The 57671-nt window shown below is 28.5% G+C and carries 58 protein-coding genes, 1 tRNA gene and 2 riboswitches (2 of these 61 only partly in view); of the genes, 50 read left to right on the top strand and 9 right to left on the bottom strand.

The features are described 5' to 3' along the window. From LQE93_RS01210 to LQE93_RS01120, 19 genes are all read left to right on the top strand, one after another. On the top strand, positions 1–925 hold the 3' portion of the coding sequence (locus LQE93_RS01210; protein WP_055264889.1) for an ABC transporter substrate-binding protein. The gene continues 17 nt to the left of window position 1, outside the view; only the last 925 of its 942 coding nucleotides appear in the window; its start codon lies beyond the left edge, outside the window; the stop codon is at positions 923–925. Positions 926–946: 21 nt separating this feature from the next. Continuing rightward, positions 947–1987, top strand: coding sequence for a FecCD family ABC transporter permease (locus LQE93_RS01205; RefSeq protein ID WP_055264891.1), 1041 nt, complete (start codon positions 947–949; stop codon positions 1985–1987). Positions 1988–1993: 6 nt separating this feature from the next. Then, positions 1994–2761 carry an ABC transporter ATP-binding protein gene (locus tag LQE93_RS01200; RefSeq protein WP_055264893.1) on the top strand — a complete coding sequence of 256 codons (768 nt, stop codon included), beginning with the start codon at positions 1994–1996 and terminating at the stop codon, positions 2759–2761. Between the two features lie 126 nt (positions 2762–2887). Further along, entirely contained in the window at positions 2888–3715 is an 828-nt protein-coding gene (locus tag LQE93_RS01195; RefSeq protein WP_055264895.1) for a GHMP family kinase ATP-binding protein, read from the top strand. A 184-nt stretch (positions 3716–3899) separates the two neighbouring features. Continuing rightward, on the top strand, positions 3900–4841 hold the full coding sequence (locus LQE93_RS01190; protein WP_055264897.1) for a ribonuclease Z: 942 nt from the start codon (positions 3900–3902) through the stop codon (positions 4839–4841). A gap of 89 nt (positions 4842–4930) precedes the next feature. Continuing rightward, on the top strand, positions 4931–6202 hold the full coding sequence (locus LQE93_RS01185; protein ID WP_231071668.1) for a 4Fe-4S dicluster domain-containing protein: 1272 nt from the start codon (positions 4931–4933) through the stop codon (positions 6200–6202). 208 nt (positions 6203–6410) lie between these two features. Continuing rightward, complete coding sequence (locus tag LQE93_RS01180; RefSeq protein ID WP_055264901.1) at positions 6411–8087, top strand: GH3 auxin-responsive promoter family protein; 1677 nt, start codon at positions 6411–6413, stop codon at positions 8085–8087. 143 nt (positions 8088–8230) lie between these two features. After that, on the top strand, positions 8231–10300 hold the full coding sequence (locus tag LQE93_RS01175; RefSeq protein WP_055264991.1) for an SPFH domain-containing protein: 2070 nt from the start codon (positions 8231–8233) through the stop codon (positions 10298–10300). A gap of 239 nt (positions 10301–10539) precedes the next feature. After that, on the top strand, positions 10540–10695 hold the full coding sequence (locus tag LQE93_RS01170) for a zinc-ribbon domain-containing protein (RefSeq protein WP_055264903.1): 156 nt from the start codon (positions 10540–10542) through the stop codon (positions 10693–10695). A 145-nt stretch (positions 10696–10840) separates the two neighbouring features. After that, entirely contained in the window at positions 10841–11941 is a 1101-nt protein-coding gene (locus LQE93_RS01165; protein WP_231071666.1) for a hypothetical protein, read from the top strand. 137 nt (positions 11942–12078) lie between these two features. Further along, positions 12079–12275: riboswitch (Lysine riboswitch) on the top strand. 118 nt (positions 12276–12393) lie between these two features. After that, positions 12394–13695, top strand: coding sequence for a diaminopimelate decarboxylase (lysA, locus tag LQE93_RS01160; RefSeq protein ID WP_231071664.1), 1302 nt, complete (start codon positions 12394–12396; stop codon positions 13693–13695). Between the two features lie 79 nt (positions 13696–13774). After that, a complete protein-coding gene (locus tag LQE93_RS01155; protein ID WP_231071662.1) occupies positions 13775–14980 on the top strand; it encodes an aspartate kinase in 1206 nt (401 codons plus the stop codon). 63 nt (positions 14981–15043) lie between these two features. Further along, a complete protein-coding gene (dapF, locus tag LQE93_RS01150) occupies positions 15044–15877 on the top strand; it encodes a diaminopimelate epimerase (RefSeq protein ID WP_231071660.1) in 834 nt (277 codons plus the stop codon). Positions 15878–15903: 26 nt separating this feature from the next. Beyond that, positions 15904–17052, top strand: coding sequence for a M20 metallopeptidase family protein (locus tag LQE93_RS01145; protein ID WP_055264911.1), 1149 nt, complete (start codon positions 15904–15906; stop codon positions 17050–17052). 30 nt (positions 17053–17082) lie between these two features. Continuing rightward, positions 17083–18075 (top strand): aspartate-semialdehyde dehydrogenase, encoded by a 993-nt coding sequence (locus tag LQE93_RS01140; RefSeq protein WP_231071658.1) that lies wholly within the window; start codon positions 17083–17085, stop codon positions 18073–18075. Positions 18076–18096: 21 nt separating this feature from the next. After that, a complete protein-coding gene (dapA, locus tag LQE93_RS01135; protein WP_186839175.1) occupies positions 18097–18987 on the top strand; it encodes a 4-hydroxy-tetrahydrodipicolinate synthase in 891 nt (296 codons plus the stop codon). Between the two features lies 1 nt (position 18988). After that, positions 18989–19744: a 4-hydroxy-tetrahydrodipicolinate reductase gene (gene dapB / locus LQE93_RS01130; protein WP_186839174.1), complete on the top strand. Its 756-nt coding sequence runs from the start codon at positions 18989–18991 to the stop codon at positions 19742–19744. 26 nt (positions 19745–19770) lie between these two features. Beyond that, positions 19771–20481, top strand: coding sequence for a 2,3,4,5-tetrahydropyridine-2,6-dicarboxylate N-acetyltransferase (dapD, locus tag LQE93_RS01125; RefSeq protein WP_055264919.1), 711 nt, complete (start codon positions 19771–19773; stop codon positions 20479–20481). A 30-nt stretch (positions 20482–20511) separates the two neighbouring features. After that, the gene (locus tag LQE93_RS01120; RefSeq protein ID WP_055264921.1) at positions 20512–21696 is read left to right on the top strand and encodes an aspartate aminotransferase family protein; all 1185 of its coding nucleotides are present in this window, start codon (positions 20512–20514) and stop codon (positions 21694–21696) included. Positions 21697–21729: 33 nt separating this feature from the next. On the opposite strand, the gene LQE93_RS01115 is transcribed toward LQE93_RS01120, so the two are convergent. Continuing rightward, positions 21730–22455 (bottom strand): tRNA 2-thiocytidine biosynthesis TtcA family protein, encoded by a 726-nt coding sequence (locus tag LQE93_RS01115; protein WP_055264923.1) that lies wholly within the window; start codon positions 22453–22455, stop codon positions 21730–21732. A 373-nt stretch (positions 22456–22828) separates the two neighbouring features. Between LQE93_RS01115 and LQE93_RS01110 the strand changes: the two genes are divergently transcribed. Genes LQE93_RS01110 through LQE93_RS01090 form a run of 5 tightly spaced genes read left to right on the top strand, consistent with a single transcriptional unit; the run spans position 22829 to position 26359 of the window. After that, positions 22829–23386: a DUF5317 family protein gene (locus LQE93_RS01110; protein ID WP_055264925.1), complete on the top strand. Its 558-nt coding sequence runs from the start codon at positions 22829–22831 to the stop codon at positions 23384–23386. Further along, the gene (locus LQE93_RS01105; protein WP_055264927.1) at positions 23380–23847 is read left to right on the top strand and encodes a hypothetical protein; all 468 of its coding nucleotides are present in this window, start codon (positions 23380–23382) and stop codon (positions 23845–23847) included. The genes LQE93_RS01110 and LQE93_RS01105 overlap by 7 nt, the downstream gene beginning before the upstream one ends. Further along, complete coding sequence (locus LQE93_RS01100; RefSeq protein ID WP_055264929.1) at positions 23840–24502, top strand: accessory gene regulator ArgB-like protein; 663 nt, start codon at positions 23840–23842, stop codon at positions 24500–24502. Before LQE93_RS01105 ends, LQE93_RS01100 begins: the two co-directional genes overlap by 8 nt. After that, a complete protein-coding gene (locus LQE93_RS01095) occupies positions 24499–24624 on the top strand; it encodes a cyclic lactone autoinducer peptide (protein ID WP_231071656.1) in 126 nt (41 codons plus the stop codon). The genes LQE93_RS01100 and LQE93_RS01095 overlap by 4 nt, the downstream gene beginning before the upstream one ends. 58 nt (positions 24625–24682) lie before the next feature. Continuing rightward, positions 24683–26359 carry an HD-GYP domain-containing protein gene (locus LQE93_RS01090; protein WP_055264933.1) on the top strand — a complete coding sequence of 559 codons (1677 nt, stop codon included), beginning with the start codon at positions 24683–24685 and terminating at the stop codon, positions 26357–26359. Positions 26360–26436: 77 nt separating this feature from the next. Here the strand turns inward: LQE93_RS01090 and LQE93_RS01085 are convergent. Beyond that, positions 26437–26511 (bottom strand) — tRNA-Glu (locus tag LQE93_RS01085). A gap of 309 nt (positions 26512–26820) precedes the next feature. On the opposite strand from LQE93_RS01085, the gene LQE93_RS01080 reads away from it, so the two are divergent. Then, a complete protein-coding gene (locus tag LQE93_RS01080) occupies positions 26821–27339 on the top strand; it encodes a QueT transporter family protein (protein ID WP_055264935.1) in 519 nt (172 codons plus the stop codon). Between the two features lie 138 nt (positions 27340–27477). After that, positions 27478–27858: a hypothetical protein gene (locus tag LQE93_RS01075; RefSeq protein WP_055264937.1), complete on the top strand. Its 381-nt coding sequence runs from the start codon at positions 27478–27480 to the stop codon at positions 27856–27858. 117 nt (positions 27859–27975) lie between these two features. On the opposite strand, the gene LQE93_RS01070 is transcribed toward LQE93_RS01075, so the two are convergent. Next, positions 27976–28155, bottom strand: coding sequence for a hypothetical protein (locus LQE93_RS01070; protein ID WP_055264939.1), 180 nt, complete (start codon positions 28153–28155; stop codon positions 27976–27978). Positions 28156–28287: 132 nt separating this feature from the next. Between LQE93_RS01070 and LQE93_RS01065 the strand changes: the two genes are divergently transcribed. The 4 genes from LQE93_RS01065 (at position 28288) to LQE93_RS01050 (ending at position 30782) form a co-directional block, all read left to right on the top strand. Continuing rightward, complete coding sequence (locus LQE93_RS01065; protein WP_055264941.1) at positions 28288–29640, top strand: FAD-dependent oxidoreductase; 1353 nt, start codon at positions 28288–28290, stop codon at positions 29638–29640. Between the two features lie 12 nt (positions 29641–29652). Beyond that, positions 29653–29997: a hypothetical protein gene (locus LQE93_RS01060; protein ID WP_055264943.1), complete on the top strand. Its 345-nt coding sequence runs from the start codon at positions 29653–29655 to the stop codon at positions 29995–29997. A gap of 21 nt (positions 29998–30018) precedes the next feature. Next, the gene (locus LQE93_RS01055; protein ID WP_055264945.1) at positions 30019–30429 is read left to right on the top strand and encodes a hypothetical protein; all 411 of its coding nucleotides are present in this window, start codon (positions 30019–30021) and stop codon (positions 30427–30429) included. Between the two features lie 107 nt (positions 30430–30536). After that, positions 30537–30782 (top strand): hypothetical protein, encoded by a 246-nt coding sequence (locus LQE93_RS01050; protein ID WP_055264947.1) that lies wholly within the window; start codon positions 30537–30539, stop codon positions 30780–30782. 106 nt (positions 30783–30888) lie between these two features. Here the strand turns inward: LQE93_RS01050 and LQE93_RS01045 are convergent, their stop codons facing one another. Continuing rightward, a complete protein-coding gene (locus LQE93_RS01045; RefSeq protein WP_055264949.1) occupies positions 30889–31197 on the bottom strand; it encodes a rhodanese-like domain-containing protein in 309 nt (102 codons plus the stop codon). Between the two features lie 202 nt (positions 31198–31399). On the opposite strand from LQE93_RS01045, the gene LQE93_RS01040 reads away from it, so the two are divergent. From LQE93_RS01040 to mgtE, 3 genes are all read left to right on the top strand, one after another. Beyond that, a complete protein-coding gene (locus tag LQE93_RS01040; protein WP_055264951.1) occupies positions 31400–32236 on the top strand; it encodes a deoxyribonuclease IV in 837 nt (278 codons plus the stop codon). A 211-nt stretch (positions 32237–32447) separates the two neighbouring features. Next, positions 32448–32717, top strand: coding sequence for a hypothetical protein (locus LQE93_RS01035; protein WP_055264953.1), 270 nt, complete (start codon positions 32448–32450; stop codon positions 32715–32717). 102 nt (positions 32718–32819) lie between these two features. Continuing rightward, positions 32820–32981: riboswitch (M-box (ykoK) riboswitch) on the top strand. Between the two features lie 192 nt (positions 32982–33173). Beyond that, positions 33174–34517, top strand: a complete 1344-nt coding sequence (mgtE, locus tag LQE93_RS01030) for a magnesium transporter (protein WP_055264955.1) — start codon at positions 33174–33176, stop codon at positions 34515–34517. Between the two features lie 39 nt (positions 34518–34556). On the opposite strand, the gene LQE93_RS01025 is transcribed toward mgtE, so the two are convergent. Beyond that, positions 34557–35237, bottom strand: coding sequence for a cyclic nucleotide-binding domain-containing protein (locus LQE93_RS01025; RefSeq protein ID WP_055264957.1), 681 nt, complete (start codon positions 35235–35237; stop codon positions 34557–34559). 117 nt (positions 35238–35354) lie between these two features. Between LQE93_RS01025 and LQE93_RS01020 the strand changes: the two genes are divergently transcribed. The 5 genes from LQE93_RS01020 to LQE93_RS01000 all read left to right on the top strand — a co-directional run bounded on the left by LQE93_RS01020 (position 35355) and on the right by LQE93_RS01000 (position 39772). Beyond that, entirely contained in the window at positions 35355–35777 is a 423-nt protein-coding gene (locus LQE93_RS01020; protein ID WP_055264959.1) for a DMT family transporter, read from the top strand. Positions 35778–35790: 13 nt separating this feature from the next. After that, positions 35791–36228 (top strand): DMT family transporter, encoded by a 438-nt coding sequence (locus LQE93_RS01015; RefSeq protein WP_055264961.1) that lies wholly within the window; start codon positions 35791–35793, stop codon positions 36226–36228. Positions 36229–36488: 260 nt separating this feature from the next. Continuing rightward, a complete protein-coding gene (locus LQE93_RS01010) occupies positions 36489–37955 on the top strand; it encodes a leucyl aminopeptidase (protein WP_423230664.1) in 1467 nt (488 codons plus the stop codon). 122 nt (positions 37956–38077) lie between these two features. Next, positions 38078–38707 (top strand): isochorismatase family cysteine hydrolase, encoded by a 630-nt coding sequence (locus LQE93_RS01005; RefSeq protein WP_055264965.1) that lies wholly within the window; start codon positions 38078–38080, stop codon positions 38705–38707. A gap of 24 nt (positions 38708–38731) precedes the next feature. Continuing rightward, positions 38732–39772, top strand: coding sequence for a M42 family metallopeptidase (locus LQE93_RS01000; protein WP_055264967.1), 1041 nt, complete (start codon positions 38732–38734; stop codon positions 39770–39772). An 84-nt stretch (positions 39773–39856) separates the two neighbouring features. On the opposite strand, the gene LQE93_RS00995 is transcribed toward LQE93_RS01000, so the two are convergent. Further along, positions 39857–40588, bottom strand: a complete 732-nt coding sequence (locus LQE93_RS00995) for a phosphatase (RefSeq protein WP_055264969.1) — start codon at positions 40586–40588, stop codon at positions 39857–39859. A gap of 243 nt (positions 40589–40831) precedes the next feature. Between LQE93_RS00995 and yaaA the strand changes: the two genes are divergently transcribed. Together yaaA and LQE93_RS00985 are read left to right on the top strand one after the other, a co-directional pair. After that, positions 40832–41602: a peroxide stress protein YaaA gene (gene yaaA / locus LQE93_RS00990; RefSeq protein ID WP_055264971.1), complete on the top strand. Its 771-nt coding sequence runs from the start codon at positions 40832–40834 to the stop codon at positions 41600–41602. Positions 41603–41791: 189 nt separating this feature from the next. Beyond that, entirely contained in the window at positions 41792–43150 is a 1359-nt protein-coding gene (locus LQE93_RS00985) for an MATE family efflux transporter (RefSeq protein ID WP_231071654.1), read from the top strand. A gap of 20 nt (positions 43151–43170) precedes the next feature. On the opposite strand, the gene LQE93_RS00980 is transcribed toward LQE93_RS00985, so the two are convergent. Beyond that, positions 43171–44133 (bottom strand): hypothetical protein, encoded by a 963-nt coding sequence (locus LQE93_RS00980; protein WP_055264975.1) that lies wholly within the window; start codon positions 44131–44133, stop codon positions 43171–43173. A gap of 167 nt (positions 44134–44300) precedes the next feature. On the opposite strand from LQE93_RS00980, the gene LQE93_RS00975 reads away from it, so the two are divergent. Then, positions 44301–46490, top strand: coding sequence for a DNA topoisomerase III (locus LQE93_RS00975; protein ID WP_231071652.1), 2190 nt, complete (start codon positions 44301–44303; stop codon positions 46488–46490). A 39-nt stretch (positions 46491–46529) separates the two neighbouring features. On the opposite strand, the gene LQE93_RS00970 is transcribed toward LQE93_RS00975, so the two are convergent. Together LQE93_RS00970 and LQE93_RS00965 are read right to left on the bottom strand one after the other, a co-directional pair. Beyond that, positions 46530–47330, bottom strand: a complete 801-nt coding sequence (locus LQE93_RS00970; protein WP_055264979.1) for a Cof-type HAD-IIB family hydrolase — start codon at positions 47328–47330, stop codon at positions 46530–46532. Positions 47331–47420: 90 nt separating this feature from the next. Next, a complete protein-coding gene (locus LQE93_RS00965; protein WP_055264981.1) occupies positions 47421–48185 on the bottom strand; it encodes a DeoR/GlpR family DNA-binding transcription regulator in 765 nt (254 codons plus the stop codon). Positions 48186–48608: 423 nt separating this feature from the next. On the opposite strand from LQE93_RS00965, the gene secD reads away from it, so the two are divergent. The 9 genes from secD to hisS all read left to right on the top strand — a co-directional run. Further along, the gene (secD, locus tag LQE93_RS00960; RefSeq protein ID WP_055264983.1) at positions 48609–49862 is read left to right on the top strand and encodes a protein translocase subunit SecD; all 1254 of its coding nucleotides are present in this window, start codon (positions 48609–48611) and stop codon (positions 49860–49862) included. Between the two features lie 4 nt (positions 49863–49866). After that, positions 49867–50742 carry a protein translocase subunit SecF gene (gene secF, locus LQE93_RS00955; RefSeq protein WP_231071650.1) on the top strand — a complete coding sequence of 292 codons (876 nt, stop codon included), beginning with the start codon at positions 49867–49869 and terminating at the stop codon, positions 50740–50742. 162 nt (positions 50743–50904) lie between these two features. Then, a complete protein-coding gene (locus LQE93_RS00950) occupies positions 50905–51759 on the top strand; it encodes a DHH family phosphoesterase (protein WP_055268168.1) in 855 nt (284 codons plus the stop codon). A gap of 34 nt (positions 51760–51793) precedes the next feature. Further along, positions 51794–52312, top strand: coding sequence for an adenine phosphoribosyltransferase (locus LQE93_RS00945; protein WP_055268166.1), 519 nt, complete (start codon positions 51794–51796; stop codon positions 52310–52312). Between the two features lie 110 nt (positions 52313–52422). Further along, entirely contained in the window at positions 52423–54609 is a 2187-nt protein-coding gene (locus tag LQE93_RS00940; protein WP_055268164.1) for a RelA/SpoT family protein, read from the top strand. Positions 54610–54619: 10 nt separating this feature from the next. After that, complete coding sequence (gene dtd, locus LQE93_RS00935) at positions 54620–55069, top strand: D-aminoacyl-tRNA deacylase (protein ID WP_055268162.1); 450 nt, start codon at positions 54620–54622, stop codon at positions 55067–55069. A 22-nt stretch (positions 55070–55091) separates the two neighbouring features. Next, positions 55092–55691 (top strand): MBL fold metallo-hydrolase, encoded by a 600-nt coding sequence (locus LQE93_RS00930; RefSeq protein WP_055268160.1) that lies wholly within the window; start codon positions 55092–55094, stop codon positions 55689–55691. Positions 55692–55700: 9 nt separating this feature from the next. Next, complete coding sequence (locus LQE93_RS00925; protein WP_231071648.1) at positions 55701–57125, top strand: coproporphyrinogen III oxidase; 1425 nt, start codon at positions 55701–55703, stop codon at positions 57123–57125. Positions 57126–57138: 13 nt separating this feature from the next. After that, positions 57139–57671, top strand: partial view of a histidine--tRNA ligase gene (gene hisS, locus LQE93_RS00920; protein WP_055268156.1) — the 5' portion only. It continues 715 nt past the right edge of the window; only the first 533 of its 1248 coding nucleotides appear in the window; its start codon is at positions 57139–57141; its stop codon lies beyond the right edge, outside the window.

Here is a 57671-nt window from a genome sequence, read left to right as displayed (position 1 = left end):
AAGTATTATAATGATGTTAGCTATACTAATGCTAGCTTTAGGTTTGGTAAGCTGTGGAGAAAAGAATACTATAGAAGATAATACAAGTAATGCACAAGAATCAGTTACAACATACCCGTTAACTATAACTGATACAAATGGTAATGAAGTAATTATTGAAAAAGAACCAGAAACAGTTATATCTTTAGGACCAAACGTTACTGAAATGGTTTATTCTTTAGATAAAGGTGATAAATTAGTTGGAAGAACTAAGTATTGTGATTATCCAGAGCAAGCTTTAGAAGTGCAAGAAGTAGGGACACTAACTAAGCCAAATTTAGAACTTATAGCAGAAATAAAACCAGATTTAGTTGTGGCATCTACTCACTTTACAGATGAAGCTAAAGCTAAACTTGATGAATTAGGAATTCCAACAATAGTTTTATATTCAGAAGATAGCTTTGAAGGTGTTTATAATTCAATAGAAACATTAGGGAAGATATTAAATGCCTCTCCAAAAGCAGAGGAAGTTGTCGCTGGAATGAAAGAAAAGGTAGCAGAAGTTACTAAAAAGGTAGAAGGATTAGAAGCACCAAGCATGTATTATGTAGTTGGATTTGGAGAGAAAGATTCAACAGCAGGTGGTAATACTTTTATCGGTGAAATGATTAGAATGGCTAATGGCGAAAATATTGCTGATGATTCAGAAGGATGGGGATATAGTAAAGAAAAACTTGCTGAAAAAAATCCATCAATAATAGTTTTAGCTGGTGATAATGATACAAAAGCAACTTTTGAATCAACTGATTTTTATAAAGATTTAGAGGCTGTTAAAAATGGAAAGGTTTATGAAATAGATCAAAATCTTTTAAATAGACAAGGACCAAGACTTGCTGATGGTTTAGAAGCTTTAGCTAAGATTCTTCATCCTGAAGCATTTAATTAATAAATAAAGAGGAAAAGTTTTATGAAGGATATTATTAGAAAAAATAAAGGGAAATGTTTTGTGATATTAATTATAGCTTTTGTATTTTTAACAATGATAGCAGTATCTGTAGGTTCTGCATCAATAAGTGTTAAAGATGTATTTTCTACTATTTTTACAAGGATACCCTTCATAGGTAACAAATTAGAGGGTGGGTCATTTAATACCCACGCTCTAATTATATTTAAGTTAAGAATGCCTAGAATAGTTATGGCTACTATAGTTGGGATGGGATTAGCTGTAGTTGGAGGAAGTTATCAGGCGGTCTTTAAAAATCCAATGGCAGATCCATTTATTTTAGGAATATCATCAGGAGCAGCTCTTGGAGCTACTATTTCAATACTGTTCGATTTAAAAAGTAGTTTTTTTAGTTTTAGCTTAACTACTTTATTTGCATTTATAGGTGCTATGGTCACTACATTTTTAGTTTATACTTTAGGGAGAGTTGGGAGAAGAGTTTCAACTACTAACATACTGCTTTCAGGGGTAGCAATAAGTTTCCTTATGAATGCAATGCAATCTACACTTATGATTATGAATGAGGATAAACTAGAAAGTGTAGTCTTTTGGACTATGGGAGGATTAAGCACATCAAGTTGGAAAACAATATCTATTGTGGCTCCCTGCATTATATTAGGTGTAATATATCTTACAATGCACTCAAGAGATTTAGATATTATTCTAACTGGAGATGATACAGCTAAAAGTTTAGGTGTTGATACTAATAAGCTAGTTAGAAGAGTAATAATAGTATCATCATTTATTATTGCTGCAAGCACAGCATTTAATGGGATTATTGGATTTGTAGGATTAATTATTCCGCATATTATACGAATGATTATAGGACCGGAACACAAGTATTTTTTTCCTTTTGCAGCAGTAGGAGGAGCAATGTTTTTAGTTTTAGCTGACACAGTTGCTAGAACAGTAGCTTCACCAGCAGAATTACCAATAGGAGCAGTTACAGCTATGATTGGTGCACCATACTTTATATTCTTATTGAATAAACATAAGAAAGGATAGAATAGAATGAAATCGTTAGTACATATTGATAATATAAAATTTTCTTATGATGAAAAAGAAGTATTAAAAGGAATAACCTTAAAGTTTAATAAAGGTAAGTTCTATTCTATAATTGGTCCTAATGGATGTGGTAAGACTACATTAATTAAAAATATAAGTAGTTTGTTAGCTCCTAATAAAAGCACTATATTCATAGATAATAAAGATTTAATTTCTATGACTCCGAAGGAAATAGCGAAGATATTAGCATCAGTTCCTCAAAATATCCATATTAACTATGAATTTAAAGTATACGATGTAGTAATGATGGGAAGAGTGCCTCATAAAGGTAGATTTGAAGGATATAATAAAAAGGATAGAGAAATAGTAAAAAAGGCTATGGACAAAGCTGATATATGGAAATTCAAAGATAAATTAGTTACTGAGTTAAGTGGTGGAGAATTACAAAGAGTAGTTGCAGCAAGGGCTTTAGCACAAGATACAGATATTATTTTGTTAGATGAGCCTACATCTCATTTAGACTTACAGTATCAAATCGAGTTTTTAAAAATATTTAAAGATATATGCAATGATAAAGTTATTATCGCAGTACTTCATGACTTAAATTTAGTATCGTTGTTTAGTGATGAAATAATTATGCTAAAGGATGGAGAAGTCATTGATATTGGTGAAGCTGATAAGGTTATGACAAGAGAAAACATAAAAAAGGTATATAATATAGATGTAGAAATTTATAATGATAACAATAGGAGATATATACTTCCAATAATATAGTATTTCTGTTATTTAGATTATTATAATTTGAGATGACAAAAATATGGCTAAGGTTATATAATATGACTTTAGCTATATTTTTTATTAAAATATATGATTTACTTATAGAAGTTAAAGAGGGAAAGTATGAAGATAATTGAAAGATACCCTGGAAGTGTTGGGGAAGTAATTCAAGGGAAGTGTAATGAAATAGATATTTTGTTATCATGTCCTATAAATTTATATACGAAGATAGTATTATCAGATGAAGTTGAAAGAGAAAATGAAAGCTTTTATTTAAAGTCTTATAAATTTATAGATAATATTTTAGAAGAATGGGGATATAAAGGTAAGAAAGTAGGAGTAGCTATAAATTCAACAATTCCTAAAGGAAAAGGTTTTGCTAGTAGTACAGCAGATTTATGTGCAATTTATAATGGATTACTAAAGTTAACAGATAGAAGTTTTAATGAAGAAGAACTTATAAGACACTGTTTAAAAATAGAACCTACAGATAGCATTATATTTGATAAAGCTACAATTTTTGATTATAAAGAAGGTGCAGTTAAAGAAAAGGTTGGTAGCTATTTTAAATTTTATGTATTATGCTTTATTGGAAAAAATATTGTGGATACTGTAGAGTATAATGGTAAGAAATTAGAGCCATTAAAAGATATAAATGATTTACTTATTGACCTAAGAGAAGCATTTGAAAATAGAGATACTAAAAAATTAGCTAAGGTATCTACTGAAAGTATAATTAGAAACCAACATAGGTTAAAGTATGATATTTTAGAAGAGATACTAGAAATAAAGAAGTTAACTGGTGGACTAGGTATAATTGGAGCTCATAGTGGAGATATGTTAGGAATAATTTTTGATAGCATAGATGATGAAAAAATGAAAGAGATTGAAAAGAGTGAGATTATAGGGTATGAAAAAATCATTGTTGAAACATTAGATGCTATTAACTAAAATAGATAATGAATGATAAAATTAAATTATATGACTGTAATTTAAGAAAATAGGTATAATAATTTTACCTATATGAATAATATTAAATGTAATCATACTAGATAAACAGTTATCTAAATGTGATTATGAGGCGTTGCAAAAAGATGCAACGTCTTTTCTTATATAGGACTTAGGAGGAAATTTCATGGTAGATATTGCGATGTTAGGAACAGGTGGAGGAATGCCTATGGTTGAAAGGTATTTATCTGCAGCTCTTATAAACTTCAAGGGAAGAAAGATACTTATTGATTCAGGTGAGGGAACTCAAGTTTCTATGAGAATTCTTGGATGGGGATTTAAGAACATTGATGTAATATGTATAACTCATAGTCATGGCGATCATATTGTAGGATTACCAGGACTTTTAGCTACTATAGGAAACTCTGGAAGAGAGGAGCCAATCATAATTTTAGGGCCGAAAGGAATAAAGGATGTTATTCAAGGACTTAGAGTAATATGTCCATATTTACCATATGAACTTATAATAATTGAAAATCCATATAATATAAAATTATCAGTTAAAAAGGACAAAATTAGTTTTGAGGATAGATTTGAAGGAGATATTGTTATAAATAGTTTAGAACTAGAGCATTCATCACCATGCATTGGATATAATTTTTATATTAATAGAAAACCTAAATTTGATGTTGATAAAGCAGTGAGAAATAAAGTTCCTAAAAATCTGTGGAGTTTATTACAGAAGGAAGAGATAGCGAAAGAAAATAATATAGTATATACAAAAGATATGGTTTTAGGAGATATAAGAAAAGGAATTAAAATTAGTTATATTACAGATAGTAGACCAATAGAAAGTATAATAAGGTTTATTTCAGATAGTGATCTTTTTATATGCGAAGGAACATATGGAAGTGATGAAGATAGAGATAAAGCTATAAAAAATAAGCATATGACATTTGCTGAAGCAGCCACTTTAGCAAAAGAAGGAATGGTAAAGGAACTATTGTTAACTCATTTTAGTCCATCACTACTTCAACCATCAATGTATTTAAATAATGCTACTAATATATTTAACAATACTGTAATAGCTCATGATAGGATTATAAAAACAATAAAATTCTCTGAATGATTAGTAAGCTAGATAATATCGTAAATGTTTATATTTATGAAAATATGGCAAAATATTAATGTAATATGGTTATAAAAGGAGAAAAAAGCATGTCACATGTAGTAGGAAAATCAGCATACAAAAGTTTAGAGGAAAGACTAAATAGGTTTCCACAAGGAGCGCCAGCATCTGAAACGCTTTATAAAATACTTGAAATGCTTTTTGACAAAAGAGAAGCTGAACTTGTAGCACAACTCCCTATTAAAGCCTTTACTGCAGAAAAAGCAGCAAATATATGGGGGATGAAGGTAGTAGAAGCTACAAAAATATTAGATAAACTAGCGAGTAGAGCTATACTTTTAGATATAGAGCATGAGGGTAAAAGAACTTTTTTATTGCCACCTCCAATGGCTGGTTTTTTAGAGTTTAGTATGATGAGAACTAGAGGGGATATAGATCAAAAGCTTTTAGGAGAATTGTATTATCAATATATGAATGTTGAAGAGGACTTTATTAAAGAATTATTTTATAGTGCTGATACTAAACTTGGAAGAGTCTATGTTCAGGAAAGTGTTTTAAGCTCAGAAAATTCAGTAGAAGTTTTAGATTATGAAAGAGCATCACATATAATAAAAACAGCCACAGACATAGGAATAAGCACTTGTTATTGTAGGCATAAGATGCAACATGTTGGAAGGGCATGTGATGCACCAATGGATATATGTATGACATTTAATAATACTGCATCTTCATTAATTAAACATGAATTTGCAAGAAAAGTTGATGTATCAGAATGTTTAGAGCTTTTAGAAGTTGCATATGAAAATAACTTAGTTCAATGTGGTGAAAATGTTAGAAAAGGTGTAAACTTTATTTGCAATTGTTGTGGATGTTGTTGCGAAGCTATGGTAGCTGCAAAAAAGTTTGGAGTAATGCATCCAGTTGAAACGACCAATTATATTGCTAATATAGATAAAAATTCTTGTGTGAATTGTGGTAAATGTATTAAAGCATGTCCTGTAGGTGCAATAAAGAGGGTAACGATAAATGAAGGTACTCCTATGGAAAAAGTTGTAGCAAAAGTAGATGAAGATTTGTGCTTAGGATGTGGAGTATGTGTTAGAAATTGTTTTAAAAATAGTATATGTCTAAAATCAAGAGGAAAGAGAATAATAACTCCAGCAACTTCAGTTCATAGAGTTGTACTTATGGCAATTGAAAAAGGACAATTGGCAAATTTAATTTTTGATAATAGAGCTTTAGTAAGCCATAGGGCCATGGCGGCTATATTATCATCTATACTTAAGCTTTCACCTGTAAAAAAAGCAATGGCAAGCGAACAAATGAAATCAATATATTTAGATAAATTATTAAGTATTTAATATAGTAATTATATCAATGAGAGATGTTTTACGGTATTAGTTAGTAAAATTCTTGAAAGATAAAACAGTTAAAAAATTTATAAATTTTTATAAGAAGCCAGGGAAAAACCTGGCTTTATTTGTATATAGATTAATATAGCGAAGTAGCATATATTCGACAAAAAACATATATTATTTACGGAAATGTAATAATAGGAAGAATTTATCTATGAGTATACTAAGTAAATTATTGTATTGTAGTATAATTACTACAGGTGGAATTGTTGAGAATAAGTTTAATAGAGAAACAAAAAATGCTGAGAATGTAAACAAGGAAATATTATTAAAAATATTGAAGAGAAATGCTAAAAGTGAAATAGGTATAAAATATGATTTTCAAAATGTAAAATCAATAGAAGATTATATAAGACAAGTTCCTTTAAGTAATTATCTTGATTATGAAAACTATATAGATAGAATGGCAAATGGAGAGAAAAATATCTTGGTTTCTGAGGAGGTAGAGTATTTTGGACATACATCAGGAACTACAGGAAAACAAAAACTAATTCCAGTTACTAAAAGTGGAAGAATGGCAGCATCAAAATATATGGCGATTCTTTCACAAAGGTTTGTATATAATAACTTTAGGGAAAGCTTTAAATATGGGAAAGGGCTTATGTTTGCAGATACAGTTACTACAACATACACTAAGTCAGGAATACCAATATGCTCAGCAACTTCAGGTGGAATGAAGAAAATTAAGGGCTTAATACCATATATGTATACATCACCTTATGAAGTTATGGAGGTTAAAGATAAAGAGGCACAGATGTATTTACATTTGTTATTTGCATTAAAAGAAAGAAAGTTATCTTATATAACTAGCGTATTTATATCAAATGTTTTGGACTTATTAAGGTTTTTAGAAGAGAAAATAGATTTATTGGTTATGGATATTAGAAAAGGGAGAATAAATAAGAGCTTAAATATAGATGATATCACAAGAGAAAAACTAAAAAAATATATTAAACCAGATGCTGCCAGAGCTGATAAAATAGATATTGAAAGAAAAAGAGGTTTTAAAGGGATATGTAAAAGAATATGGCCTGAAATAACTTATATTGCTTGTGTAGCTGGAGCTAACTTTTCTATATATGATGAAAGAGTTAATTATTATACAGGTAATTTGCCAATATATTCTACAGCTTATGCAGCAACGGAAGCTACAATGGGAATTAATCCGTATATTGATAAGATAAGGTACGTAATTATTCCTGATACAGTATTTTATGAATTTATTTCTGTTAAAGATGAAAATAAAGAAATTGATAAGACGTATAGATTGAATGAGCTTAAATTAGGAGAAAAATATGAGATTGTTATAACTAATCAAGCAGGTTTGTATAGGTACAAGCTTGGAGATGTAATTAAGGTTGTTGGAAATTATAATAATTGTCCAGAGATAGAGTTTTTATATAGAAAAAATCAAGTTCTAAATATGGTTTCAGAGAAGACCACAGAAGAACATTTAACTATATCTATACAAAATACTGTAAAAAAGTTGAATTTATCTTTGGTAGATTATACTACGATTGAAGATACAACTATAAGTCCAGGTAGATATATATTTTATTTTGAGTTTAAAGATGATATATCAAGAAGAAATATGATAGAGTTTGAAAATGTTTTAGATAAAGAGTTACAAAGAGCTAACTTAGCTTATGGTAGATTTAGAAACAATAATAGATTAGCTAAAGTAAAAGTAAAGGTAGTAAATGGTGGAACATTTAATATAATTAAAGAATCTTTGATAAAGAAAGGTATATCAAAAAATCAAATTAAAATGCCACGAGTAATAAATGATAAGAAAGAAATATTGAAAATTTTGATGTCTAAAACTATTTAAAGGGTACGTAAGTGCCCTTTTTGTATAAAAATATTAATATTCTCCTATGAAATAGAATATATAAGGTAATTAACAATATATTTAATAATGAAATAAGTATAGTAATTTTAAAAAATAATTAGGAGGTAGATTTATTGGGGAATATTAGTGATTATATCAAGATTGCAGGAATAATTATTGGGGTAATATTATGTTTATGGTTCTTACTTTGGATTTTTGGATTAAGAATTATAGACAATGATAAAGTGGGAATTGTAGAAAAATGGTGGAGTAGAAAAGGATCATTAAAGGAGCAAATAATAGCTTTAAATGGAGAAGCTGGGTATCAACCAGAATTATTAAGAGGAGGTATTCATTTTAGAACTCCTTTAATTTACAAGATTCATGTTGTACCTTTAGTTACTATTCCACAAGGAAAAGTAGCTTATGTATTTGCTAGAGATGGTAAAGCACTTGAACCTACACAGACTTTAGGAATGGTTGTAGAAGAGAGCAATAACTTTCAAGATGTAAGAGGATTTTTGATGAATGGTGGTCAAAAAGGACCTCAAAGAGGAATTATAAGAGAAGGTACTTACGCATTTAATTTAGCACAGTTTGTTATTATAACTGAAACTGTTACTTATTGTCTAAAAACAGGAACTAAAGCAGAACAAGAAACATTAAAGGCGATGGCTAAGTTAATTCATGAAAGAAAAGGGTTTGAGCCAGTTATTATTCAAGGTAATGCTGATTTAGTTGGAATAGTTACTGTTCATGATGGTCCTTCACTAGGAGGAGAAAATATAATATGTCCTACTGTTGGAGATGATGCAGCTGATCCTAATTATCATAATAACTTTCAAGATATAGATGCATTTTTAAGAGCCGGAGGTTTTAGAGGGAGACAATATCAAGTTTTAGCTGACGGTACTTACTTTATAAATAGGTTATTTGCTACTATTGAATTTATTCCTAAGGTAGTAATTCCAGTAGGGTTTGTAGGTGTAGTAGTATCTTACACAGGATCAAAGGGAGAAGATTTTTCAGGAGTAGATTATAAACATGGTGAGTTGGTGAAAAAAGGATATAGAGGCGTTTGGAATGAACCTCTAATGCCAGGAAAATATGCCTTTAATACTTACGCAGGTAATATAATTAAAGTCCCTACTACAAATGTAATTTTAAAATGGATATCTAATCAAATAGGAAATCACAAATATGATGAAAATCTTAAAGAAGTTAGTTTAATCACTAAGGATGCATTTGAACCTAACTTACCTTTATCAGTTGTATTTCATATAGATTATAGAAAAGCACCGTTAGTTATCCAAAGATTTGGAGATATAAAGATGCTGGTAGATCAGACTTTAGATCCAATGATTTCAGCATATTTTAAGAACATTGGTCAAACAAAAACATTAATTGAATTAATTCAAGAACGTAATGAGATTCAAGCTCAAAGTTCAAAAGAGATGCAAGAAAAGTTCGGACATTATAACTTAGAGTTAGAAGAAGTATTAATAGGAACACCAGCAAGTCCAAAGGTAGGAAATGAGATAGAAACTATATTAACACAATTAAGAAGTAGACAGATAGCAAGAGAGCAACTTCAGACTTATGAAACTCAACAAAAAGCAGCTGAGAAAGAAAAGGAATTAAGAGAAGCAGAGGCAGTTGCAAAGCAACAAACTACATTAACAGAGTCTGATATAAATATTATGATTCAAGAAAATCAAGGGAAAGCAGAACTTATGAAAGCAAGACAAGATGCGGAAAAGATACAAAAGTTATCTGAGGCCGATGCATATAAAGTTAAAAAGGAAGCAGAGGCAGAAGCGTTTAAGATTAAGATTACAGCTGAAGCAGAAGCTGATAAGGAGGCTAGAGTAGGTATATCAAAGGCTATAGCTGCTAAGGAACAGGTTAGTGCTTATGGAGGTCCACAATATAAAGTTGTTAGTGATGTAATGGCTTCATTTGCAAATGCTATTAAAGAAGGAAAAATAGATATAGTTCCTAAGACATTAGTAAGTACAGGAAGTAATACAGAAAATGGAGGAGCAAATGCTTTTGAATCTTTAATAATGCTTTTGTTAAGTGAGAAGTTTACTGAAGGAGAGTTTATTAAAGAGATTGATGAAGTAGAACAAATAAAAAAGATTAAAGATGAAATTATGAATCAAATATCGAATATGGAGAGTTCATCAAAAGATGAAAATATAAGAGATTAATTAAGTAGCATATTGTTTAATAATTGAATGATTTATCGACAATAGATGTCAAATATGATTATATTTAAAGAAGTAAATATACAAGTTGATAATTAAGTTTATAGGATATAAAAAATAATAGATTATATAAAATAAATTGAGTAAGTAATGAATATATTCCGTTTTCTTGGGGATAAATAATATTGAAAAAAGTACTTTACTCACTTTTAGTACTTTTAAGTTCCAAGGAGGAAAGAAAAATGACAGATAAAACATTAGTATGTAGAGATTGTGGTCAAGAATTTGTATTTACAGTAGGAGAACAAGAATTCTATAAAGAAAAAGGATTCACTAATGAACCTACAAGATGTGCTGCTTGCAGAAGAGCTAAAAAAGAACAAAACAATAGAAGATAATTAGTCTTTTGTTCTAACATCGTATTGAAAGATATAGTTTATTTTTCAATACGATTTTTTTTTGCTTTATATTATGTTTGCTAAAAATCACATTATGACAAAAAAACTCATATGTATATCTTATACGAGATGAGGAGAAAGTGATATGAACAAAAGAGTATTTTTAGCTAAAGAAGATCAATATTATAATAAATTAGGGATTGGTAAGAAAGTAGATATATGGGAAGATGGCCTTAGAACGTCAGGAGATAGGGGTTCATATGAATGGTGGTATTTTGATGCTGAATATAATAATGGGTGTAGATTTGTAGTAATATTTTATACAAAAGATAGATTTGATGTTAAAGGACCAGGGAAGCCAACAGCTACTTTAGATGTCACCTTACCAAATGGTCAAACAATTTGTAGAACAATAACAGAAGAAAATAAAAATATAATAGATGCATCAAGAGAACGATGTGATGTAAAAATAGGAGATAGCTTTATAAAATATCAAGATGGAAATTATTACATTCATTTTGAAGACACATTAGTACAGTATGATTGTGTTATGAAAAGTACTCTTCCTATGTATAGACCTAAAACAGGTTATACATTTTTTGGAGAAAACGAAAATCTTTATTTTGGATGGTTAGTACCGCAACCAAGTGCAGAAGCTTCAGGACAAGTAAAAGTTAATGGATTAAGCATGAAGCTAGAGGGTAATGGATATCACGATCATAATTGGGGAAATGTTGAAATGGATAGAATAATAAATCATTGGTATTGGTGTAGAGCTAAGATAGGTCCTTATACAATTGTTGCTAATGATATTATTTCAGAGAAAAAATATGATTATTTAAGATCTGCTACTTTATTTATTGCAAAAAATGAAGAGGTTCTAGTGGAAGATGAGAATAAAATTAAGATTGAAAGGAATAATACAAAAGAGCATAATTTAACAGAAAAATTTATAGATAATAATATAACTTTTATTTATGTAGATGAGAATGAAACAAAGTATACGATAGAATTCATAAGAGAGAAGGATATTTTTGCATCATCTCTTTTAAATGTTATGGGATTATCTTATAGTGAAATTTTATTTTCAGTATCAAGAGGAATAAATCCAACTTATCTTAGATGTATTGGAAAAGCTAGATTAACAATAGAATCATCTAAAGGAAAAGAGGTTTTAGAAAGTGATGCTTTGTGGGAGCAAATGTTTTTTGGAAATAATAAAATAGCATATATAGCTAAAGAGTAAGAAAAAATAGTTATATAAGAAAATATAAGAGGAATACTTTTTTAGCTAGATAATAAAATTGTAATAAATATTTGACACAAATGTAAGAAAATGTTAAACTTTATTTAAGTTAATGTGAATTTAATATGTTTTAAACAACTTGTTGTAGAGGCCGCGATTGTCATCAGTACTATAACAGAAAGTTCAGATCTGAGATTTGATAACTTCAATGTATAGGAAAGGGGCCATCGCCGAAATAAATAGATAAGAGTCTATTTATTGGGTCTATGTTTAAGAAGCATAGAACTGTCTTATGAGAATTGCCCAATTTTCATAAAGAAGAGCTACATCTTGTTGGGGCAGAAGGTTTTGTTTTATATTGTTTTAAAACAGTCATGAGTACCTTTTGCTCATGACTGTTTTTTATTTACTAACTTATATAAGTTGAATTTTAGTAAATAGGAGGATATAACATGAATTTATTTGGAACTATGAAAAAAAATCAAAATGGTAATTTAGAAATAGGTAATTGTGATGTTGTTTATCTAGCAAAAGAATATGGAACTCCGTTATATGTAGTTGATGAAGAGTTAGTAAGAAGAAACTGTAGAGTTTTTAATGATAATTTTAAAGGAAAAGGAATTGAAACAGAAGTAATATATGCCTCAAAGGCATTTTTAAACTTAGCGATTTGCAAGGTAATAGAAGAAGAAGGGTTATCTCTTGATGTAGTTTCAGGAGGGGAACTTTACACGGCTATTAGAAGTAAATTTCCATTAAGTAGGGTTTACATGCATGGAAATAATAAAACAGAAGAAGAGTTAAGATTGGCTATAGAATCAGGTATAGGAAGAATAGTAGTTGATAATAGAGATGAATTAGATTTAATTGAATATTTATGTAATGAATTAGATAAAAAAATTGAAGTTCTTTTAAGAGTAAATCCAGGAGTAGATGCTCACACCCATGAATATATACAAACATCTAAAAATGATTCAAAATTTGGAGAATCTATATTTAGTGAAGATATATATGAAGTAGTAAGAAAATTTATGAATAGTGAAAGGGTTACTTTAAGAGGATTTCATTGTCATATAGGATCACAAATATTTCAGGAAACATCTTTTTATATGAGTGTTTCAGTTATGGTTGATTTTATTAGCAAAATAAAAGAAAAATGTGATTTTGTTACTAGAGAATTAAATATGGGTGGAGGCTTTGGAGTTTACTATTCTGATGGAGATATACCTATAGAATTAAGTAATTTCTTAAATAACATGGTGATATCAATTAAAGAAGAATGTGAAAAGCATAATTTATTAATACCTAAAATAATGATAGAACCAGGAAGATCAATTATTGCAAATGCAGGTACAACGTTATATAAGGTTGGTGGAACAAAAAAGACTTACGGTGATAAAAATTATATTTTTGTTGATGGAGGAATGACAGATAATATCAGAACTGCATTGTATGATGCAAAGTATGAAGCTGTAGTAGCTAATAAGTTCGATAATAAGGAAAAAATTGAATATACGATAGCTGGAAAATGCTGTGAATCAGGAGATATTATAGTTAAGGATATAATGCTTCCTAAAGTTGAAAGAAATGATATTTTAGCTGTTTTAAGTACTGGGGCTTATAATTATTCAATGGCTAGTAATTATAATAGGATACCTAGACCAGCAGTTGTATTTGTAAGGGATGGTATAGCGAGAATAGCAGTTAAAAGAGAGAGTTATGAAGATATTTTAAAAAATGATGTAATGTTTTAATAAGAATTTATGTTTTTTATTTAAAGTTACATTTTGATAAAGAGAGAAGATATTTCATATTATTAAAGGGGGCAATGAAATGAATATTGTAGTACAAAAATATGGGGGCACTTCAGTAGGAAGTATTGAAAAAATTAAGTTTGTGGCTAGAAGAGTTATTAACGAAAAGGAAAAAGGAAATGAAGTGGTTGTTGTAGTTTCTGCAATGGGGAAGACAACAGATAATCTTATAAATATGTCTAAAGAGATTTGTAATAATCCTAATAAAAGAGAATTAGATATGTTGCTATCTACAGGTGAACAGATGTCTATATCATTATTATCTATGGCTTTAGAGGCCGAAGGTTATAAATCTATATCACTAACAGGGTTTCAAGCGGGCATTAAAACACAAGGTATTCATACAAAAAATAAAATAGCAGATATTGACGTTAGGAAGGTAAAAAAATATTTACAAGAAGGAAAAATTGTAGTAGTAGCAGGTTTTCAAGGAATTAATGAAGATGGAGATATAACTACTTTAGGTAGAGGTGGATCAGACACTACAGCTGTTGCAATAGCTGCAAAACTAAAGTGTCCTTGCGAGATTTATACAGATGTAGATGGAATATATTCTATAGATCCTAGAGTATATAAAGAAGCAAAGAAAATTGATTATATAAGCTATGAAGAAATGATGGAAATGGCATCATTAGGTGCAGGTGTTATGGATGCGAGAGCTGTTGAAATAGGGTGTAAATATAATGTACCAATTTATGTATCATTAAATACTGGTGATGTAAAAGGAACATGGATAAAGGAGTATGATGAGAGAATGGAAGAAAGAGTTATTACTGGACTTACAATTAGTGAAAATAATTTAATGATTACTATAAATAATGTGTTATTTAAATCAAATAATATAGCAATGATTTTTGAAAGATTAGCACAAAGTTTTATAAACATAGATATGATAAGTCAGACAGCACCTGCAAATGGATATGTTAATGTTTCATTTACTGCAAGCAAAGATGATTTAGAAACTATAAAAGATGTTATAACAAAAATTAAAGATGAAATTTTAGGTATTAATATATCTGTTGAATTAAATATAACTAAAGTATCTGTTATAGGAATAGGGATGATGAATCAAAGTGGAGTAACTGCAAAGGTATTTAAGATTTTTGCTGAAAATAATATAGAATTTAAACAAGTTACAACTTCAGAGATAAGTATATCATTTGCTATTGATTCTAAGGACAAGCAAAAAGCAGCAAATATTCTAGCAAAAGAATTAAATTTATAAGTTAAAATTTAAATAATCTATTGGAATACTTAAAGATATTTGAATAGAATAGTGGGGGCAAAAATGATTAAGTTTCAAAAATTTCATGGAACAGGAAATGATTTTATAATTTTAAGAGAAAGCGATTTGAATTTTGAAGATTACAGTGAGTTGGCTAAGAAAGTTTGCAATAGACATTATGGAATTGGGGCAGATGGAATGATTATTGTATCAGAATCAACTAAGGCTGATATAAGAATGAAGTTTTATAATGCAGATGGATCTATAGCTAGTATGTGTGGAAATGGTATACGATGTTTTTCAAAGTTTGTTTATGAAAATGGAATTGTAAAAGGAAAAAACTTTAATGTGGAGACTTTAGCGGGAATTATGAGGCCAGAAGTGATAGTAGACGATGGTAAAGTAAACTTCGTAAAAGTAAATTTAGGCAAACCTATTTTTGTATCAAGTGAAATACCAGTAAGTAATGGTAATAAATATTTTATTAATGAAGAAATTAGTGTAGATGGAAGCTGCTTTAAGATAAGTTCTTTAGTAGTTGGAACGATTCATACAGTATTATTTGTTGATGATTTTAATGATTTAGATATAAAAGCAGTTGGACGAGCAATAGAATATAATGATATATTTCCAATAAAAACAAATGTTAATTTTTGCAAGGTAATTGATCATAAAAATATAGAAGTAATCACATGGGAAAAAGGTGTTGGGATTACTCTTGCTTGTGGAACAGGAGCTGCATCATCAGCAGTTATAAGCTCAATTTTAAAAGGTTGTGATAAAAAGATAAATGTAAAAGTACTAGGTGGTAATCTTATAATTGAGCAAAAAGATGATGAAATATTTATGACAGGGCCTGCAGAGTTTATTTGTAGTGGAGAATATAATTTTAGATAGAGAAAATAGTTAAAGGGTGTGTTTAAATGTTTTTTGAGAAAGAAAAGTTTATTGATGAAGTAAGATTATATAGAAGAGAGCTGCATAGAATTCCTGAAATAGGGTTTTGTGAAGTAAATACTTCTAAATATATAAGAGAAAAATTAGAAAGCTTTGGTTACGAGGTAAAATCTGTAGCAAAAACTGGTCTTATAGCATTTAGACAAGGAGAAATTTCAGAGGAGTCTATAGCATTTAGAGCTGATATAGATGGGTTAAAAATTTTAGAAGAAACTAATGTATTTTTCCAGTCGGAAAATGTTGATTACATGCATGCTTGTGGACATGATGGACATATGTCTATTTTATTAGGATTTGCTCATTATATATCTACTATTAAGTCAGTAAATAAAGGGATATTATTTATATTTCAACCGGCTGAAGAGGGGCCTGGTGGAGCAGAAGTTATTATTAATGAAGGGGTTTTAGATCATTACAATGTTAAACATGTTTTTGGACTTCATTTATTTCCTGGATTGAATGAAGGTGAAATAGGTATAAAAGCTGGCCCAATGATGGCACAAACTGCGGAGTTTGATATAGATATAAAAGCAGAAAGTGGACATGGAGCAGCACCACATAAAGCCAATGATGGAATAATAGTAGCGGCTCAATTGATTAACTCTTTCCAAAGTATAATAAGTAGAAATATTAATCCAATAGAAGGAGCTGTTTTAACCATAGGTACAATAAATGGAGGAGAAAGACGTAATATAATAGCTGAAAATATTAGGCTAGAGGGGACATTAAGAGCTTTTGATAAAGAGGTATATTCTAAAATTAAAAGTAGAATGAGTGATATATGTAAGGGACTGGAAACTATGTTTAACGTAAATATAAACATTGAATTTAGAGATATGTATCCAGCAGTAAGAAATGATAGAAAATTATTAAGAAGTTTAATTAAATTTTTACCGGAAGAAAGATTAGTAGATATCGATCCAATGATGCTAGCAGAAGATTTTGCTTATTATCAAGAAGCGGTGCCTAGCTTGTTTTTTATGCTTGGAGTTAAAAATGAGGAGTTAGGATATACACATCAACTTCATAATTCAAAGTTTAATTTCAATGAAGAAGTTTTGGTAGAAGGAATGGAACTTTATCATAAAATCTGTGAAGGATTAAATGTTTATTAAATATTAAGATTAATTGGGGTGGAATATAAAATGAAAAAAGCAAATCTAGCAATAGTTGGTGCAACTGGAATGGTTGGAAGAACATTTTTAAAAGTATTAGAGGAGAAAAAATTTCCTATAAATAATATATATTTATTTGCATCAAAAAAATCAGCAGGTAAGAGTGCTAATTTTTTAGGTAGAGATATTATAGTTGAAGAATTAAATCATGATTCTTTTAAAAGAGATATAGATATTGCTTTATTTTCAGCAGGTGGTGAAATAAGCAAAGAATATGCTCCAATAGCGAGAGAAAATGGAGTTGTAGTTGTTGATAACAGTAGTGCTTGGAGAATGGATAAAGATATTCCACTAGTAGTTCCAGAGGTTAATCCAGAGGATATAAAGTGGAATAACGGAATTATAGCTAATCCAAATTGTTCTACAATTCAAGCGGTAGTACCTCTTAAAGTTTTACATGATGCTTATAAGATAAAAAGGATTGTTTACTCAACCTATCAAGCAGTATCTGGATCAGGTGTTGGAGGTATAGATGATTTAGATAACACAATAAAAGGATTAGAAAATAAAAAGTATCCATATAAGATTGCATATAACTGTCTTCCTCATATAGATAGTTTTATGGATAATGGTTACACAAAAGAAGAAATAAAAATGATAGAAGAAACTAAAAAGATTTTAAATGATGATACTTTAAGAATTACAGCTACAACTGTTAGAGTACCAGTAAAATATGGTCATAGTATTTCTATAAACGTAGAATTTGAAAAAGACTTTGATGTTGAAGATGTGTTTAAGCTTTTAGAAAATTCAGAAGGAATCATTCTACAAGATGATGTTAAAAATAATATTTACCCAATGGCCATAAATTGCGAAGGTAAAGACGAAGTTTTTGTAGGTAGAGTAAGAAGAGATTTTAGTGTAGAAAGTGGATTGAATTTATGGGTAGTAGCTGACAATATAAGAAAAGGTGCCGCTACAAATGCAGTGCAAATTGCAGAAATATTAGTGAAAGATATGTAAAGCTTGAAGGGGAGAGAAAATATGAGTTTATTTGAAGGGTCCGGAGTTGCTTTAATAACTCCATTTAAAAATAATAAAGTTGATTATGAAAAGTTATCTGAACTAATAGAATTTCATATAGAAAATAAAACAGATTCTATAATAATATGTGGAACTACTGGTGAGTCATCAACTATGAGTGATTATGAGAAAAAAGAAACTATAAAGTTTACAGTAGATAAAGTTAATAAGAGAATACCGGTAATAGCTGGTACTGGTGGAAATAATACTAGTTATGCAATTGAGTTAAGTAAATATGCGGAAGAAGTAGGTGTTGATGGACTTTTATTAGTAACTCCATATTACAATAAAGCTACACAAAAAGGGTTAATAGAGCATTATAATGCAATAGCTACTGAAGTTAATATTCCTATAATTTTATATAATGTTCCAGGAAGAACTGGAGTAAATATTTTGCCTAAAACTGTATATGAACTTTCTAAAATAAAAAATATAAAAGCTATAAAAGAAGCTAGCGGCAATATATCACAAGTAGCTGAAATAGCAAGATTATGTGGAGATGAATTTTATATTTATAGTGGAAATGATGATATGATAGTGCCTGTATTATCATTAGGGGGAAAAGGGGTTATATCGGTAGTTGCAAATATATTACCAAAAGAAACTCATGATATTGTAATGAAGTATTTAGAAGGTAATGTTTTACAAGCTAAAAATTCTCAACTTAGAATGTTAGATCTTATAAATGCTTTATTTATTGAAGTTAATCCAATTCCAGTTAAAACAGCTATGAACATTTTAGGAATGGAAGTGGGAAATCTTAGGTTGCCTCTAACTGACATGGAAGATAAAAATAAAAAAATATTAATACAAGCCATGGAAGAGTATGGTGTAAGGAATTGGAGGAAATAATATGTTAAAGGTAATATTAAATGGATGTAATGGTGCTATGGGAAGAGCTGTAACAAAAATAGTTTCAGAAAGCTTAGATGTAGAGATAGTAGCAGGAATAGATAAAAATACGGAAATGTATCAAAATAGTTATGAAGTTTTTAATAATATATTTGATTACAAAGGTAAAGCTGATGTAATAATAGATTTTTCACATCCTAGTTGTTTAGATGATATTTTAAGTTATGGTAAAAAAAATAATACTCCAATGGTAATAGCAACTACAGGATTAAGTAGTGAAGATTATAAAAAAATAGAAAATGTAGCAAAGAGCGTTCCAATTTTTAAAACAGCTAATATGTCTCTTGGAGTAAATTTATTAATAGATTTAGTTAAGAAAGCAGCGCTAGCATTACAAGAAAATTTCGACATTGAAATTATAGAAAAACATCATAATAAAAAAGTAGATGCACCTAGTGGAACTGCTTTAATGATAGCAGATGCTATTAATGAAGAGCTAGATAATTCGATGGAATACAAATACGGTAGAGAAGGTAAGAAGGCGAAAAGAGAAGAAAAAGAAATTGGTATTCATGCTGTTAGAGGAGGGACTATTCCAGGAGAGCATACTGTTATTTTTGCAGGATTAGATGAGATATTAGAAGTTAAACATACTGCTTTATCTAAAAATGTATTTGCTAGTGGAGCAGTAAAAGCGGCAAAATTTATTGTAAATAAAGAGAATGGTTTATATAAAATGGAAGATTTAATGAATTAATTTGGTTATAGAAAGGAAGAAAAAATATGAATAATAATAATTTTACAGATCCATATGAAATTGCTAGATTTATAAAGGATGCAAAGAAAGTTACTCCGGTAAAATTATACATAAAAGGAGACATGGATAATATAAACTTTTCAAATTGTAAAGTTTTTGGATGTGGAGATTCAAGAATAGTCTTTGGTGAATATGAAGTAATAGAGGAAATATTAGAAAATAATGAAGATAAAATAGAATATTATGAATTAGAAAATGATAGAAGAAATTCAGCTATACCACTATTAGATATGAAGAATATTCAAGCTAGAATTGAACCAGGAGCACTAATTAGAGATAGAGTAAGTATTGGGAAAAATGCTGTAATAATGATGGGAGCAGTTATTAATATTGGTGCTGAAATAGGGGAAAATACAATGATTGATATGAATGCAGTAGTAGGAGCTAGAGGAACTATCGGTAAAAATGTTCACGTTGGTGCAGGTGCTGTAATAGCAGGTGTATTAGAACCACCAAGTAAAACTCCAGTAATAGTAGAAGATTATGCTATGATAGGTGCAAATGCAGTTATATTAGAAGGTGTTAGAATAGGTAAGGGAGCAGTAGTAGCTGCAGGATCAGTCGTTATCAATGATGTTGAACCTAATACTGTTGTAGCAGGAACTCCTGCAAAGGTAATTAAGGAAAAAGATGATAAGACTGCAGATAAGACTAGAATTTTAGAAGATTTAAGATAAATATCTTTTACACCATAAGGGGGCAGAAAAATGGGGACTTTGCATGATAATGACAAAAAGTATATATTAAATCTTTATAATAGATTAAATTTAGAAGTGGAAAGAGCAGATGGAGTATATCTATATGATAAGAATAATAATAAATATTTAGATATGTATAGTGGCATATCTGTTAACAATTTAGGGTATGACAAAGAAATTGCTAATGTAATAAAAAATCAAGTAGATAAGTATATTCATTTATCTAATTACTTTGTTTCAGAGCCAACAGTAAATTTAGCTAAACTATTAGTAGATAATTCTTTTGCATCAAAAGTATATTTTTCAAATTCAGGGACAGAGGCTAATGAAGCAGCAATAAAATTATGTAGAAAATATGGAAGAAAGATTAATGATAATAAAATTGAGATATTATCTGCGTTAAATTCATTTCATGGAAGAACTTATGGAGGATTAACACTAACAGGTCAAGAAAAGTATCAAAACGATTTTAAGCCTTTACTTTCTGGAGTAAATTATTTTGAATTTAATAATATAGAGTCTTTAAGAGAGAAAGTAAGTGAAAATACTTGTGCAGTTTTCTTAGAGGTAATTCAAGGTGAAGGTGGAATAGTAGAAGTATCTCAAGAGTTTATGAATGAATTAGTAAAGTTGTCAAAGACGCATAACTTTCTAATTGTCATAGATGAAATTCAAACTGGTATAGGAAGAAGTGGAGATTTATTTGCTTTTGAAAAATACAATATTACTCCTGATATAGTTACATTAGCAAAATCTATAGGTGGAGGATTACCTTTAGGTGCAATGTTAGTTAATGAAAAATTAGAGGAAGTGTTAAAGGTTGGAGACCATGGAAGTACCTTTGGAGGGAATCCAGTAGCTTGTGCAGCTGGGGCGTACGTTTTAGATAAAATAGTAAATACAGATTTATTAAAAGAGGTAAAGGAAAAAAGTAATTATCTTTTAAATGAGCTAGAAAATATTAAAGAAGAATTCCCAACATTAATTAAAGAAATTAGAGGTAGGGGAATGATGATAGGTATAGATGTAGGAGAAAATGCTATAGCAATAAGAGATTGTGCTCTAGATAATAGATTACTATTAAACGTGACTAACAAAACTATTATTAGATTATTACCATCCCTTTGTATAAGTAATAGTGAGATTAATGAGTTTTTAGAAAAATTTAGAGAAGTATTAAAAAGCTTCATATAAAAATACCTGGCGGAAGTTTACCGCCAGGTATTTTTATATTTTTTTAATTTCGTCCTTATTCCATATATATAATTGATCTGAATTATTTAAAGCAGAAAAGAGTTTATTTTTAAGATTAGGAAAAGTGCTGTTTAGATTTTTTATTAAATCCTTAACCTCTTGTCTTTTAGTATGTCCATCAGCAGGACAAGGATTCTTTATAATTGGGTAATTATAATCTTTAACAGCCTTTTTTATCATATATTCATCTATATAAACCATGGGTCTAATTATTGTAAGATTAAATTTTTCCATATATGATTTTGGAGCAAAACAGTTTACTCTACCTTCATAAAACATAGTCATAACAAAGGTTTCTACTGCATCATCTTTATGATGTCCTAATGCAACCTTAGTACAGCCAAGTTTCATGGCTGCATCATTTAATGCACCACGTCTCAATTTTGCACATAAAGAGCAAGGATTTTTTTCATTTTTAATATCAAAAACGATTTTAGCTATGTCAGTTTGAATTTCGTAAAAAGGAACATTTATTTTTTTGCATAATGTATGTAGAGGACCATTGTCCACATCTCCAGGATTTAAAGTTATAGCTATCAAATCAAATTTTTGAGGAGAAAACTTTTGATAATTTTTTAGGATATGAAGAAGAGTAACGGAATCTTTTCCACCTGAAAGACCAACAGCAATCTTATCACCATCGCTTATCATATTAAAATCATTTATAGCTTGTCTTGTTTTGCTTAATAACTTTTGCATATAGAACTACTCCTCTCAGTATTGTTTAATCTGTACATATTTTATCAGAGAATAGACTATTGTACAAATAGAATTAATTTTAACAAATATTGAAGATAGTGATAATAGTATCTTTATACTTAATAATTAAGATGAAGAGTTTGTTATTAAAAAAGAATAATAAATATACAAAAAGCACCATTAAATTATATAGTTGGTGATTTTTTTGTTATTTCTATGAAATACAAACAAAAATAGCGAAATAATACGAAAAATATGGAAAAAATATTTAATTAGTACTATAATATAATTAAAGTATTTAAATATATAAAAAACTTTACAGAAATTAGATAATTAAAAAAGTTATATGTAAAATTCGGTTTTAGGGGGAAATATGATTGAAACAATTTTGATAGCATTTATTGTTTCGAAAATCAAGGGCTTTGATATAAAACCTTTATTTAAAACGTGGACAATATATCCAACTATTTTGTTAGAGCTTCTGTATTTAATCGGACAAGCTATGATATTTTTAGAAAATTATGAAGCGATTAGATATATGGGAGTGATGAAATCTGCATATTTATGTTCATACTTGTTTTTAGTTTTTAAATATGAAATATATTGGAGTGCTATAATAGGAGCAGTTTTTACGCTATTAGGAGGTTTGCTTAATGATATTGTTATTAAAGCTAATGGAGGATTTATGCCAGTCTATCCTACAATATCATGTCTTACAGGATATGTTAATAAAGATACTTTGAATTTAGTAGATAATCTGCATATATTAGGCAGCGAGGCGACTAAATTTAAGATACTAACCGATTACATAGATTTAGGGTACAGTATACTTAGTATTGGAGATGTATTGATAAGAATATTTGTATTTTTAATAATATTTAACTCTATAAGAAAAATTAATGTACAAACTAAGGAGGAATTAAAATGTTAAAAGTTCCAATATTTGAATTTATTGCAAGATTAATACCAGAAGCTTTTATATTTATGTTTGCAGCATATACTTTCTCAAAGGTAAAAATAGAAAAGAAGAAATACTTAATGGCAAGTTTTTTATTAGGGATAAGTGTGTTTATAATAAGAATGTTACCTATAAATTATGGAGTACATACAATTTTAAATATTATTATATTAACTGTAATTGCTACTAGTATTAATAAAATAAATATGGTTAATGCAATAAAATCAACAATAATTACTACAGTATTTTTGTTTGTTTTAGAAGGAATAAGTGTTCTTATACTTAGTAGTATTTATGGAGAAGAGTTACAAAATATGTTTCAGGATTCAAAATTAAAAATAATATTAGGATTACCTTCATTGATAATTTTTGGGGTAATTGTTATTGGTTACTACACATATTTAAGTAAAAGGAATAAATTAAGCTATGTTTAGTGTTGATAGTATAGCTGAAGCAATCACTGAAATAATAACAAAAGAAGTTAATTTGGAGTGTGAAAAAAAAGATGTAGTTAAGTATGGGATTTTTGCTTTTATTCAAATAACATTATCACTTTTATGTGTAGTTGTTTTTGGAGCAATTTTCAACGTTACTATAGAGGCTTTAATCGTATCTTTTGTTACATCAATTTTAAGAAAAAATTCAGGGGGGATTCATGCTAGTGAACCTGGAATATGCTTAATAATAGGGACATTTGCGACTATTATTATAGCGTTAATAAGTAAAAGTATAAATATAAATGTAGATTTAATTATTTTCCTTGGAGTCATAATATTTACATATTCTTATTATTTGATATATAAGCTAGCACCAGTCGATAGTGTCTCAAAGCCTATTCGTAAAAAAGAAAAAAGAACAAGATTGAAGAAAAATTCAATTATAATTTTAACTATCTATTTATTTATATCTATACTAAATATAATAGCGTTGAAATTAGGCGGAAATAGTGAATTTGCTGTATACACTATGTGTATTTATTTAAGTATAATATGGCAGATATTTTCATTAACCCAAATAGGACATAAAATTTTAGGAGAAATTGATAAGAGATTAATGAGAGTTTTATATGAAGGGAGGTGTAGGGAATGAAAAAGAAGATATTAATGGGAATAGCGACTATAGCAACTTTAGTAGCATCAGTAGTAGCAACATCTGCTTGTATTTGGGGATGGTACCAACCAGAAGAACCAGCTTGTCTAAGAGATGAATAAAATTTAAAGGCTTGAGGCTGTAGTTCAGCCTCACTTTAATTATTACGAGGGATAATTTATGCAAAATGATAAGAGGAAACAAGTAAATGAAATAGTATCAATTGTTAAATTAGCATCACTTTTATTAAGTGGTATAATTCTATGTAAATACTTTTTTACAGATGATAGCTTAATGTTTAGTTTTCCAGGGGGAATCTATTCTAATTTGAGTTTATTTTTACCTTTATTGTTATTATTACTAATATACTTTATTTGGACATTCTCAACAATAAATAGGATAAAAAATAAGCATAGTATATTGATTGGTGAAATAGAAAAAATTATATTTATTTTAATATTTTCAATTATAATTTTTATTTCAGGAAGTTATGAGAGTCAATATAAATTTCTTTACTTATTTATAATAATTACTACGACTATACAATCAGGAATGAAAAAGGGGCTAATTGTTGCTGTAATTTCGTCGATAATTATATTGATGATGGATTTATTAATGTTTCAAGGTAGTGGAGTAAATTGGTATTTTGAAAATGATTTAATATTAGTCGGAATTTTTATGTTGACAGCTTGGCCTTTAGGGTTTTATGTTAAAATTGAAGGTGAGCATATAAAAAAACTTGAGAATATGGTTAATTATGATGGTCTTACTAATGTATATAATCATAGATATTTTCAAGATAAATTAAAAGAGAAAGTTGAGATTGGGAGAAAGGAAAGTAAACCTGTATCCATGATCTTTATAGATATAGATTATTTTAAACATTACAATGATTTATACGGTCATCAGAAAGGTGATAATATTCTTAAAGAATTAGCTGCTATTGTTTCTAATTCGGTGAGAGAAGAAGATATTGTTGCAAGATATGGTGGAGAAGAATTTGCTGTTATTTTAGATGATACTACTGAAAAAGAAGCTTTAGAAATAGCAGAAAGAATAAGAGCAAATGTAGAAGAAACATATTTTGAAGGGGAAGAAAATCAGCCGAAAGGTAAAATAACAACTTCAATAGGAGTTTCTGTTTTCCCGGATAAAGCTAAGGATGAAGTTGAGCTTATTAAAAGTGCTGATGATGCTTTATATAGAGCAAAATTCTTTAATAAAAATAGAGTAGAAACGTATATATCAATATTGGATGATTTAAAGAAAAATATTGATGATAAAGATATTGAACTTGTAACATCTATTAAAACATTAATTAGTATAATTAATGCAAAGGATAGATATACATATAGTCATGTTGAAAGAGTAGTTATATATAGCAGACTTTTGGCAGACAAGCTTAATCTTTCTGATGTTGATAAAAGTAATTTAATATATGGTGCATATATGCATGATATTGGTAAGATAAATATAGCTAAGGAAATATTGGTTAAGAGAATGAAGCTAGAAAAGGAAGAATGGGAAGAGTTAAAGCAGCATCCAGAGAATGGAGTAGAGATTATAAAATCTGTTGAATCTCTTAAGGATGTAATTCCGCTTATAAAACATCATCATGAAAGATATGATGGAAAAGGATATCCAGATGGATTAAGTGGAGAGAATATTCCTTATTTAGCAAGAGTGCTAACTGTTGTAGATAGTTTCGATGCTATGACTTCTAATAGACCTTATAATAGAAGAAAAAGTTACGAGGAAGGTATTGAGGAATTAAGAAAATGTAGTGGTGAACAATTTGACCCGGAAATTGCAAAAGCTTTTATTGAGGTAATAGAAAGTAATGTTGCATTTTTATAAAACCCACCTCCATCTAAGCAAAATGTTTTAGATGAAGATGGGTTCTTTTTTATGTAGTAAGTTTTAATTATATAAAGTGGTGACTTGTAGGGGAATCGAACCCCTGATTTCACCGTGAGAGGGTGATGTCTTTACCTCTTGACCAACAAGCCACATTTCTTTCTTTATATAATATTACCGCTTTATGGCAAAATATTCATAAAGTATGAAAAATAATTGTGATATATATCTTGATTTTAATGCGTTATTAAATTATAATAAACGAGATAAATTTAATAGAAGACAGTTCGAAAGCCTCCTGTCTATAAATAAAACTAGGTTAAATAAGATGTATAAGAATATTTATACATTGTTTATTTACTTATGCTTGTTTGTAACTGAGGCTATAGATTTTTATAAATCTATAGCCTTTATTATTTTCAAGTTAAGAGGCTCTATTTAAGAAATAGGGGGAAATAAAAATGAATCAAAATTTAACTAAAAGAATTGTAGTAACAGGAGTTATTGCTGCTCTGTACGCTGTATTAACTTTAATATTAGCACCAATAAGTTTTGGCCCAGTTCAATTCAGATTATCAGAAATTATGGTATTATTAGCCTTTGTTGATCCTTTATATATTTTAGGACTAACTTTAGGATGTCTATTATCTAATATATTAGGTGGATATGGAATAATGGATGTAGTTTTTGGTTCTTTAGCAACATTTATGAGTTGTGTTGTTATATACTGGACTAAAAATACTATAAAGAATATTAAGGTATCATTGTTAGTTTCATCAATTTGGCCAACAATATTTAATGGATTAATAATTGGTTGGATGCTTCATATAACTATAAATGTACCAATGCTTATAACAATGCTTCAAGTAGCATTTGGAGAATTTATTGTTGTTACAGTGATAGGGGTTCCTTTGGGTTCATTACTTGCAAAGAAGTACGGAAGATATTTTTTAAAATTAGGATTAGCTAAGAATATATAAATATAATTGAAACCAAGAGATGTGAAAGTTTTCATATCTCTTTTTTATATACAATATAGAAAATTAAAGGAATATTACATAGTAAATTGAGAGAAAATAACTTTATAAAATATTAATTTTTACAAAGGAGAAATAAAAATGAAACTTAAAAGAGTTTTAGTAATTACATTAGTACTTATATTATCTTTATCGTTTTCTACTTTTGCAAGTAATAAAGAGAAATCACCTATTTTTATGGGAAAGGTTTCAGAAGTCATAAAAGATGAAAAAGAAAATAGTGTTAGAGTTAAAGCAAAAGGATATATTAAAGGATGCTCAGTATACGAAGAAGAATTAATTTTAATAGTTACTGAAGAAACTGAAATACTAGGAAATGAATGTGGAAATCAAGAGAAAGTGGAAAAGGAAGTTTGCGTTGGGGACTTAATATTTGCTAAATTAGATAAAGCAATGACTAAATCAATTCCTCCACAAGTAGTAGCTAAAAAGATACAGATATCAAAAGTCAATAAATCTTAATAAATATAAAATTAAAGTTATTTAATTGAATTAAAATAATGCTGAAGAGAAAATATATAAACACTAAAAAGTGTAATATTTCTTCAGCATTTTTTGTTAAGTTACAAATAAGGTTATTTATAAATCATCAACATCCTGTTCTTCTCCGTAGCGTACTGTACCTTCGCAGGAAAAACTGTCATTAGGATTTTTTTCTATAAAATAACCATCATTAGGTTCTTTAGAAGGCTTAGCATGACTTGTACAAGATTTGAGTTGTACATCAGTAAGATCGTTTATCTTTTTCATTTTAGACATATAAAATACTCCTTTAATTTAGTTCTTGTAATTATTATTAATAAATTATAATTATTTTATACTATAAAAAAATTAATAAATATATTATTATATATGTAAAAGAATATTTTATAGAAAAATTGAGGTGAATAAATGTATAACTATGATTATTCTATGCTAACTGGAGATGTTATTACAAAAGATGATTTTGAGTATGAGGAAAGTAGAAAATGCTGGAATAGGGCTATAGAGAAATATCCTTATATAATCAATTATTGTAATAATAAAGAAGATGTATCTAATGCAATTAAATGGGCTAGAAAGAATGAGATATCTTTTAGAATAAGATCTGGATGTCATAATTATGAAGGTTTTTCAACAGGAAATGATTTGTTAGTGATTGATGTTAGTAAAATTAATAGTATTTGCATAGATGAAGATAGAGGATATGTTAAATTAGGTGGAGGAGTAAGAAATAGAGAGATTTATGAGGCTTTAGGTAATAAAGGTTATCCTTTTCCAGGTGGAGGTTGTCCAACAGTTGGCGTTTCAGGGTTAATTCTTGGAGGCGGCTGGGGATATTCTACAAGATTATTTGGTTTATCGTGTGATACACTTATAGAGTTAGAGTTAGTTAACTATAATGGTGAAATATTAACCGTAAATGAGAAAGAAAATGAAGATTTATTTTGGGCTTGTAGAGGAGCTGGTGGAGGGAATTTTGGTGTTGTTATATCAATGAAATTTGCTTTACCTAAAAAAATAGAAATGGCCACGTTAATTAATGGAGATTTTAATAATTGTGATATTGATGAAGCTGTTGAATTGATAAGTACTTGGCAGGAAATGTATAAAAATTTAGATAAAAGATTTAATGGAAAGCTAAGTATTTATAATTCTAAGGAAAACGGTAAAGGTGTGAAATTTACTGCTTTATTATATGGTGATAAAAAAGAAGCTAATGAAATACTGGAACCATTAAAAAAAGCTTCGACGAATTTATTACTTAAAATGGAGTATGGAACTGTTTTGGAGGCTAACAGAAAAATACAAGATAGTCATCCGGATTATGAGAGTTATAAATCATCAGGAAGATTTGTATATAAAGAGTACTCAAAAAATGAAATCAAAGAATTAATAAATTTAATAGAAGATAGAGCAGAAGGAGCTATATATACAGCTATTACATTTTATGGACTAGGTGGAGCTGTTCTAGATTTTAAAAATGATAAGACAGCTTTTAATTATAGAGATGCAAAATTTATTATGGGATTCCAATCTGTATGGGAAGAAGCAAAATATGCCCCATTAAATAAGAGATGGTTTTTAGATAAGTTTAGTTATATAAAAAATATTACTAAAGGTTCTTTTATAAACTTTCCATTGTTAGAATTAGAGAATTATAAGGAAGAGTATTTTGGAGAAAATTTATCTAAGCTTAAGAAGATAAAAAGTAAATATGATCCTTTGAATATTTTTAAGTTTCCACAAGGGATAGATAGTTAGTGAGGTACATGTATGATGTTAAATACATATGAACAATTTTCAATATTAAATAATGAATTAATTACATATTTAAATGAATTAATTTCTAATGATATTAAGGGTACAAACAAGGAAGAAGTAATTAGTAAGTTTGATAGAATGTTGAATGATATTGAAGTATTAAAGTTTAAAAGTGATGAAATTGTTGAAACTGGAGCAGGAATAGATCAAGTAAATAATCTTAGATATTCAATAATGAATTCATTATTTTTAATATCTGATTTATTACATTTTTATAAATTGGATGAGGTAGAAAGATTTAAGATGAGAGCTGTTAACTATATTAATCATACTGCGAAGCCGCAAGTTTTTAGATAAAGTAAATAGGAGAGATTTGGAATGGAATATATGTTATCAACGCATGAATTAGGAAAGTTACTTTCAGATTTATGCAATAAATATGAAATTAGTATGTTATGGAGAGAGAAAATAAGTGGAGGGTTTATAACTTTAACTGGAATAATTGATGTTGAGTATTATCCAACAGATAAAGTAATGCTTAAAGGCAATAATATTATAAGTTTAAAGGTTAAAAGTGGGAATAACAGTAATGTTGTTAAAATTACAGGTATGAAAGGTGAGTATTTTAACATAAGTTTAGCACCGACAAAATTTAAAGAGATAAAATCAAATTCATTATATTTAAATCAAATTCAAGAAAGTAAAACAGAATGTAAACTTAGAATAGATGAAAATATAATTTTTACTATACCTGAATCTTATAATGAGATTACAAAGCTTATAAAATAAAAATGATATAAATAAGTTATATTAATAGTTTTAAAAGTGTAGACAACTTCATATAAATTAATATGTGATTTATATAGATATATTATTTTATGTGAAGGAGAGAGTTGATGAAATCTTTAAATTATTGTTTAGAATGTAGAAGAGTATTTCAATCAAATGAAAGATGTGAATTTTGTAATTCTGATAAAATTAAACCTTTAAAAAAAGGTACATCAGTAAATGTAATTGGAAGTAAAACAAAAGGAAGCATTTTTAATTGTAAAGGTGATATTGCTAGTTTGATAATAGTTACAGAAGGTAAAGAAAAAGTTATCAAAGAATATAGAATAGATAATTTGAAAAAAATATTATAATAAATAGTATAGATAAAATTAAATTATATTTAGCATAATATTAATGAGATGAAAAAAACACAAAAAAAATTAGAGGCAGTTCAAATAAATGAACGGCCTCTAATTTTTATTCTATAGTTCCAGTATAATCTAGTATTCCACCTCTTAAATTGTATAGATGTGAAAAACCTTCTTCTTCAAGGAGAGAACAAGCTACACTACTACGTATCCCACTTTTGCAATATACTAAGATAGGTTTATCTTTATACTCTTCAATTTCTTCTAATTCATATTCTAGTTCATCAACTGGAATATTTATAGATTTAGGAATTTTACCACTTTTAAATTCACTAAATCTTCTTACATCTAGTATAAGTAAATCTTTCGTTTCATCTATTAATTTTAAAGCAGATATATTATTAATTGATTTAATCATTTTTAGTCCTCGCTGATAATCTAATTATTTAAGTAAATTATAAGAAAAATAAATTATAAATGCAATAGAATACTTTATTAATTAATAATTATTATTTACAAATATTAAAATAAATACTATTATAATATAAGAGATAGAATAATAATTATATAATTAAAATTAGATTTAATTTAGATGATTTATTGATACGGAGGAAAAATACATGCTTAAAATAGGATGTCATTTATCAACGACAAAAGGTTTTGAAAATATGGGGAAAGAAGCATTGAAAATAGGAGCGAATACATTTCAATTTTTCACTCGTAATCCTAGAGGTGGGAAAGCTAAAGACATTGATCAAAAGGATATTGATGCATTTTTGAAATTAGCTAATGATAATAACTTTGGAGTATTGTTAGCTCATGCGCCTTACACACTAAATGCATGTTCAGCTGATGAAAATACGAGAAAATTTGCTAAAGAAATGATGGCTGACGATTTAATTAGAATGGAATATATACCAAATAATTTATATAATTTTCATCCAGGAAGCCATGTTAAGCAAGGAGCCGAAGTTGGCATTAATTATATTGTAGACTTATTAAATGAAGTTATTAAACCAGAACAAACAACTACTATTTTGTTAGAGACAATGGCTGGTAAGGGAACTGAAGTTGGAAGAAGTTTTGAAGAGATAGCAGAAATAATTAGCAGAGTAAATCTTAAGGACCATATGGGTGTATGTTTAGATACTTGTCATGTATATGATGCTGGATATGACATAGTTAATGATTTAGATAGAGTATTAGATGAATTTGATAGAATAATAGGACTTGATAAGTTAAAAGCAATACATCTTAATGATTCAAAAAATCCATTTAAAAGCCATAAAGATAGACATGAAAAAATAGGTGAAGGTTTTATAGGTTTTGAAGGAATAAAAAGAATTATTAATCACCCTAAGTTAAGACATTTACCATTCTTTTTAGAAACACCTAATGAATTAGATGGATATGCTAAAGAGATAGAATTATTAAAGAGTGTTTACGAAGAAGTTTAGGGAGAATAAATAATCTAGTTATTAGACATTAATATCTGATAACTAGATTATTTTTTGTTAGATTTAATTACTTACAATTAAACATATAAATAATAATCAGTAATCTTTTTTAGCTTTGATAATAATTTCATTAGTATTACTAAAATTATAAAAAATTTTGAATTATTGCAATAAGCATTGGAATACTAAAAGTATAAAGGAGGGTAAAAATATGACAAAACATATATTTGATAAAATTGCATTAAAAAATACAGAAAATTTATCTTCTCATAATTTTACGAATGATTATACTTTAGGAATAAGCAATAATATTGATGGCTTAAAAATAAATGATGATGCTTCAAATGAAGAAGTTTTAAGTGATTTAAATATTGAAGGGGTTAAAGGTGATAGGGAAGAGGAAAGAAAATTAGAACACAACAAAGAAGGAAAAAATACTAATATTGCTGATTTGCCTATTTTTCCTAATTTAAGTGAATGAATAAGTAAAACAATTATAGAATTTGTAAAAAAAAAATAATATAAAATCAACTTTTATATTGACATGAGTAAGTATATTTTGTACCATAAATAATAGAATTAGATATAATATTGTTAGGTGAGGCTCCTATAAAGAAATATGCTGCTGCCCAGAAAAATCTAGAGATTCCAATGGGTTAACAAGAATCATCGTAAAGGTGATTTTTAATGTAGCTGACTGAAAAAGTCTACGCTTTATAGTGCTAAAGCTCTACGATTATTTAAAAGTTGTTTTTAGGACTTTTTGTCGTGGGGCAAAAAGTCTTTTTTATTTGAAAATTAATAGGAGGTGGTATTAATGGATTCTTATCCGGCCCATAGGTGGATAAATACAATTGAATATTTGAAAGATAGGATTAAGATTCATTATACCACTGATGAAAGTGGTCTTTTTCCTGTCTAAAGGGAGGAATTAACCATGAAATTAAATATGAATAAAGAAGAGTTAAGAAAGTTTTTGCTTCATGCACCACAAGATAGAATAATGAAATATATTGAAGGGATTCACCCTGTAGATATACTTGATATATTAAGAGAAGATGAAGAAGATAGAAAAGATATATTAAATAGATTATCTGAAAAATGTATAGCATCTATTATTGATGAAGCAGAAGATGAAGAAAAATATGAAATTTTAACTGAGTTTTCTGAAAATAAGCAAAAAAATATTATTGAAGAAATGTCTTCAGATGAATTAACAGACCTTTTAGGTATTTTAAGTCAAGAACAGGCAAATAAGATTCTTTCAAAGATGACAGCAGAAGATGCAAGAAGAACACGTCAATTATTGAGTTATGAACCTGATACTGCTGCTGGTATAATGGCTACAGAATTTGTTTCAGTAAAAGGAGAAATGACTGTAGAAGATACTTTAAAATATCTTCAAGGTACAACAGAAGATGTTGAAAATATATATGATTTATATGTTATAGACGAACTAGATCGTTTAAAAGGTGTAGTATCATTAAAAGAAGTTGTAACTAGCAGTTTTGAGACTAAGATTTCTGATATTATCCATGTTAAGGTTGAAGGGATACCTTATGATTTAGATCAGGAAGAAGTTGGACATAGATTTGAAAAGTATGGTTATTTAACTATGCCAGTAGTAGATAATTATAATAGATTACTAGGTATAGTTACAGTAGATGATGTTATGCAAATTTTAAGAGATGAAAGTACCGAAGATATCCATCGTCTAGGAGGAGTTGACGAAGGCGAAAGAATTAGTGGGACTTTATCTGAATCTATTAAGAGTAGACTTCCTTGGCTTATAGTAAATTTATTTACTGCTATTTTAGCATCTGCTGTTGTTGGTATGTTTGAAGGGACTATTTCAAGAATTGTAGCACTAGCAACATTTATGCCTATAGTAACTGGAATGGGTGGAAATGCAGGTACACAGACATTAACAATAATCGTAAGAGGACTTGCATTAGGCGAATTAGATTTTGATAATATGAAACGAGTATTCTTTAAGGAAATAGGAATAGGACTTGTTACTGGAGTAGTAATAGGTGCTATCATAGCTGTACTAGGATATCTGTGGGAAGGAAAGTTATTCTTTGGACTAATAATAGGTGTAGCTATGATATTAAATATGATAGTAGCTACTATATCAGGATTTGTAGTACCAGTTGTACTTAAGAAGCTAAAAGTTGATCCAGCGCTTGCATCATCAATATTTGTAACAACATTTACAGATGTACTTGGATTCTTATTCTTCTTAGGTTTAGCAACAATTTTTGTAGAAAAGTTATTGTAAAACATACGGCTTTTGCACTTTGCAAAAGCCGTATGTTTTTTATCTATATATATCTTTTGCTAGAGATTCAAGCTTTTTTAGATTCAAAACTTGGATTTCATTTTTATTCTTTTTAATGACATGTGAATCTACTAAAGTTTTTATAACCCTATTTAGATGTCTATAGCTAGAGCCTAGTAGTTCAGATATGTGATTTACACCTTCTATGGTAAGTGAAGTAGAGTTAGAAGGAAGAACTGATAACAAATAGCTAGCAAATCTATTCTCTAGAGGATATAAAATATTTATGGAGCTATAAATAGAATTATTTCTAAGCTTATTTTCAAGTGATGATATGATGAATCTTAAAAAAAGAGGATCATTATATCCATGATTATGTATAGACCATATTGGAATAGCTAAGCAAATACAGTTTTCAAGAGTAATTACATTACAATCAGCATAAGGATTATCTAATAGTTCTAAGTCGCCTATTATCGATAATGGATTATTAAAACATAGTAAAAGAGATTGACCAGAAGAAAGTAGTGTTGTAACTTTCGCTTTTCCTTTCACTAAGAAATACATATACTCTAATTTTTCGTTCAATGTACATATAAATTCATTTTTTTCAAAAGTATAAATTTTACAAGAATTTATTAAATTTTTATTCAAATACTTTGCTAGTGAGTATTCATTTATGTAGTGTTTAAGAATTTCAGCATTTATTATCTCTTTCATTTAAGTTACCTCCTAAAAAATTATACTATTTATAAGAAAAAAGGACAAATGTCCTATAATAAATTTGATAGACTTAGTAACTTATATATAGAATAAATAAGTTTAGGAGGAAAATAAATGTATAATATTTTAGCACTAGTTATTGGTGCACTTATATCGATTATGCTTTCATTTAATGGGAGTTTAGAAGGAAATGTGGGATTAACATATTCTTTGATTATAATACATACAGTAGGACTTTTTACAATAGCTATTATAATGTTAATTAAAAGAGCAAAAATTACAGTTAGAGAAAAACTTCCTATATATATGTTTTTTGGCGGTGCAATAGGAGTGGCATTAACTTTGGTTAATATGATTACAATAAGTAAAATAGGAGTTGCATTAACAACTTCTCTAGCAGTATTTGCACAGTTAATATTCTCATCATTTATAGATCATTTTGGATTATTTGGAATGAATAAATATAGATTTAATAAGAAAAAACTTATAGGCTTTGCTATTGTGTTAGTAGGGTTAGTCATTATGACTGTATTTTAAGGAGGAGTAGTAAATGATTATTTTAGCTATGTTAGGTGGAATATTAACTACATTATCGATGATAGTAAATTCATCCTTAGGTAAGAAAATTGGAGTTCTGCAAAGTACTTGCATAAATTATATTGTAGGATTAATTTGTTCAACTTTAGTATTAGTCGTATTAGGAAATAGTATAAATGTTACTACAGAAACATTTGCAAAGATGCCATTCTATGTTTTTTTAGGTGGAGCAATAGGTGTAAGTGTAGTTTATTTATCAAATATAATAATACCTAAGATACCTGTAGTGTATAGTACTTTATTATTATTTGTTGGACAAGTTATTACAGGAATAATTATAGATTTTTTTGTGATGTCTGAGATATCTTTTAGTAAGTTAATTGGAGCAATAATAATTATTTTAGGGATTTTATATAACTCTAGAATTGATGAAAAGAAAATAGAAGAATAGAAGAATAGAAGTTATGAGTAGCCAAATTACTATTAAATAGTAATTAAGGTTGCTCTTTTTTGTTACTATATATTCAGTGAGAATTTAATAAGCATAGTAGAAAGTAATGGAGGTCATAATAAATATATAGATAAGCATTATTTGATAAAAAAAGATAGTTTTTTTTATAAAAACTTCAAAAATGACTACTTTTTACTAGAAAATGGTTAAAAATGATGGTAATATATTAAGAAACATAGCAAATTAATAAAGGAGGAATAATTATGAATATAAGTATCAAAGATGTATCATTTGAATTTGTTGATGGTTTAATAATACCTACTTTTGAAGATGGAGAAAATAATTCTGCTGAATTAGATAATATATTAAAGATATCTTCATTTAAAGGTAAAGAGGGAGAAATATTCTACATTACAGAGTTGAAGGAAAAAGTAAAATATAAGATATTTGTTGGCTTAGGAAAAAAAGAACTTCTAAATGGAGAAGTATTAAGAAATGCAATGGCAAAAGCTGCAAAAAAAGCAAAAGAATTAAAAATAGAAAGAATAGGTATAGAGTTTTTCAGAACTGATAAGATATGTGTGGGTGGAAGAATAAAAGGGATAACTGAAGGAGTTAGACTAGCTCTTTATAGTTTTGATAAATATAAAGAACAAAAAAGTCAGTATAATCCAGAGGTTTATATTTCAGGAGTTCCAACTGAAAAGTTATCAAAGGCTACTGAAAGATTAGAAGAAGTTAATAATATAGTTGATGGTGTAATTAAGGCTAGGGACCTTATAAATGAACCAGCAAATGCTATGTACCCAGAAAGCTTAGCTGATGAAGCTATCAAAATTGGAGCAGAATCTGGTTTTGAAGTTCAAGTATTTGATGAAAAAGAATGTAAAGACTTAGAAATGAAAGCATTCTTATCTGTAGGTATGGGATCTTCTAGAAAACCAAGACTTATAGTTATGAGATATATGGGAGACAATGAAAATAGCGAGGTATTAGGACTAGTAGGTAAAGGTCTTACATATGATTCAGGTGGATACTCATTAAAACCATCTAACTCTATGGTTGGAATGAATGGAGATATGGGTGGTGCAGCAGTAGTAATTGGGGCTATGTCTGCTATAGCAAAAAATAAATTAAAGAAAAATGTAGTTGCGGTAGTTGCAGCTTGTGAAAACCTTGTTTCTGGAGAAGCTTATAAACCTGGAGATATTATTGGATCAATGGCTGGAAAGACTATAGAGGTGTTAAATACTGATGCAGAAGGAAGATTAACACTTATAGATGCTATAACTTATATTATTGAAAAAGAAGGAGCAACAAAGGTTATTGATTTAGCTACTTTAACAGGAGCAGCGATAGTAGCTTTAGGAAATTATACAACTGCATTAATGACTAATGACGAAGACTTTTATGATGATTTTATGAGAGCAGCAGATGTTACTGATGAAATTTTCTGGAGAATGCCAACATTTAAACATTATAGAAAGCAAATATTAGGAGAAAAAGCAGATCTTAAAAATGTAGATCCAAATGGAGCAGGTACAATTGTTGCAGGAATGTTCTTAAAAGAATTTGTACAAGATAAGCCATGGATTCATCTTGATATAGCAGGAACTTCAGATACAAAAGCACCTATTAGTGAGTATATAGTAAAAGGTGGTACAGGTACTCCTGTAAGAACTTTATATTACTTAGCTAAAGGATCATGTGGATGTCATAAAAAATAAGATAGGTATTTTAGGAACTGTGTTATACAGTTCCTATTTTTATTTAGATGCTTTTACTTAGAATAATAATTTGGTACTATATATAATATAAGGAAAAATTATAAGAGTAGGAGGGAAAAGTTTTGAAAGAAATAATAGAAGAGTTAAACCTGTTACCTATAGAATTAAAATCATTACCTTTAGAAAACACAGCTTTAATAGTGGTAGATATGGTTGTAGGATTTGTAGAAGAAGGAATTTTATCTTCTCCTAGAGTTAAAAATATGTCTACTAATCTATTAGAATTAAATAATAGAACTAAAGGATATAGTAAAGTTTATTTTGTTGATTCACATAATGAAGATGCAGAGGAATTAAAAGCTTATCCATCACATTGCATTGTAAATACTAAAGAAGAAGAGTTGATAGATGGATTAAAAGAATCTGTAAGTGAAGATGAAACTATTAGAATTATAAAGAAAAATAGTACTAATGGATTCCATGCACCAGAATTTAAAAGTTGGTTAGATGGAATAATTGACAAAGTAGATAACTTTATTGTTGTTGGTTGTGTTACAGATATATGTGTGCTTCAATTTACGTTAACATTAAAGACATATTTTAATCAAATGAATCTAGGCAAGAGGGTATTAGTTCCAGCTAATTGTGTTGAAACTTTTGATATACCAGGGCATCCAGGTGATGAGATGAACTTATTTGCTTTATCTAATATGAAATCAAATGGTATTGAAGTAGTATCAGAGATTATTTAATAAATTACTAGGGAGGAAATGTAAATGAGTACAAATTATAGTGTTAATAAAGATTACTTATTATCTACAGCAAAGAAGATACTAGAGTTTAATTCACCGACAGGTTTTTGTTTTGAGATAATGGATAAGATAGAAGAACTTGTAGGAGAGTTTGGTTATAAATTCGAAAGAAACAACAAAGGTGGAGGAATTATAACTATTGAAGGAAGTAGTGATGAAAGAGTAATCGGGTTATCTGCACATGTAGATACTTTAGGTGCTATGGTGAGATCAATAACTAAGTCGGGTACTTTAAGATTCACTTTAATCGGAGGGCCTATTGTACCAACTTTAGATGGTGAGTATTGTAAGATTAGAACTAGAGATGGTAAAGTTTATGATGGTACTTTTTTAAGCACAAGTCCTGCAGCTCATGTATATGAAGATGCTACAACTAAAAAGCGTGATGCTAATAATATGGAAATAAGAATAGATGAAGTTGTTAAAGATAAGAGTGATGTTGAAGCATTAGGAATAGCTCCAGGAGACTTTGTATTTATTGATCCTAAAACTACTATAACTGAAAGTGGATTTATTAAATCGAGATTTATAGATGATAAGGGCAGTGTGTCGGCATTAATGGCATTATTAGAAATGTTCCATAGAGAAAATATTACGCCTAAATATAAAACAAAGATATTAATATCAAACTATGAAGAGGTTGGACATGGAACATCATATATTCCAAGTGATATTACAGAGATGATTGCAGTGGATATGGGCTGTATAGGAGAAGATTTAAGTTGTACAGAATATGATGTTTCAATATGTGCAAAAGATTCTGGTGGACCATATGATTATAATATGGTGACAGATTTGGTTAATTTAGCTAAGAAAAATAATATTAGCTATGCGGTAGATATATATCCAATGTATGGTTCAGACGTTGGCGCTGCATTAAAAGCAGGAAATAATATAAGAGGAGCTTTAATAGGACCAGGAGTTCATGCATCACATGGAATGGAAAGAACCCATTACACAGCGTTGGAGAATACAATAAAGCTTCTGACATTATATCTTATATAAGTATAATAAAAAATGGAGTTGCGTAAGTAACTCCATTTTTATTAAAGATAATTTTTAATATTTATAATAGTTGGTGAAATATGATTATAAATCAGATAATCTACCTTTAGATTTTAGATGAGCTATTAGTTTATCAGGATCATTCATAATAAGCTCTTCTGGCATCTCTATTTTTTTAAATAATTCTATGCCTTTTTCAAAGTTACCTATAGCTGTGTTTATATGAGCATCTGAAGTTAAGATGACTTTAGTACCATGTTTTTTACAAAGTCTAGCTATAGTTTCACAGTTTACATCGCTTCCTTTTCTTGAGGAACCCATAAGAGAACTGTTATTTATTTCAATCATAATATTTTTTTCTTTTGCTTTTTTTACTACTGTTTCATAGTCTAGTACATAATTAGGATTCCCTAGGTGCCCTAAAATTTCCACTTTTTCATTTTTATCTAAAGTATTTAAAATAGCAGATGTTTTTTCTTCTTTCGATAAAGTCATTGGGAAAAGAGGTTCATGAAAAGAAGCTATCATATAATCTAGACATGTAGTTAAGTCTTTTGGCATGTCTAAGTTACCATCGACATCTAATATATTAGCTTCGCATCCTTTTAAGATAGTAACATTATTTATAACTCTTGGAACTGCTTTAAGATTTCCAAAGTACCAATAGTGTGGTGCACCAGGCATTTTTGGACCATGTTCAGATGTTCCAAGGATTTTTATTCCGTTTTTAGAGCAATGGTCTATATTTTCTAGCAATGTTGAGTAAGCATGACCACTTACAATAGTATGTGTATGCAAATCAGATGAATAGTTCATATATTTCTCCTTAGTATATAAAGTATTATTATATAAGTAGTATATAAACAATCAAAAATAATTTCAACTTATAATAAGTTATAAGAACTTTAAAAGTTATCAAAGTAAACATATACATCTGTTGAATAATATATAATGAGTATATTATAAGTTTTATTTTAAACATATTTAAAATAAAAAAATAATTGATAATAGTTATTGTTTAATATAATATATAATTAAAAAAATTAGGGGAGAGATGTTATGTTAATGATAATTTCTCCTGCAAAAACTTTAGATTTTACTAAAGAAAATAAAGCAGGATATAGTTCAAATACGATTTTTAATAATGAAATAAATGAGTTGGTGGAAGTATTAAATAAATATAATATTGATGAGTTAGCTTCACTTATGAAGATGTCAGAAAAGTTAGCAGAAGAAAACTATAATAGATATCAAAAATTTTTTACTGATGAGATAGCTTGCAAAGAAGCATTGTTAGCATTTGATGGGGCAGTATATAGAGGAATAGCTTCTGAGAGTTTTGATAAAAAAGATTTAGAATTTGCTCAAAGTAATTTAAGAATTTTATCAGGGTTATATGGAATTATTAGACCGTTAGATATGATAAAGGAATATAGATTAGAAATGGGAACTAAAATTAAATTTAAGACTTACCGTAATTTATATAATTATTGGGAAGATAAATTAACTAAATTTATTTTAGAGGAAATAGAAAAATCTTATGGAGACAAGGTTCTTATAAATATAGCTTCTAATGAGTATAGCAAAGTACTTGATTTAAAGGAAATAAATAAAGTATACAAAGTGATAAATGTTGAATTTAAAGAAAAGAAAGGAGAAGAATATAAAGTAGTAGGAACATATGCTAAGAAGGCTAGAGGATTATTAGTTAACTACATTATAAAAAATAAGATTACTAATGTTGAAGATATTAAACTATTTGATAAAGATAATTATATATTAAATAACGAACTTAGTAGTGATACAGAACTTATATTTACAAGAGGATAGGTTAAGAAGATCCTATTAAAAAAACGAAAGATACAGTTAAAGCTCTTTTACAAATTAAAAGGGCTTTATTTTATTACAAAAGTATATTTGAAATTTCAAAATATGAAAATAAACTTTAAGAAAATCTTAGCAAAATACTAAGATATGTATTATAATAACTAAAGAAAATTATTTAAAGGGGAAAATGAAATGTTGATTAGCAAAGAAAAGAACTTCTACAAACTTATTATGAGTATAGCTTTGCCGATTGCTGTACAAAATTTAATAAACTTTGCAGTTGGTATGATAGATACAATGATGCTTGGATCGTTAGGAGAAATTCAATTATCAGCAGCTGCTATAGGAAATAATTTATTTTTTATTCTTATGGTTTTAATGTTTGGACTAGCTGGGGGATCTAATATTTTAATATCACAATATTGGGGAAAAGGTGATGTTAAAAGCATACATAAAATATTGGCATTAATGTATAGAGTATGTATTGTAATTACATCAATTTTTATAGGAATAGCAATGTTTATTCCGAGTATGTTTATAAAGCTTTATACTTCTGATATTAATGTTATTGAAGCAGGAAGTGCTTATTTAAGGATAGTGGCTATAGGATACATATTTTATGCAATAACTAACTGTACGATTATGATACTACGCTCGGTTAAAACAGTTAGAATATCACTAGTAGTGTACACTGCATCGCTAGTAGTTAATGCTTTCTTTAATTGGGTATTCATTTTTGGAAAGCTTGGAGCGCCGGCATTAGGAGTAAAAGGTGCAGCTATTGCCACAGTTATTGCAAGGATAACTGAATTTACTATTGTAATGTGCTTCATGGTATTCTTTGAAAATAAGATAAATTTAAAAGTAAAACATTTATTAAAAGTAGATAAGGTAATATTAAAAGATTATATTGCTAATTGTACGCCAGTTTTATTTAATGAATTACTTTGGTCTAGTGGATCTACTATGATATCTATAATAATTGGTAGACTTGGAACTGAAACAGTTGCAGCAAATAGTATAAGTAATGTTGTATTTAATTTTGTAACTGTATTTATTTTTGAACTATCAAATGCTACTGCAGTAATTATAGGTAATACTATTGGTGAAGGTAAAAATGATAAAGCCAGAGAGTACGCAAGAACAATAGGTGTATTAAGTGTGCTAATGGGAATTATGGCAGCTATAGTGATTCAAATAATTAAGCCATTTGTAGTTGATTTTTACAATGTATCAGAGTTAACAAAAAGTATAGCAATCGACTTAATGTCTGTAACATCTATAATTGTTATATTCCAGTCATTAGGAATAAACCTTATGATGGGAGTACTTAGAGGTGGAGGAGATGCTAAATTTGTATTAATAAACGATATTATATTTATGTGGGTTGTAGCTATACCTTTAGGCTTTATAGCAGCATTTATTTTAAATTGGCCAGTAGCTGTGGTGTTTTTTATAGTTAAAAGTGATGAGATAATTAAGTCAATTATAAGTGTTATTAGAGTTTTTAGTGGTAAGTGGGTTAGAAATCTTACGCGAGATTTTGCATAAAAAATAGGCCGAGATATGGCCTATTTTTTATTTTCAGTACATTTGGTTAGGTTTTTAGATAAGTCACTTATAAACTGATGGTAATTTGGGAGTTGCTTTACAAGTAGTTTTATTTCTAAAACTTGAATTTCTATTTCTTCAAGTTTTTCTTTAAAAGTGTAAGAATCGCTTTGTTGTAATTTTAATAATTGAGACCGTATATTAGAAATAGAACTTTGTAGAGATGTAACTAAGTTATATACTTCCTGCCAATCTTTTTCAAGTTGAGAGTTAATTTTTTCAGTAATATTTATATAAGTTAGGACATTAGAATATTTATCTACTATTTTTTCGCCTTCATTTATAGTATCTATTATATTGTTAAAAGTAATCTCGCCATTCTTATATTTCTTTATGAAATAATAAATAGGTCCAGAAATGACGAGTGTAAAAAAGCTACTTAAAACTTTTACTATGTTGTTTTGAGATGATATAGAATTGCTTATATTTGAAGACGTTTTAGATGTTGAATCAGTTTTAGCAGCAATAATAGTACTTAGTTTACCAAGTATATTATTTTGGATTTCATCACTTTTCAAAACTTTATCCTCTAATTCTTGAGATAAAGGTAGAGTAGGTGGGTTTTCAAAAAAGTCATTATTTATATTTTCGTAGTCGTTTAAATAATTAACGATTTCTACTTTGTCGGAGTTTGTTATAGTACTATTAGACAAAAGTTCGTCGAGAGTGTTATATGCAGATTCTAAAGAAGTTGAATACTGATTTTTAAAGTTTTCGCTACCGGTTAATAGAAAAGATTTTTGAATATGAGCTAAATTAATTATATTTGTACTGTAACTATTCAGAGAATCTATTTCAGATTTTCGTGATTGTAAATTATCTACACTTGAAGAAATAGAATCATTACTTGATACTATATAAATATTTAATCCAAGTAAGAAAATAATAATAATTGATAATGTAATAATTATAAATTTTTTCATTATATTCACCTATATTATTTTTATATAATTTATGCTGTTCTTTAAATTCAAGTGAGAAATTTTTATTTTATAACCTCCAAGTAAATTTTCTTTATATATAATATAAATATGATTTACTGCAAAGTATGATATAATATAATAAAATTCCTAAGAGAAAAGGAGATAATATGAGCAAAATACTAGTTTTAGCAGAAAAACCATCTGTAGGAAGAGATATAGCAAAAGTATTAAAATTGAATCAAAATAAAGGTTCATATATAGAAGGAAATAAATATATAGTAACTTGGGCTATGGGACATTTAGTTGGCCTTATGGATCCAGAAGGATACGATGAGAAATATAAGAAATGGGCTATGGAAACATTGCCTATGTTGCCTAAGCATATGAAGCTTACTGTGCTTAAAAAGACTGGAAAGCAATATAATGAAGTAAAAAAATTAATGAATAGAGAAGATGTTTCAGAAATAGTTATTGCAACTGATGCTGGAAGAGAAGGAGAATTAGTTGCAAGATGGATAATAGAGAAAGCTGGAGTAAGAAAGCCAATTAAGAGATTGTGGATCTCATCACAAACTACTAAGGCTATATTAGAAGGGTTTAATAACTTGAAGCCAGGTAAAGAATATGAGAATCTTTATAAGGCTGCAGTTTGCAGAGCTGAAGCTGATTGGCTTGTAGGATTAAATGTAACTAGAGCTTTAACTTGTAAGTATAATGCACAGCTTTCAGCAGGAAGAGTTCAATCACCAACACTTGCAATGATAGTTAATAGAGAAGAAGAAATTAAGAATTTTAAACCAAAGGATTATTTTACAATTGAAGGTAATTCTGATGGGATAACTTTGAATTGGGTTAATAATGATAATAATGGAAGAATTTTTGATGAGGAATATGCTAATAAGGTATTTTTAAATATAAATAATCGCATTGGTGAGATAACTAATATAATAGAGAAGGATAAAAAACAATTTTCACCGGCATTATATGATTTAACAGAACTTCAAAGAGATTGTAATAAATTATGGGGCTTCTCAGCTAAACAAACACTTTCAATAATGCAGAGGTTATATGAAAATCATAAGATTTTAACTTATCCGAGAACAGACTCAAGATATATTTCTACAGATATAGTTCCTACTTTAAAGGATAGGTTAAATTCTGTTGCTATCGGTGAGTATAGAATAGTAGCACAAGAGTTAATGAAGAGCAAAATAAATGCACATAAAGGATTTGTAGACAATTCTAAAGTAAGTGATCACCATGCTATAATACCAACTGAGGAAAAACCTAATCTTTCAAATTTAAGTTCAGAAGAAAGAAAGGTATATGATTTAGTAGTTAAAAGATTTTTAAGTGTAATGTTACCGCCATTTGAATATACTCAAACAACAATTGAAGCAAAAGTAAACGGAGAAAGACTAATAGCTAAAGGTAAAATTATAAAAGCTAAAGGATGGAAAAGGGTATATGATAAGGAATTAATTGATGAAGAACATGGGGAGGATATAAAAGAACAAGTTTTACCTAAAATTAATATAAAAGATAAAATAACTATTACCAAAGCTAATATTAAAAAAGGACAAACAAAACCACCGTCAAGATTTACAGAAGCTACATTATTGTCTGCTATGGAAAATCCACAAAGATTTGTAAATGTAAGTGGTGAAGAGGCGAAAACTCTTAATGAGACAGGGGGACTTGGTACCGTAGCAACTCGAGCTGATATTATTGAAAAGCTATTTAATTCTTTTGTAATAGAAAAGAGAGGAAAGGAAATTTATCCAACATCTAAGGGAAAACAATTAATAGAATTAGTGCCAAATGAATTGAAATCGCCAATTTTAACTGCAAAGTGGGAGAAGAAGCTAGATGAGATAAGCAAGGGTAAATCTGATGCACATGAGTTTATAAGAGAAATGAAAAATTATGCTACAGCTTTGGTAGAAGATGTAAAAAGTGATAATAGTAAATTCGTTCATGATAATAAAACAGGTAAGAAATGTCCTAATTGTGGAAAATATCTTTTAGAGGTTAAAGGAAAAAATGGAACTATGAATGTTTGTCAAGATAGAGCGTGTGGTTATAGAGAGAATGTAAGTAGAACTACAAATGCTAGATGTCCTGAGTGTAAGAAAAAATTAGAGTTAAGAGGACAAGGAGAAGGTCAAATTTACGTTTGTCCAAATACAAATTGCAGTTTTAGAGAAAAAGCTTCAGTATTTAATAAAAGATTTGGTTCGAAATCTGATAAAGTTAATAAAAGAGAAGTTAATAATATAATGAAAAAAATGAAAAAAGAAGCTGAAGAGGATATAAATAATCCATTTGCAGATCTTTTAAAGGGGTTTAAAAGCTAGAATATAGAAAATGGACCGGATATTCCGGTCCATTTATAATTAAGAATTTAAAATTATGTCAATGCATTCGTGAACAAAATCTACAGTATGATTAGCATGTGCTTTTACACCATCTTCTACATGATTAAAAGTGAAACTATTATCTGTTATATTAAACATAGATATATCGTTATAGGAATCACCTATGGTATACAAATTATTTGCATCCCAATTTTCTATTTCGATTATCTTCTTTAAGCCAGAACCTTTACTGCAATCTTTCCCAACCATATCAACAAATGCTTGATTTCTAAATATTCCATAAGACTCGCCGAAAGTATCTAATAACTGTTCTTTTAATTTTTCGGCATTATCATTGTTGCTTGATTTAGAAAATATACTTATTAAATTATATTCTCTTTCTTTTGAAAATACTTCATCTTCGTTGTTGATATTTTCAAAAGTTCCTAGGAAATCTTTAAATTCCTTATTGCAACCGGTGTAAAATATAGAACTGGTATTTTCATAAGTTACATACATTGCAGCATCTTTATGGCTATTATTTTTATAAATATCATCATAAACAGATTTTACAACATTATGAGGCAAAGTATTTTTATATATTTGATTAAAATTATTATCTAATATAAGAGCGCCATTACAAAGTACTAAGTAATCAAATTCTATTTCTTTGTTGTCTTTAAAAATTGATTTAATACCTTTTATATCTCTTCCTGTAGAAACAATAAATTTATGGCCTTCTTTTCTAAGTTTTTTTATAGCTTCTATATTATCTTTCCTTATAAAATTTTTCTCGGTTTCAACTAAAGTTCCATCTAAATCACAAGCTAAAAGTTTCATAGTATTCCTCCAAAAGTTTAATAATATACCATAAAATATTATAGCATTGAAAAGTAGATGCCAATTTCATTTTTTGAAAAGAATGTTATTTTACAAAATTATAATATTATTTTCATGTAATATATCTACAATATCTATAGAAGGCAATGAATCAGTTATAATACCGTTTATAGACTCAATATTTGAGAACTTAAAGTTGCCATCAGTATTAAATTTAGTTTGTTGCATAACTAAAAAAGCTTTTTTGCTAGACTTTATAATAGCGGTTTTAGTTAATCCGTCTTCTATTTCAAAAGTAGTAATACTTTTATCAAAAACATCGATACCACAACTACCTATAAAAGAAATATCAAATTTATATTTTTCTATGAAACTTATAGCCGTAGCACCAGCAAATCCATTTAGGCTTTTGTTTAAAAGACCACCTGTAGCTATTACTGTAACATTGTTTTCAGTTGAAGATAATATATTTATAATATCTAACATATTTGTTACTACAGTAACTCTTTTATTACTTTGAGATAACAATTTTGCAATAAGCATATTTATAGTGGATAAATCTAAAAAAATAGTTTCCCTATCTTTAATTAAATTAAAAGCTTTCTCGGCTATTTTGCTTTTAATAGAAACATCTGTTTTGCTACGCTCGATTGTGTCGTATTGAGTTGTTGATTGACGAACTTTTATAGCACCACCATAAGTTCTTTTTAAATGGCCTAGATTTTCAAGGTGTTTCAAATCTTTTCTTATACAATCTTCAGTAACATTAAAATGCTGGCTAAGATTTTTTACTTTAATCTTTCCTTCTGAATTCAATATATTTAATATTTGATCTAATCTCTCTTCTGCAAACAATTTAACTCCTCCTATCTAAATAGTATTTTAAATGAAATAACGATTAAAAACAAGTTTAAACAATTTAAAATGATAATAAGAAATATAAAGTGATAATAAATAATATTTAGTATGTATAGTAAAATTAGTTCTAGATACAGGAAGTATAAAGTGTATAAAAGAAGTTTATAATATGTTGGCAGTTTATAGAGCAATTATAAGTACTAGTATTTATTTAAAAAATGGCACTATTCGGTAGTGGTTATAGTATAAAAATAGCAATAAATAAGATAAAAAGTGAATTTTATCTATAAAATTAGAAAATATGATGTTATTCAAGGATTTAATTGGTATACTTGGTATTAAAGATTACAACAAACTTGATATTAAGTCATATACATAATATAATTAATGTGATATGAAAACGTAAAGAGGGGGAAGAAAATGAAAAAAGGTAGAAGTGCGACACTATTTATATTAGCCGTTATTATTATAATATCATTAAGTTTTGCTGGTTTTAAAGGTGTTGAAATTGGAGGATGGGAATTTAAATCTTTCGATAAAGCAATTACTAAAGGTTTGGATCTTCAAGGTGGAGTTTCTGTATTAATGGAGATAACAGATGAAAACTTATCTAAAGAAGATTTAGATAATAACCTAGAAAAGACAAAACAACTGTTAGATTTAAGAGTTAATAAACTTGGAGTTGCAGAAACAACAGTTACTGTTGAAGGTGATAGAAGAATAAGAGTAGATATTCCAGGACAAGTAGACTCTAAAGAAATAGTTGAATCACTACAAAAAACAGGTAACCTAACCTTTAAAGATTCAGAAGGCAATGAAGTTCTTAATGGTAAGGATGTAGAAGAAGCAAGCGTTATGACAGATAGTACTACAGGTAAGCCAGTTGTATCATTAAAATTAAATGAAGAAGGTAAACAAAAGTTTGCTGAAGCTACAGAAAAGAATTTAAATAAAACAATTTCAATTTATATGGATGAAGATTTAATATCTAGTCCAGTAGTTGAATCAGTAATATCAGGTGGAGAAGCTGTGATATCTGGTAGTAAGACTATAGATGAAGCTAAAAATTTAGCAGGACTTATAAATTCAGGAGCGCTTCCAGTAACTTTAAAAGTTGCTTCAATTGAAAATGTAGGAGCTCAATTAGGAGCAGAAGCTATGCCTAATGCTATGAAAGCAGGAGCAGTTGGTATTTTATTAATATTTATATTTATGATATTAAACTATAGAATGTTAGGAGTAATAGCTTCAATAGCATTAACACTATATACAACTTTAGTGTTAATAGTATTTGTAGAGGCGAATGTAACACTTACATTACCTGGTATTGCTGGATTCTTATTAACTATAGGTTTAGCAGTTGATGCCAATGTATTAATATTTGAAAGAATAAAAGAAGAAATGGCTAAAGGTATTTCAGCTAAGAGTGCTGTAAAATCAGGATTCCACAATGCATTAACATCTATTATTGACTCTAACGTTACAACTGTTATTGCAGCATTAGTTCTTTACTTCATGGGAACAGGGCCTGTAAAAGGATTCGCTGTTACATTGATGATAGGTATAGTGTTAAGTATGTTTACAGCAATTTTTGTAACTAGGAAGTTAACAGAATGGGCCATAAATATGGGGATGTTAAGCAAACCATGGCATTTTAAGGTTAAGAGGGGGTAAAAAGATGACAAAGATAGTAGAAAAATCTAAAATTTGGTTTTCAATATCCCTTATAGTAATAGTAGTTGGTTTAGGATTTATGTTAACTAAAGGGTTAAATTTCGGTATAGATTTTAAAGGTGGTACAAAGTTAGTTATTGACTTTGGAAAAGAATATAATAAACCAGAAGTAGATGAAGTAGTTAAGGCAATTGTACCAGATGCTGTAACTAAAACTGTAGAAGATACTCAATATGAAATAAAAGATAGAGATTTAGATGAAACAAAAACAACAGAACTTTTTGATAAGTTAAAAGAAACTTATTCATTAGAAGATACAGCACTATTATCACAAACTCAAGTAGGAGCTAGTGTTGGAAGAGAGTTAACAAGAAATTCGATAATAGCATTATTTGTTGCTTGTATAGTAATGCTTATTTATTTAGCTATAAGATTTAAAATGGATTATGGTATTGCAGCAGTAATTGCATTATTACATGACGTGTTAATTACTATATCTGTGTATGCTATATTTAATATACCTGTTAATACTCCGTTTATTGCAGCGATATTAACTGTGGTAGGATATTCTATGAATGATACAATAGTAATATTTGATAGAATCAGAGAAAATACTAAAACAATGAGAAGAGCTACATCAGCTGAAATTGCAGATAAGAGTATATCTCAAACATTAGGAAGATCAATTAAGACTACTATAACTACATTATTCGCTATAGGAGCTGTAAATTTATTCGTACCAACAGTAAGAGAGTTTTCATTCCCTCTTTTAATCGGTATAACAGCTGGAGCATACTCTTCAATTTTTATAGCATCACCAATATGGGTTAAACTAAGAGATGGAAATAAACATAAAAATAAAAGAGGAAAAGTTGCATAATTAGGGAAAATAAGAAGGAATTAACTTAAGTTAATTCCTTTTTGTATGGAGAAAGAGAGAAAACTTTAGAATAATTAGACTTTTTTATTAGAAAACATTTGTAATATGTATAAATTTAAATTATAATATAGATGTTTTCTTATTTTTATGGAGGAGTTTAAAATGCGTAAGTTTTGGGAAAGTATATATAGTCCAAATTACATAACTGGATATAATCCCTTTATACTTAAGGATATGAATAGAGCTATTGAGCGAATGGTATCTGCAATTAATAATAGAGAAAAAATAGTGGTTTATGGGATACCTAATGTAGATGGATTATGTGCTATTTCATCCCTAATACTGGTTTTGAAATATTTAAATGCAGATATTGAATATGTAGTTCACGATGATTCGTCAGGTGATTCTAGTATAACATCAAAGGACATTATTAATAATGTTCATTTTTTAGGTGCTGAAGTACTTATCACTTTAGGTATTGGGTTAAAGTCGAAAGAAGAAGAAGAGCTTTGTAAAAAGTTAAACATAGATTTAATGGTCTTAGAAAACAAAGACCTAAAAACAAAATGCGAGTACATATACATAAACCCTAATCAAAAAGGGTGTCAATATAGATATAAGAATTTGTCTATAAGTGGATTAGTATTTAAACTAATGCAGGCAATAGCAATATATTATAACATAAAGAGTATAAATAAGTATCTAGATTTAATACTTATTGGAGAACAGTCAGCCAATGTTCCTCTTAAGGGCGAAAATGGTGTCATATTAAAAGAAGGTAAAAAGTTCTTAACTAATACGAATAATTATGGACTAAGAGCTATAAAAGATGCGTATAATATTACTGAGATGAATGATGATGACATAAAGCAAATTATAAAGATTATAACGCCGACTATAAATGTAGTAACGATGATGGACAATGCAAGAATAATAATTGAATTGCTCATTACAAATAGAAAAGAAAGAGCTGAACAGATTACAAAGTATTTGAATAAGTCTAAAGAAAATGTATAATTAAGGTAATAATAAAATTCATGGAGGAGTTAATATGAATTTAAAAGATAAAATTAGAATAGTTGAAGGATTCCCTAAAGAAGGCATTAGTTTTAAAGATATCACGACTTTAATTGGAGATGGAGAAGCGTTTAAGGAGTCGATTGACTTAATTGTTGAACATTTAAAAGATAAAAATGTTGATGTTATATTAGGGCCTGAAGCTAGAGGATTTATTTTCGGAGTGCCTGTTGCATATGCTTTAGGTGTTGGTTTTGTTCCAGTAAGAAAAAAAGGTAAATTACCAGCTGAAACAGTTTCAGTGGATTATGCATTAGAATATGGTGTAGATGTATTAGAAATACACAAAGATGCAATAAAAAAAGGGCAAAGAGTTGCAATAGTTGATGATTTACTTGCTACAGGAGGTACTATAGAAGCAGTAGCTAAACTTGTAGAACAAGTAGGTGGAGAAGTTGTTTCATTAGACTTTGCAATAGAGTTAACAGAGTTACATGGAAGAGATAAACTTAAAGGGTATGAAGTAATGTCATTAGTTCAATATGATATTTAATTCTATTGTAAAACCCTAAATTTTAATATATAATTAGAATGATAAGGGCTGGTTAATTAACCAGCCTTTGACTTTAGGATTTTGAGGTAATCTAAAGGAGTAAATAGCTAATGATTGAAGTATTAATAAATAAGATTAAAGAAAATTGTACAAATGTTGATATAGATTTAGTAATCAAAGCTTTTAAGCTTGCTGATGAAGCTCATAAAGGACAAAAGAGAGAGTCTGGAGAACCATATATTATACACCCAATAGATGTTGCAACTATATTAGCAGAGTTGGGAATGGACACAAGTACCATAGTAGCAGGGTTACTTCATGATGTTATTGAAGATACAGATTATACATATGAAGATATAAAGAAAATATTTAATGAAGAAATTGCGAATTTAGTTAGCGGAGTTACAAAAATAACTAAGATGGAGTATAAGTCAAAGGAAGAGCAACAGGCTGATAATTTTAGAAAGATGTTGCTTGCAATGGCTAATGATATCAGAGTAATTATTATAAAATTAGCTGACAGATTACATAACATGAGAACTCTTAAGTATATGACAAAGGAGAAACAGAAGCAGAAAGCAAGGGAAACTTTAGATATTTATGCACCTCTAGCCCATAGACTTGGTATATCAAAAATCAAATGGGAATTAGAAGATCTTTGTTTAAGATATTTACATGAAGATGAGTATTATGACCTTGTTAAACAAATAGCTGAAAAGAGAGTAGAAAGAGAAACATATATTTCTACTATTATAGATGATTTGCACGTTAAATTTGAGAACTCTGGAATTGATGCAGATATTGATGGTAGACCTAAACATTTTTATAGTATTTATAAGAAAATGATTACTAAAAATAAAAATATAGAACAAATATTTGACTTAACTGCGATAAGAGTACTAGTTAATACAGTAAAGGATTGTTATGAGGTTTTAGGAATTGTACATACCATTTATAAACCAATTCCAGGCAGATTTAAAGATTATATAGCTATGCCTAAGCCGAATATGTATCAATCTTTACATACGACAGTTATAGGGCCTCAAGGTAAAACTTTTGAAATTCAAATTAGAACTTTTGAAATGCATAGAACAGCTGAATATGGTATAGCTGCACACTGGAAGTATAAAGAAGGCGATGCATCAGGAGAAGGGAAAGAAAAGAATTTTGAAAATAAGCTTGCTTGGCTTAGAGACATGTTAGAGTGGCAAAAGGAAACGTCGGATGCAGAAGAGTTTATAGAAGGATTTAAAATAAATTTATTTACGGACGAGATATTTTTATTTACGCCTAAGGGAGTTGTAATAGATTTACCTAATGGAGCAACACCAATAGATTTTGCCTATAGAATTCATACTGATATAGGTAATAAGTGTGTGGGAGCTAAAGTAAATGGTAAAATTGTACCATTAGATTATAAGCTTAAAACAGGTGAAATAGTTGAAATCCTAACTTCTAATAATGCTAAAGGACCTAACATGGATTGGCTAAGTATAGCTAAAAGCAATCAAGCTAAAAGTAAGATAAGAGCTTGGTTTAAGAAGGCTAAGAAAGAAGAGAATATAACAAAAGGTAAAGAGATATTCGAAAAAGAACTTAAAAAGCAAGGCGTTGTGTATAATGAAATAGCTAAAGGCGAGAGTTACGATAAGTTTGCAAAGAGATATAATATAAATAATTTGGAAGATTTATATGCACTAATAGGACTAGGAGCTATAACAGCTTCATCATATATTGCTAGATTAAAAGAAGAGAATTTAGTAAAAGACGATAAGAATAAAGAAGCAGAGATACAAAAGACTATTGATGAGCATATAGCAAAGAATCAAAGAAGTAAAAAAGAAAATACTTATGGTATAACTGTTAAGGGATTAGATAACTTAATGGTTAGATTTGCAAAGTGTTGTAATCCAGTACCTGGAGATGATATATTGGGATATATCACCAAGGGTAGAGGAGTATCTGTTCATAGAAGAGATTGTAATAATTTAAAATCTCTTATTGAAAATGATGGAGAAAAAACTATAGAAGTTTCTTGGGGAAATTCTCAAGGGGTAGGTTATATAACAGAGATTGAAGTTAAAGCTGAAGATAGGATGGGAATATTAACAGATATTATGACTATAATTAATGAAGCTAAAATATCACTTAATGGACTAAATGCAAAGTCTACTAAGGGGAATTTAGCATTTATAAGTATTAAAGTGAAAATAGATTCTATTGAGCAGCTTAAGGATTTAATGAAGAAGATACGTAAGTTAAAAGGCATTATTGATGTTTATAGATTAAGAAGTTAAAGGGGAAAAAATGAGAGCGGTAGTTCAAAGAGTAAAAAAATCTAGTGTAAAAGTCGACGAAAAAATTGTTGGTAGTATTCAGTATGGATTAAATGTACTTATTGGAATAAATGTGGATGATACTTTAGATGATTTGAAATATATAGTAGATAAAGTGATTAACTTAAGAATTTTTCATGATGATAATGATAAGATGAATTTATCTGTAAAAGATATTGATGGCGAAATTTTAGCTATATCACAATTTACTTTATATGGAGATTGTAGAAAAGGTAGAAGACCTAATTTTATGAATGCTTTAGGTGGTAGTGAGGCAGAAGTGCTATATAATAAATTTATAGAAATGCTAAAAGAAACTGGAATAAAAGTTGAAACGGGGATTTTTGGAGCTCACATGGATGTTGAAATTCAAAATGATGGACCGGTTACAATTTTGTTAGATAGTAAAAAAGTGTTTTAATATAAAAAAAGAGGTGACTACTATGATAATTAATACTTATCCTATGGGCGAATATGGAGCTAATTGTTATTTCGTTATAGATGAATTAAGTAAAGATACATTAGTAATAGATCCAGGTGCTAATGGAAAAAGCATTATTAGGGAGATAGATAGATTAGGATGTAACGTTAAGGCAATACTTTTAACACATGCTCATTTTGATCATATTGGAGCAGTTGAAGAGCTAAAAGAAAAGTATAAAGTGCCTTTATATGTGAATGAAGGGGAAGTAGACAATTGCAAAAAGGATAATACTGTATATGCAAAATTACCTAGTGATTATAATGCAATAAGTGATGGGGATATATTAGATTTCAACAATATTAATGTTAAATGTCTACACACTCCAGGGCATAGTAAAGGTGGAATGTGCTTCTTAGTTGAAGATAATGTATTTACTGGAGATACTTTATTCCAAGGTTCAATTGGAAGAACAGATTTTATAAGTGGAAATTATGATACACTTATAAGTAGTATAGAAGAAAAACTTATGGTATTAGATAAGAATACTAAAGTATATCCAGGGCATGGACCAAGTTCAACAATTATTTACGAAAGAATGAGAAATCCTTTCTTACAGTAGGGAGAGAAAATGGAAATTAAAATTAAATTAAATGACCTTAAATATAGATATGACGTATATCAAATGTTTAATATATATTTTTCGTTAGATGAAATTAAATTTGAAGATGATGGGGAATATGTTGTAGAAGTGCTTGAAGATGAAGTTAAATTTTCTTATAAAGATTTTAATAAATCTGTAAAAATCGGAGAAAAAATTAAGGAAGATATAAAGAGATTAGTCTTTATGTCATTAAAAGAATTAACTAATGAAGAATATCCTTGGGGTATATTAGTTGGAATTAGACCTTCTAAAATTGCTTTAAAATATTTAGAAGAAGGTAAGAGTGAAGAGGAAATTATAAAAATCTTTAAAGAAAAGCATTTAGCTTCAGAAGAAAAGGCAAAACTATGTATAGAAGTAGCAAAAACTGAAGAGAAATTTGTAAATGATGATGAAAAAAAGATATCTATTTACATAGGGATGGCATTTTGTCCCACTAGATGTTTTTATTGTTCATTCACTGCGAATTCAATTTTAGGAAGTAAAAAATTGGTTAATCCATATTTAGAAGCTTTAACTTATGAAATAAGAAAAATTAGCGAATACGTTGAAGAAAGAAACTTAAAAATTGAAACAGTATATTTTGGTGGAGGCACACCAACAGCAGTAAATAATGAAGAATTTGAAAATATTATGAAAGAAGTGTATAATGCTTTTGTAAAAAATAAAAACATTTTGGAATTTACAGTTGAATGCGGCAGACCAGATAGTATAACAGTTGAAAAACTTCAAACAATGAAAAATTATAATGTTACAAGAATAAGCATAAATCCTCAGACTATGAATGATGATACATTAAAGGCAATAGGAAGAGGACATAATGTAAATGATGTAAAAGAAAAGTTTAATCTTGCAAGACAGATGGGCTTTAATGATATAAATATGGATATTATAATTGGATTACCTGGTGAAGGATTAGATTATGTTAAGACTACATGTAATGAGATTTATAATCTTAAACCAGATAGTTTAACAGTACATGGACTTTCTTTAAAAAGAGCATCTATACTTTATGAAAACTTTATTTTAAAGAAAGGTATACAAGTAAAGAAGCAAGAAGAGTTGGCTTCTATGTATAATGAAAGTATGGAACTTGCTAAAAAGTTAGGACTAAAACCGTATTATATGTATAGACAAAAAAATATGGTTGGAAATATGGAGAATCTAGGATATTCTAAAGAAGGTAATGAATGTATATATAATATTCAGATGATTGAAGATAAGCAAACTATAATAGCTTTAGGTGCAGATGCTGTAACTAAAGTAGTATTTTTAGAAGAAGATAGAATAGAGCGATTTGGAAATATAAAAGATATCAAAGAATATTCAAATAGAATAGAAGAAATGGTAAATGGTAAAATTAATTTATTAGATACCCTTTATCGTAATTAGGAGGAAAAGTAGGATGGATATACAAGCACCTAAAGGTACAAAAGATATGTTACCTCAAGATGCGTATAAGTGGCAATATGTTGAAAATACGTTCAAGGAGATAGCAAAATATTATGGAATGAGAGAGTTAAGGACTCCAATGTTTGAACATACTGAACTATTTAAAAGAGGTGTAGGAGATACAACAGATATTGTTCAAAAAGAAATGTATACTTTTAATGATAAAGGGGATAGAAGCATAACATTAAAGCCAGAAGGAACGGCACCTGCTGTTAGAGCTTTTATTGAAAGCAGATTATTTAATGAGGTTCAACCAACAAAATTATATTATGTTACACCATGTTTCAGATATGAAAATGTACAAAAGGGAAGATTCCGTCAGTTCCATCAATTCGGTACTGAAATATTTGGATCTAAAGAACCTTCAATGGATGCTGAAGTAATTGCTTTTGCAATGAATGTTTTAAAAAAGTTAGGATTAAGCTCTTTAAGCCTAAATATAAATAATTTAGGATGCCCAAGTTGTAGACCTAAATATAATGAAGC

The sequence above is a fragment of the Clostridium sp. NSJ-145 genome (assembly GCF_021044725.1).
GTDB lineage: Bacteria > Bacillota > Clostridia > Clostridiales > Clostridiaceae > Clostridium > Clostridium disporicum_B.
This window is presented reverse-complemented; position numbering and strand designations above follow the sequence as displayed.

Bases quoted from the DNA above. Each gene is read 5' to 3' on its own strand.
- LQE93_RS00970 (WP_055264979.1), bottom strand. From the start codon at position 47,330: ATGAAACTTTTAGCTTGTGATTTAGATGGAACTTTAGTTGAAACCGAG.
- LQE93_RS01050 (WP_055264947.1), top strand. From the start codon at position 30,537: ATGAAATCTTTAAATTATTGTTTAGAATGTAGAAGAGTATTTCAATCA.
- LQE93_RS01110 (WP_055264925.1), top strand. From the start codon at position 22,829: ATGATTGAAACAATTTTGATAGCATTTATTGTTTCGAAAATCAAGGGC.
- LQE93_RS01105 (WP_055264927.1), top strand. From the start codon at position 23,380: ATGTTAAAAGTTCCAATATTTGAATTTATTGCAAGATTAATACCAGAA.
- LQE93_RS01090 (WP_055264933.1), top strand. From the start codon at position 24,683: ATGCAAAATGATAAGAGGAAACAAGTAAATGAAATAGTATCAATTGTT.
- LQE93_RS01020 (WP_055264959.1), top strand. From the start codon at position 35,355: ATGTATAATATTTTAGCACTAGTTATTGGTGCACTTATATCGATTATG.
- LQE93_RS01055 (WP_055264945.1), top strand. From the start codon at position 30,019: ATGGAATATATGTTATCAACGCATGAATTAGGAAAGTTACTTTCAGAT.
- LQE93_RS01070 (WP_055264939.1), bottom strand. From the start codon at position 28,155: ATGTCTAAAATGAAAAAGATAAACGATCTTACTGATGTACAACTCAAA.
- LQE93_RS00950 (WP_055268168.1), top strand. From the start codon at position 50,905: ATGCGTAAGTTTTGGGAAAGTATATATAGTCCAAATTACATAACTGGA.
- LQE93_RS01165 (WP_231071666.1), top strand. From the start codon at position 10,841: ATGAACAAAAGAGTATTTTTAGCTAAAGAAGATCAATATTATAATAAA.
- LQE93_RS01080 (WP_055264935.1), top strand. From the start codon at position 26,821: ATGAATCAAAATTTAACTAAAAGAATTGTAGTAACAGGAGTTATTGCT.
- LQE93_RS01205 (WP_055264891.1), top strand. From the start codon at position 947: ATGAAGGATATTATTAGAAAAAATAAAGGGAAATGTTTTGTGATATTA.
- mgtE (WP_055264955.1), top strand. From the start codon at position 33,174: ATGAAATTAAATATGAATAAAGAAGAGTTAAGAAAGTTTTTGCTTCAT.
- lysA (WP_231071664.1), top strand. From the start codon at position 12,394: ATGAATTTATTTGGAACTATGAAAAAAAATCAAAATGGTAATTTAGAA.
- dapD (WP_055264919.1), top strand. From the start codon at position 19,771: ATGAATAATAATAATTTTACAGATCCATATGAAATTGCTAGATTTATA.
- LQE93_RS01120 (WP_055264921.1), top strand. From the start codon at position 20,512: ATGGGGACTTTGCATGATAATGACAAAAAGTATATATTAAATCTTTAT.
- LQE93_RS00995 (WP_055264969.1), bottom strand. From the start codon at position 40,588: ATGAACTATTCATCTGATTTGCATACACATACTATTGTAAGTGGTCAT.
- LQE93_RS01190 (WP_055264897.1), top strand. From the start codon at position 3,900: ATGGTAGATATTGCGATGTTAGGAACAGGTGGAGGAATGCCTATGGTT.
- LQE93_RS01155 (WP_231071662.1), top strand. From the start codon at position 13,775: ATGAATATTGTAGTACAAAAATATGGGGGCACTTCAGTAGGAAGTATT.
- LQE93_RS01040 (WP_055264951.1), top strand. From the start codon at position 31,400: ATGCTTAAAATAGGATGTCATTTATCAACGACAAAAGGTTTTGAAAAT.
- LQE93_RS01145 (WP_055264911.1), top strand. From the start codon at position 15,904: ATGTTTTTTGAGAAAGAAAAGTTTATTGATGAAGTAAGATTATATAGA.
- LQE93_RS01000 (WP_055264967.1), top strand. From the start codon at position 38,732: ATGAGTACAAATTATAGTGTTAATAAAGATTACTTATTATCTACAGCA.
- LQE93_RS01045 (WP_055264949.1), bottom strand. From the start codon at position 31,197: ATGATTAAATCAATTAATAATATATCTGCTTTAAAATTAATAGATGAA.
- LQE93_RS00980 (WP_055264975.1), bottom strand. From the start codon at position 44,133: ATGAAAAAATTTATAATTATTACATTATCAATTATTATTATTTTCTTA.
- LQE93_RS01015 (WP_055264961.1), top strand. From the start codon at position 35,791: ATGATTATTTTAGCTATGTTAGGTGGAATATTAACTACATTATCGATG.
- LQE93_RS01035 (WP_055264953.1), top strand. From the start codon at position 32,448: ATGACAAAACATATATTTGATAAAATTGCATTAAAAAATACAGAAAAT.
- LQE93_RS01060 (WP_055264943.1), top strand. From the start codon at position 29,653: ATGATGTTAAATACATATGAACAATTTTCAATATTAAATAATGAATTA.
- LQE93_RS01115 (WP_055264923.1), bottom strand. From the start codon at position 22,455: ATGCAAAAGTTATTAAGCAAAACAAGACAAGCTATAAATGATTTTAAT.
- LQE93_RS01075 (WP_055264937.1), top strand. From the start codon at position 27,478: ATGAAACTTAAAAGAGTTTTAGTAATTACATTAGTACTTATATTATCT.
- LQE93_RS01025 (WP_055264957.1), bottom strand. From the start codon at position 35,237: ATGAAAGAGATAATAAATGCTGAAATTCTTAAACACTACATAAATGAA.
- LQE93_RS01100 (WP_055264929.1), top strand. From the start codon at position 23,840: ATGTTTAGTGTTGATAGTATAGCTGAAGCAATCACTGAAATAATAACA.
- dapA (WP_186839175.1), top strand. From the start codon at position 18,097: ATGAGTTTATTTGAAGGGTCCGGAGTTGCTTTAATAACTCCATTTAAA.
- LQE93_RS00925 (WP_231071648.1), top strand. From the start codon at position 55,701: ATGGAAATTAAAATTAAATTAAATGACCTTAAATATAGATATGACGTA.
- LQE93_RS00930 (WP_055268160.1), top strand. From the start codon at position 55,092: ATGATAATTAATACTTATCCTATGGGCGAATATGGAGCTAATTGTTAT.
- dapB (WP_186839174.1), top strand. From the start codon at position 18,989: ATGTTAAAGGTAATATTAAATGGATGTAATGGTGCTATGGGAAGAGCT.
- LQE93_RS01180 (WP_055264901.1), top strand. From the start codon at position 6,411: ATGAGTATACTAAGTAAATTATTGTATTGTAGTATAATTACTACAGGT.
- LQE93_RS01185 (WP_231071668.1), top strand. From the start codon at position 4,931: ATGTCACATGTAGTAGGAAAATCAGCATACAAAAGTTTAGAGGAAAGA.
- LQE93_RS00985 (WP_231071654.1), top strand. From the start codon at position 41,792: ATGTTGATTAGCAAAGAAAAGAACTTCTACAAACTTATTATGAGTATA.
- LQE93_RS00940 (WP_055268164.1), top strand. From the start codon at position 52,423: ATGATTGAAGTATTAATAAATAAGATTAAAGAAAATTGTACAAATGTT.
- LQE93_RS01200 (WP_055264893.1), top strand. From the start codon at position 1,994: ATGAAATCGTTAGTACATATTGATAATATAAAATTTTCTTATGATGAA.
- LQE93_RS00975 (WP_231071652.1), top strand. From the start codon at position 44,301: ATGAGCAAAATACTAGTTTTAGCAGAAAAACCATCTGTAGGAAGAGAT.
- LQE93_RS01095 (WP_231071656.1), top strand. From the start codon at position 24,499: ATGAAAAAGAAGATATTAATGGGAATAGCGACTATAGCAACTTTAGTA.
- LQE93_RS01170 (WP_055264903.1), top strand. From the start codon at position 10,540: ATGACAGATAAAACATTAGTATGTAGAGATTGTGGTCAAGAATTTGTA.
- LQE93_RS01140 (WP_231071658.1), top strand. From the start codon at position 17,083: ATGAAAAAAGCAAATCTAGCAATAGTTGGTGCAACTGGAATGGTTGGA.
- dapF (WP_231071660.1), top strand. From the start codon at position 15,044: ATGATTAAGTTTCAAAAATTTCATGGAACAGGAAATGATTTTATAATT.
- LQE93_RS01065 (WP_055264941.1), top strand. From the start codon at position 28,288: ATGTATAACTATGATTATTCTATGCTAACTGGAGATGTTATTACAAAA.
- secF (WP_231071650.1), top strand. From the start codon at position 49,867: ATGACAAAGATAGTAGAAAAATCTAAAATTTGGTTTTCAATATCCCTT.
- secD (WP_055264983.1), top strand. From the start codon at position 48,609: ATGAAAAAAGGTAGAAGTGCGACACTATTTATATTAGCCGTTATTATT.
- yaaA (WP_055264971.1), top strand. From the start codon at position 40,832: ATGTTAATGATAATTTCTCCTGCAAAAACTTTAGATTTTACTAAAGAA.
- dtd (WP_055268162.1), top strand. From the start codon at position 54,620: ATGAGAGCGGTAGTTCAAAGAGTAAAAAAATCTAGTGTAAAAGTCGAC.
- LQE93_RS00945 (WP_055268166.1), top strand. From the start codon at position 51,794: ATGAATTTAAAAGATAAAATTAGAATAGTTGAAGGATTCCCTAAAGAA.
- LQE93_RS01195 (WP_055264895.1), top strand. From the start codon at position 2,888: ATGAAGATAATTGAAAGATACCCTGGAAGTGTTGGGGAAGTAATTCAA.